At 70.2% G+C, this 57,671-nt stretch carries 48 protein-coding genes, 1 tRNA gene and 3 pseudogenes; 27 read left to right on the top strand and 25 right to left on the bottom strand.

All coding sequences use genetic code 11. From position 1 onward, the window contains the following. A partial coding sequence (locus FB00_RS13140; RefSeq protein ID WP_047233414.1) for a DUF1918 domain-containing protein occupies positions 1–400 on the bottom strand: 400 nt, incomplete at its 3' end. A gap of 75 nt (positions 401–475) precedes the next feature. Next, positions 476–2,479 carry a thioredoxin domain-containing protein gene (locus tag FB00_RS13145; RefSeq protein ID WP_047233384.1) on the bottom strand — a complete coding sequence of 668 codons (2,004 nt, stop codon included), beginning with the start codon at positions 2,477–2,479 and terminating at the stop codon, positions 476–478. 95 nt (positions 2,480–2,574) lie between these two features. Between FB00_RS13145 and FB00_RS13150 the strand changes: the two genes are divergently transcribed. Next, on the top strand, positions 2,575–4,827 hold the full coding sequence (locus FB00_RS13150; protein ID WP_047233385.1) for a serine/threonine-protein kinase: 2,253 nt from the start codon (positions 2,575–2,577) through the stop codon (positions 4,825–4,827). Between the two features lie 65 nt (positions 4,828–4,892). On the opposite strand, the gene FB00_RS13155 is transcribed toward FB00_RS13150, so the two are convergent. The 4 genes from FB00_RS13155 to FB00_RS13170 form a co-directional block, all read right to left on the bottom strand. Next, positions 4,893–5,351: a hemerythrin domain-containing protein gene (locus FB00_RS13155; protein WP_231581844.1), complete on the bottom strand. Its 459-nt coding sequence runs from the start codon at positions 5,349–5,351 to the stop codon at positions 4,893–4,895. 278 nt (positions 5,352–5,629) lie between these two features. Further along, positions 5,630–6,433, bottom strand: coding sequence for an amino acid ABC transporter ATP-binding protein (locus FB00_RS13160; protein WP_047233387.1), 804 nt, complete (start codon positions 6,431–6,433; stop codon positions 5,630–5,632). Then, a complete protein-coding gene (locus tag FB00_RS13165; RefSeq protein ID WP_082141287.1) occupies positions 6,430–7,359 on the bottom strand; it encodes an amino acid ABC transporter permease in 930 nt (309 codons plus the stop codon). The genes FB00_RS13160 and FB00_RS13165 overlap by 4 nt, the downstream gene beginning before the upstream one ends. A gap of 7 nt (positions 7,360–7,366) precedes the next feature. Continuing rightward, on the bottom strand, positions 7,367–8,245 hold the full coding sequence (locus FB00_RS13170) for an ABC transporter substrate-binding protein (protein ID WP_047233388.1): 879 nt from the start codon (positions 8,243–8,245) through the stop codon (positions 7,367–7,369). Positions 8,246–9,285: 1,040 nt separating this feature from the next. Between FB00_RS13170 and FB00_RS13175 the strand changes: the two genes are divergently transcribed. The 8 genes from FB00_RS13175 to FB00_RS13210 all read left to right on the top strand — a co-directional run bounded on the left by FB00_RS13175 (position 9,286) and on the right by FB00_RS13210 (position 19,309). Beyond that, positions 9,286–9,648 (top strand): hypothetical protein, encoded by a 363-nt coding sequence (locus tag FB00_RS13175; protein WP_047233389.1) that lies wholly within the window; start codon positions 9,286–9,288, stop codon positions 9,646–9,648. A gap of 441 nt (positions 9,649–10,089) precedes the next feature. After that, positions 10,090–10,431 (top strand): hypothetical protein, encoded by a 342-nt coding sequence (locus FB00_RS13180; RefSeq protein WP_156186400.1) that lies wholly within the window; start codon positions 10,090–10,092, stop codon positions 10,429–10,431. Positions 10,432–10,852: 421 nt separating this feature from the next. Beyond that, positions 10,853–11,890, top strand: coding sequence for a DNA adenine methylase (locus FB00_RS21180; protein ID WP_052877657.1), 1,038 nt, complete (start codon positions 10,853–10,855; stop codon positions 11,888–11,890). Then, on the top strand, positions 11,890–13,896 hold the full coding sequence (locus FB00_RS13190; protein WP_047233391.1) for an ATP-binding protein: 2,007 nt from the start codon (positions 11,890–11,892) through the stop codon (positions 13,894–13,896). The genes FB00_RS21180 and FB00_RS13190 overlap by 1 nt, the downstream gene beginning before the upstream one ends. A 1-nt stretch (position 13,897) precedes the next feature. Beyond that, positions 13,898–15,325: a hypothetical protein gene (locus tag FB00_RS13195; RefSeq protein ID WP_047233392.1), complete on the top strand. Its 1,428-nt coding sequence runs from the start codon at positions 13,898–13,900 to the stop codon at positions 15,323–15,325. Between the two features lie 47 nt (positions 15,326–15,372). Further along, positions 15,373–16,446: a hypothetical protein gene (locus FB00_RS13200; protein ID WP_047233393.1), complete on the top strand. Its 1,074-nt coding sequence runs from the start codon at positions 15,373–15,375 to the stop codon at positions 16,444–16,446. Then, on the top strand, positions 16,443–18,008 hold the full coding sequence (locus FB00_RS13205; RefSeq protein WP_047233394.1) for a hypothetical protein: 1,566 nt from the start codon (positions 16,443–16,445) through the stop codon (positions 18,006–18,008). The genes FB00_RS13200 and FB00_RS13205 overlap by 4 nt, the downstream gene beginning before the upstream one ends. Then, positions 18,005–19,309: an AAA domain-containing protein gene (locus FB00_RS13210; protein WP_047233395.1), complete on the top strand. Its 1,305-nt coding sequence runs from the start codon at positions 18,005–18,007 to the stop codon at positions 19,307–19,309. The genes FB00_RS13205 and FB00_RS13210 overlap by 4 nt, the downstream gene beginning before the upstream one ends. A gap of 21 nt (positions 19,310–19,330) precedes the next feature. Here FB00_RS13210 and FB00_RS13215 read toward each other — a convergent pair whose 3' ends face one another. Continuing rightward, the gene (locus FB00_RS13215; protein WP_052877658.1) at positions 19,331–22,117 is read right to left on the bottom strand and encodes a DEAD/DEAH box helicase family protein; all 2,787 of its coding nucleotides are present in this window, start codon (positions 22,115–22,117) and stop codon (positions 19,331–19,333) included. Further along, on the bottom strand, positions 22,117–24,018 hold the full coding sequence (locus tag FB00_RS13220) for a site-specific DNA-methyltransferase (RefSeq protein WP_052877659.1): 1,902 nt from the start codon (positions 24,016–24,018) through the stop codon (positions 22,117–22,119). The genes FB00_RS13215 and FB00_RS13220 overlap by 1 nt, the downstream gene beginning before the upstream one ends. A 121-nt stretch (positions 24,019–24,139) precedes the next feature. Here FB00_RS13220 and FB00_RS13225 point away from each other — a divergent pair, with 121 nt between their 5' ends. Continuing rightward, complete coding sequence (locus FB00_RS13225; protein WP_082141289.1) at positions 24,140–26,893, top strand: ATP-dependent helicase; 2,754 nt, start codon at positions 24,140–24,142, stop codon at positions 26,891–26,893. Positions 26,894–27,086: 193 nt separating this feature from the next. Here FB00_RS13225 and FB00_RS13230 read toward each other — a convergent pair whose 3' ends face one another. The 5 genes from FB00_RS13230 to FB00_RS22070 all read right to left on the bottom strand — a co-directional run bounded on the left by FB00_RS13230 (position 27,087) and on the right by FB00_RS22070 (position 30,308). Beyond that, complete coding sequence (locus FB00_RS13230; RefSeq protein ID WP_197088808.1) at positions 27,087–27,512, bottom strand: DUF6228 family protein; 426 nt, start codon at positions 27,510–27,512, stop codon at positions 27,087–27,089. A gap of 9 nt (positions 27,513–27,521) precedes the next feature. After that, a protein-coding gene (locus FB00_RS21705; RefSeq protein WP_231581845.1) for an IS5 family transposase occupies positions 27,522–28,434 on the bottom strand; the annotation gives its coding sequence in 2 pieces (ribosomal slippage) (positions 27,522–28,070 and positions 28,072–28,434; 912 coding nt in all). 307 nt (positions 28,435–28,741) lie between these two features. Further along, entirely contained in the window at positions 28,742–29,362 is a 621-nt protein-coding gene (locus FB00_RS13245) for a hypothetical protein (protein WP_047233398.1), read from the bottom strand. Between the two features lie 372 nt (positions 29,363–29,734). Next, a complete protein-coding gene (locus FB00_RS13250; RefSeq protein ID WP_047233399.1) occupies positions 29,735–29,986 on the bottom strand; it encodes a hypothetical protein in 252 nt (83 codons plus the stop codon). Between the two features lie 172 nt (positions 29,987–30,158). Continuing rightward, positions 30,159–30,308 (bottom strand): hypothetical protein, encoded by a 150-nt coding sequence (locus tag FB00_RS22070; RefSeq protein WP_156186401.1) that lies wholly within the window; start codon positions 30,306–30,308, stop codon positions 30,159–30,161. A 133-nt stretch (positions 30,309–30,441) separates the two neighbouring features. Here FB00_RS22070 and FB00_RS13255 point away from each other — a divergent pair. Next, positions 30,442–31,425: pseudogene (locus FB00_RS13255) on the top strand (ATP-binding protein); the annotation flags it as partial. A gap of 176 nt (positions 31,426–31,601) precedes the next feature. Here the strand turns inward: FB00_RS13255 and FB00_RS21185 are convergent. Then, positions 31,602–32,243 (bottom strand): ankyrin repeat domain-containing protein, encoded by a 642-nt coding sequence (locus tag FB00_RS21185; RefSeq protein ID WP_082141291.1) that lies wholly within the window; start codon positions 32,241–32,243, stop codon positions 31,602–31,604. Between the two features lie 598 nt (positions 32,244–32,841). Between FB00_RS21185 and FB00_RS23010 the strand changes: the two genes are divergently transcribed. The 13 genes and pseudogenes from FB00_RS23010 to FB00_RS22825 all read left to right on the top strand — a co-directional run bounded on the left by FB00_RS23010 (position 32,842) and on the right by FB00_RS22825 (position 42,053). Beyond that, entirely contained in the window at positions 32,842–33,189 is a 348-nt protein-coding gene (locus FB00_RS23010; RefSeq protein ID WP_269430014.1) for an amidase family protein, read from the top strand. Then, positions 33,155–34,096, top strand: a complete 942-nt coding sequence (locus tag FB00_RS22075; protein ID WP_269430015.1) for an amidase family protein — start codon at positions 33,155–33,157, stop codon at positions 34,094–34,096. Before FB00_RS23010 ends, FB00_RS22075 begins: the two co-directional genes overlap by 35 nt. Next, entirely contained in the window at positions 34,024–34,473 is a 450-nt protein-coding gene (locus tag FB00_RS22080; protein ID WP_047233400.1) for a hypothetical protein, read from the top strand. The genes FB00_RS22075 and FB00_RS22080 overlap by 73 nt, the downstream gene beginning before the upstream one ends. Further along, positions 34,470–34,628, top strand: coding sequence for a hypothetical protein (locus FB00_RS22085; protein ID WP_156186403.1), 159 nt, complete (start codon positions 34,470–34,472; stop codon positions 34,626–34,628). Before FB00_RS22080 ends, FB00_RS22085 begins: the two co-directional genes overlap by 4 nt. A gap of 303 nt (positions 34,629–34,931) precedes the next feature. Beyond that, positions 34,932–35,222: a hypothetical protein gene (locus FB00_RS22090; protein ID WP_156186404.1), complete on the top strand. Its 291-nt coding sequence runs from the start codon at positions 34,932–34,934 to the stop codon at positions 35,220–35,222. An 889-nt stretch (positions 35,223–36,111) separates the two neighbouring features. Continuing rightward, positions 36,112–36,564: an ArdC-like ssDNA-binding domain-containing protein gene (locus FB00_RS22805; protein ID WP_231581846.1), complete on the top strand. Its 453-nt coding sequence runs from the start codon at positions 36,112–36,114 to the stop codon at positions 36,562–36,564. Positions 36,565–36,690: 126 nt separating this feature from the next. Continuing rightward, positions 36,691–36,900: an ImmA/IrrE family metallo-endopeptidase gene (locus FB00_RS22810; RefSeq protein WP_231581847.1), complete on the top strand. Its 210-nt coding sequence runs from the start codon at positions 36,691–36,693 to the stop codon at positions 36,898–36,900. A gap of 84 nt (positions 36,901–36,984) precedes the next feature. Continuing rightward, the gene (locus tag FB00_RS22815) at positions 36,985–37,200 is read left to right on the top strand and encodes a hypothetical protein (protein WP_231581848.1); all 216 of its coding nucleotides are present in this window, start codon (positions 36,985–36,987) and stop codon (positions 37,198–37,200) included. Next, positions 37,197–37,736: a hypothetical protein gene (locus FB00_RS21195; protein WP_156186405.1), complete on the top strand. Its 540-nt coding sequence runs from the start codon at positions 37,197–37,199 to the stop codon at positions 37,734–37,736. The genes FB00_RS22815 and FB00_RS21195 overlap by 4 nt, the downstream gene beginning before the upstream one ends. Then, positions 37,733–39,500 (top strand): annotated as a pseudogene (locus FB00_RS13290) (TraM recognition domain-containing protein). Before FB00_RS21195 ends, FB00_RS13290 begins: the two are co-directional and overlap by 4 nt. Positions 39,501–39,791: 291 nt before the next feature. Further along, positions 39,792–40,034, top strand: a pseudogene (locus FB00_RS23250) (single-stranded DNA-binding protein); the annotation flags it as partial. 277 nt (positions 40,035–40,311) lie between these two features. After that, the gene (locus FB00_RS22820; RefSeq protein ID WP_231581851.1) at positions 40,312–40,944 is read left to right on the top strand and encodes a hypothetical protein; all 633 of its coding nucleotides are present in this window, start codon (positions 40,312–40,314) and stop codon (positions 40,942–40,944) included. Beyond that, positions 40,944–42,053, top strand: coding sequence for a hypothetical protein (locus FB00_RS22825; RefSeq protein WP_231581849.1), 1,110 nt, complete (start codon positions 40,944–40,946; stop codon positions 42,051–42,053). The genes FB00_RS22820 and FB00_RS22825 overlap by 1 nt, the downstream gene beginning before the upstream one ends. A 22-nt stretch (positions 42,054–42,075) precedes the next feature. On the opposite strand, the gene FB00_RS13305 is transcribed toward FB00_RS22825, so the two are convergent. The 5 genes from FB00_RS13305 to FB00_RS13325 form a co-directional block, all read right to left on the bottom strand. Further along, complete coding sequence (locus FB00_RS13305; RefSeq protein ID WP_047233403.1) at positions 42,076–43,302, bottom strand: tyrosine-type recombinase/integrase; 1,227 nt, start codon at positions 43,300–43,302, stop codon at positions 42,076–42,078. Positions 43,303–43,308: 6 nt separating this feature from the next. Next, complete coding sequence (locus FB00_RS13310) at positions 43,309–43,551, bottom strand: helix-turn-helix domain-containing protein (RefSeq protein WP_047233404.1); 243 nt, start codon at positions 43,549–43,551, stop codon at positions 43,309–43,311. Between the two features lie 184 nt (positions 43,552–43,735). Then, positions 43,736–43,809 (bottom strand) — tRNA-Met (locus tag FB00_RS13315). Positions 43,810–43,871: 62 nt separating this feature from the next. After that, entirely contained in the window at positions 43,872–44,912 is a 1,041-nt protein-coding gene (locus FB00_RS13320; protein ID WP_082141295.1) for an aldose 1-epimerase, read from the bottom strand. Between the two features lie 118 nt (positions 44,913–45,030). Next, positions 45,031–48,075: a UPF0182 family protein gene (locus FB00_RS13325; RefSeq protein WP_047233405.1), complete on the bottom strand. Its 3,045-nt coding sequence runs from the start codon at positions 48,073–48,075 to the stop codon at positions 45,031–45,033. A gap of 157 nt (positions 48,076–48,232) precedes the next feature. Here FB00_RS13325 and FB00_RS13330 point away from each other — a divergent pair, with 157 nt between their 5' ends. Then, the gene (locus FB00_RS13330; protein ID WP_082141296.1) at positions 48,233–48,838 is read left to right on the top strand and encodes a PPA1309 family protein; all 606 of its coding nucleotides are present in this window, start codon (positions 48,233–48,235) and stop codon (positions 48,836–48,838) included. Between the two features lie 15 nt (positions 48,839–48,853). On the opposite strand, the gene FB00_RS13335 is transcribed toward FB00_RS13330, so the two are convergent. Beyond that, complete coding sequence (locus tag FB00_RS13335; RefSeq protein WP_047233406.1) at positions 48,854–49,960, bottom strand: PDZ domain-containing protein; 1,107 nt, start codon at positions 49,958–49,960, stop codon at positions 48,854–48,856. 71 nt (positions 49,961–50,031) lie between these two features. Beyond that, complete coding sequence (locus FB00_RS13340) at positions 50,032–51,042, bottom strand: NAD-dependent epimerase/dehydratase family protein (RefSeq protein WP_052877663.1); 1,011 nt, start codon at positions 51,040–51,042, stop codon at positions 50,032–50,034. 153 nt (positions 51,043–51,195) lie between these two features. Between FB00_RS13340 and FB00_RS13345 the strand changes: the two genes are divergently transcribed. Beyond that, a complete protein-coding gene (locus FB00_RS13345; protein WP_047233407.1) occupies positions 51,196–52,728 on the top strand; it encodes a zinc-dependent metalloprotease in 1,533 nt (510 codons plus the stop codon). A gap of 19 nt (positions 52,729–52,747) precedes the next feature. On the opposite strand, the gene FB00_RS13350 is transcribed toward FB00_RS13345, so the two are convergent. Then, complete coding sequence (locus tag FB00_RS13350) at positions 52,748–53,332, bottom strand: YgjP-like metallopeptidase domain-containing protein (RefSeq protein WP_375810584.1); 585 nt, start codon at positions 53,330–53,332, stop codon at positions 52,748–52,750. Between the two features lie 235 nt (positions 53,333–53,567). Between FB00_RS13350 and FB00_RS13355 the strand changes: the two genes are divergently transcribed. After that, positions 53,568–54,689, top strand: coding sequence for a ThiF family adenylyltransferase (locus FB00_RS13355; RefSeq protein WP_047233409.1), 1,122 nt, complete (start codon positions 53,568–53,570; stop codon positions 54,687–54,689). On the opposite strand, the gene FB00_RS13360 is transcribed toward FB00_RS13355, so the two are convergent. From FB00_RS13360 to FB00_RS13365, 3 genes are all read right to left on the bottom strand, one after another. Next, entirely contained in the window at positions 54,663–55,100 is a 438-nt protein-coding gene (locus FB00_RS13360; RefSeq protein ID WP_082141297.1) for a WhiB family transcriptional regulator, read from the bottom strand. The genes FB00_RS13355 and FB00_RS13360 overlap by 27 nt on opposite strands. Positions 55,101–55,281: 181 nt before the next feature. Further along, positions 55,282–55,437 (bottom strand): hypothetical protein, encoded by a 156-nt coding sequence (locus FB00_RS22100; protein WP_156532979.1) that lies wholly within the window; start codon positions 55,435–55,437, stop codon positions 55,282–55,284. A 166-nt stretch (positions 55,438–55,603) separates the two neighbouring features. Then, positions 55,604–57,658: an ATP-dependent helicase gene (locus FB00_RS13365; protein ID WP_047233410.1), complete on the bottom strand. Its 2,055-nt coding sequence runs from the start codon at positions 57,656–57,658 to the stop codon at positions 55,604–55,606. Positions 57,659–57,671 lie beyond the last annotated feature (13 nt).

Below are 57,671 nucleotides of genomic sequence, written 5' to 3' on the forward strand. Positions count from 1 at the left end.
GCCGCCGCAGCGCGCGCCCGACGGCGATCTCGTCGCCGATGAGCGGGACGTCCAGGTCGTGCGGGTCACGACGCGCGCGCCCGACGGTCCGCAGGTGCTCCGGCGTCTCCGCGACGAGCACCGCCTCCGCCGTCGTGCGGCCCTCCGACTCGACGACGCTGACCTGCACGCGCCACACCTTCGTGGTGTCGGTCCCGCCGCCGTTCTCCGCCCCGGGCACGTGCTCGACGTAGCTGTCCGACCCCGGGTAGACGAGCGTGCGCTCGCCGGTGTCCGCCCACTCCACGAGGTACGGGGGCGACCCGTCCTCGTGCCGCAGCTCGACCACCACCCCGTCGCGCACCGCTCCGCCGACGACCCCCGAGGCGGTCACGATCCTGTCCCCGACCGATGCCCTCATGGCTCCTCCTCGTGCCGCACCGCTCTTCCATCATGCGACCGGCGCGTGCGCCGTGCACCCCCGGGCCGGGCGCGGCTACGCGTCGAGCTGGGCCCGCAGCGCCTCGGGGTCGCGCGCCGGGAGCCGGCACACGAAGTCGGCGCACAGGTAGGCGCCCGGGCCGCGACCGGCGAGCAGGCCGACGCCGTCGACCGCGAGCGCCGCGGCGTCGCCGGGCGTCGCGCCGAGCAGCAGGCCGTCCGGGTGGTACCAGTCGCGCGCGGCCTCCCGGAACGCCTCGCGCAGGTCCGGGTCGGCCACGAGCACGAGCTGGTGGGGCGGCTCGGCGAGCCCGACGGCGACGCGCAGCACCCCGGCCGCGCCGAGGGGATGCTCGCTCGCCGTCGGGGACGCGGCGACGTGGGCGCGGGCGGCGTCCCGGTAGCGCGGCTCGCCCGTCGCGAGGTGGGCCAGCAGCGCCGCCCGCGCGGCCGCCGTCGTGCCGGACGGGACGGCCCCCTCCGACGCGTCGGCAGCGGCACCGGCCGCGAGCCCGAGGTCGGTGAGCACGGGGTCGGTGCCCTGCGGGGGCCGCAGCTCGCCGTCCGCGCCGACGGTCGCGTCGACGAGGCGCAGGCCCTCGCGCACGGAGCGCGGGTCCCCGGTCAGACCACCGAGAGTGAGAAGCCCGGCCGCGAACGCCCCGTAGTCCTCGAGCGTCGCGACGGCGTCCGAGGCGACGCCGCCCTCCGACGCGCGCACGAGCGTGCCGTCGGCCCGCACGTGCGCGGTCAGCAGCCGGTCGGCGGCGGCGCGCGCGGCGTCGGTGAGGTCGGGCAGGCCGAGGTGGTGCCCGGCCCGTGCGAGCGCCTCGATCGCGAGCCCGTTCCAGCCGGTGAGCACCTTGGTGTCGAGCGGGGGCGGCTCGTGGTGCGCGCGCTCGGCGGGCGGGAGCAGGTAGTAGCCGCCCTCGACGCGCTCGCCGTCGACGACGGACTCCGAGTCCTGCGCGCTCGCGAACGCGCCGTCGGCGAGGCGCAGCACGCGCAGGAGGAAGCGCCCGACGTCGGCCGCGACCCGCGCGGCGCCCTCGCCCGGGTCCGGGGTCCCGGGGGCGGGCGCGGGCGTGCGGAGCAGGCCGTCCACCGGACCGGTGCGCCGCAGGACGGCGAGGGTCGTCGCGGCGGAGAGGAGCTGGGCGTTGTCGTAGAGCATCCGCTCGTAGTGCGGCTCCGACCAGTCGGGCCGGGTCGCGTAGCGGAAGAACCCGCCGTCGACGTCGCGCAGCGAGCTCGCCGCCATGGCGTCGACCGTGCGCCCGGCCAGGACGAGCGCGCGCCGCGCGACCTCGGGGTCCACGACCGACGACGCGGCCAGGTCGAGCAGGAGCTCGAGGGTCGGCGCGACGGGGAACTTCGGCGCGCCGCCGAACCCGCCGTGCACGCGGTCCTCCGCCGCCTCCAGCCGGTCGACGACGGTCCGCGCGTGGTCGCCGAGCCGGCCGACCGGCCCGTCGTCGGTCGCGTCGGGGGCGCCCGGCTCCCCGGGGGTGACGACCGTCGTCGCCGCGGCGCGCGGGACCCCCGTCCGCCGCCCCGCCGCCGCGTCCCGCAGCGCCGCGCGGATCGCCTCCCCGGTGTCGACCACCTGGTCGCGCCGCTGCTCCCAGGCCTGCGCGACGGCGTCGAGCACGTCCCGGAACGCGGGCCGGCCCGCCACGGGGACCGGCGGCCAGTAGGTGCCCGCGTAGAACGGGGCGCCGTCCGGCGTCGTGAACACCGTGAGCGGCCAGCCGAGGTCGGGCGTGAAGGCGCTCGCCGCGGCGAGCAGGCTCGCGTCGACGTCGGGGTGCTCCTCGCGGTCGACCTTGACCGCCACGAAGCCGCGCGCGAGCTGCGCGCCGATCTCGGGGTCGGAGAAGCTCTCGCGCGCCATGACGTGGCACCAGTGGCACGTCGCGTACCCGACCGACACCATGACCGGCACGTCCCGGCGCCGCGCCTCCGCGAACGCCGCGGCGCCCCACGGGTGCCAGTCGACGGGGTTGTCGGCGTGCTGCCGCAGGTACGGGCTCACGGCGTCGGCGAGGCGGTTGACCATGCCGTCCAGCCTGCCAGGTCCGCGCGGCGCTCGCGGGGCGGGACGTCGGAGTTGTCTGCTACGTCCAGGACCGGCGCGCTTGTAACGTTGCGCCCATGCCCGGCCCCGAGCAGTCCGCCCTCGCGGTGGCGACCGACGACGACACCCGCCTGACCACCCAGGCCCCCGCCGACCCCGCCGGGCCGATGCCCGCCGCGCCCGACGTCTCCGTCCGACCTGCCGCCGCCCCCGACGCCGAGCCCGGCCCCGCGCCGCTCCCCCGGCGACCCGTCCGCCAGGTGCCGGCGAGCGGCGACCGCCGGGGCCCGTTCACCCTCGGCGAGGTGCTCGGCCATGGCGGGTTCGCGCACGTCTACCGCGCGACGGACGCGGACGGCGGAGAGGTCGCGGTGAAGGTGCTGACCGGCCTCCAGGAGGGCTCCCGCGAGCGCTTCACGCAGGAGGCGAGGCTGCTGGAGGCCGTGGGCGGCCGCGGCTTCCCCGCGTTCGTGCGCTCGGGCCTCGACGACGACCAGCCGTGGTTCGCGATGGGGCTCGTGCCGGGCACGACGCTGCGCGACCAGGTCCGCACGTCGGGACCGCTGGACGGGCGGCAGGCGCTCCGCCTGGCCGCGCAGGTCGCCGAGGCGCTGCTCGTGCTCCAGGAGCAGCACTGCGTGCACCGCGACCTGAAGCCCGCCAACATCATGGTCGACGGCGACCGCGCGGTCCTCATCGACCTCGGCATCGCGAAGCTGTTCGACACCGCGACGTCCACGCAGCCGGTCGGGACGCTCGCGTACATGGCGCCGGAGCTGTTCGCCCGCCGCGTGCACCCCCGTTCGGACGTGTACGCCCTCGGCCTGCTCCTGATCTTCGCCACCACGGGAGTCGTGCCGGCGGACCTCAACTTCCTCGGTCGCGACCTCGAGGCCGAGGACCTCGTGCGCGAGGTGCCGGACGACCTGGTCGGGGTGCCGGCCGGGATGGAGCTGGCCCCGTCCCCCGCCGAGCTGCCCGAGATCGACCCTCACCTGCAGGACCTGATCCTGTCGATGACGCGCTACCAGCCGAACCACCGCCCCGCGCTCGAGAGCGTCGTCGCCGTGCTGCGCGCGCGGCTCGCCGGGGAGGCCGCCGACGAGACCCTGCTCCTCACGCGACGGATCGTGGCCGACGGCGCCACGGCGGCCGAGCGGGCTCTCGGGCCCGTCGCCGGGCTGGGTGCCGCGACCGGCGCACCCGTCCGGGGCGCGCGGTCGGCCGACGCCGTCGCGGTCGAGACGGACCTCGGGGCGGACCCCGTCATGGTCGCCGGGCGGGACACCGCCCGCGCCCGGGAGCCGTGGCACGCCCTCGTGTACGACGCCACGCTCATGAGCGTGCTCTCCGAGGTGCACGGCGACGGGTTCGACGGCGCGGCCTCGGAGGTCATCGCCGACCACGTGGCGAGCATCGGCGCGCACGTCGCCGACGGCCGCACCCCGGCCGAGCTCAAGGACTGGCTCTGGCAGGCGATGCAGTGGCGGGCCGCCACGCCGCCGGCCGGGCACGCCGACACCCTGCGCGGGTGGCGGGCGTACCGTCGCCCGCCGCACGTGGCACCGGGCGAGCCCGTGGTCCGCCTCGCCCCGCCGCGCGCGGACGAGCCCGCCGCCGCCCCGGTGCACGGCGCCACCCGCGGGCGTTCCTGGCCGGTGCCCGTGCGGCGGGTCTCCTCGCTGGGCCGACCGGCGGCGACCTCGTCCGCAGCGGAACCGGGGGCCGCCGCCGTCGTGCGGACCCGGGTGCTGGACTCTCCCGACCTCGTCGCCACCCAGGTCGGGCGACCGGTCCCGCCGTCGGTCCCGCCGCGCCGGAGCCCCGTCCAGCACCTCGGGCCCACGCCGCGCTCGGCCCGGCCGCGTGTCACCGGCGCGGCCGTCACGAGCACCCCCCGGCCTGCGGACACCTCGCAGAGCAGCCCCGCGGCGCCCTCGGCCCCGGGACGCGCGGCGGCCCCCGCGGTCGCCGCGCGCCCCCGCCCCGCCGCGTCGTCGTCCGGGAGCCGGTCCCGGGTCGCAGGCACGCTCCTGCGCATGCTGCCGCGCCTGCTCGCGGTCCTCGCGGTGCTGCGCACGCTGTGGCTCGTGCCCGACGGCGCGGCCCGGCAGAGCGAGCCGTTCGTCCCCCTGCCGTCGCAGCTCCTGGAGACCCTGCGCGTCTCGGTCGACATGGCCCCGCTCGTCGACGGTCCGGTGCTCGCCCTGGCCGCGCTCGCGGTGGCCGTGGCGCTGCGCGTCGCCGGGCAGCGCACGTGGACGTGGCTGTACGCGCTCCTCGCCTCCGCGTCGGTCGCGACCACGGTGGTGCTCGTCCTGCGCGGCTGACCGGCTGTCGGGGTGGGTCGAGGGCGGTCGTGGCGGCACCGCGGGGTGCCTCCACGGCCGTGGGCTCAGAGCGGGCCGAGCACGTCCCGGCGCGGCGCCCTGAGGTCGAGCGCCGCGAGGACGCCCCCGAGCGCGCGCTCCTCGTACCGGAAGTGCGACTCCATGATCGCGCCCACCCCGTCGAGGTGACGCACGACGGCGTCCCGCGACGCGGCGGGGTCCGTCGCCCGGTCGAGCGCGTGCTCGAGGTCGGCGACGAGGTACGCGATCATCCCGTGGTCCTGGCGCAGACGCCGCAGGACGTCGGCGAGGTTCGGGTGACGCCGCTCGAGCTCGGGGAAGAGCACCGCGTCCTCCGCGGTGTGGTGCCGGGTCAGGGCGGTGCAGAAGCCCCGGCAGTACACCAGCAGGTCGGTGACCGGATCGTTGGGGTTCGGGTCGTCGTCGTGCACGGCGTCCCGCACCAGCTCCAGCGCGCGTCGCAGCCGGCCGTGCACCGCCTGCATCTCGTCGTACCAGGCCACGAGCCTGGCCTTCTCGCCCTCACTCACCGGTGAGGAACGAGGAAAGGGTCCGTGCCGTCACGGCTCCCCCTTCCGGGTTCGGCGCCTCCATGCCTGACGTGGTCCGCCACCGGCACGCGACGCTGGGCGCGACCCTACCAGCCCGCTCCGCGGGGGTCGCGCGGCGTCGCGTGCGCCGCCGACGAGAACGACACCACGCGCCGTCGAACACGACCTGAGGGCCGCGAAGAGGCTCAGAACGACCCTCAGGTCGTGTTCGGCGGCCCCGGGGACGAGGGTCAGGCGTGGAGGCGGCGGAGGAACGCGCGGGTGCGCTCTTGCTGCGGGTCGCCGAGAACCTGTTCGGGGGTGCCTCGCTCGTGGACGCGGCCCTCGTGGAGGAAGCAGACCTCGTCGGCGACGCGTCGCGCGAAGCCCATCTCGTGCGTCGCGACGAGCATGGTGCGGCCCTCGGCACGCAGCTCGGCGAGCAGGTCGAGCACCTCGCCGACGAGCTCGGGGTCGAGCGCGGACGTCACCTCGTCGAGCAGGAGCAGCTCGGGCCCGTTGACGAGGGCGCGCGCGATCGCGGCGCGCTGCTGCTCGCCGCCCGAGAGCTGGTCGGGGTACGCGGTCACCTTGTGGCCCAGGCCGACCCGGCCCAGCATCTCGACGGCCGCCGCCTCCGCCTCCGCGCGCGCCCGCCGGTGCACGAGGCGCGGCGCGAGCGTGACGTTGTCGAGCACGGTGAGGTGCGGGAAGAGGTTGTACGCCTGGAAGACCATGCCCATGCGGGCGCGGACCCGGTCGGCGTCGAGCCGCGGGTCCGCGACGTCCTCGCCGTCGAGCAGGATCTGCCCGTCGTCGACCTCGTCGAGGAGGTTGACGACGCGCAGGAGCGTGGACTTGCCCGAGCCGGACGACCCGACGAGCACGACGCACCGGTGCGCGTCGACGTCGAGGTGGATGCCGTCGAGCACGACCCGCCGCCCGCCCGGGACGCCGGGTGCGGGGAAGGTCTTGCGGACGCCGCGCAGCGAGAGCAGGTGGTCCGCGCCGGCGTCCTGCGGGGTGGCGCCGGAGGGCAGGACGACCCCGCTCATCGGATGTCCCCCGCGCCGCTCACGGTCGCGAGCGACCGGCCCCAGCCGCGGCGCGCCTGGTACGCGTCGACCGCGCGCGTCAGCGGGAACGACACGAGGAAGAACAGGATCCCGGCGACGACGTAGGGCGTGAAGTTGTAGCTCCCCGTGGTCGCGATCTGTGCCGCGCGGATGGCGTCGACCGCGCCGAGCACGGAGATGAGGCCCGAGTCCTTCTGGAGCGAGACGAGGTTGTTCGCGAGCGGCGCGGTGACGTTCCGCACGGCCTGCGGCAGGACGACGCGGCGGGTCGTCTGGGCGCGCGTGAGCCCGAGCGAACGCGCCGCCGCGACCTGCGACGGGTGCACCGACTCGATGCCCGCGCGGAACACCTCGGCCAGGTAGGCGGTGTACGTGAGGACGATCGCGAGCGCCCCGAGGAACGCGCCCGACGTCGGCAGCCACTCCAGGCGCAGCGCGGGCAGCCCGAAGCCGACGAGCAGCAGGACGAGCAGGAGCGGCACCCCGCGGAACAGGTCGACGTACGCGGTCGCGAACGCACGCAGCGGGAAGAGCGCCGGGATGCGGCTCGTGCGCGCGATCGCCAGCCCGAGACCGAGCAGCGTCCCGACGACTCCCGCGACGACCCACACGCGCAGGTTGAGCCACAGCCCCTCGAGGATCGCGGGCAGCGACTCCCACGCCATCGCGGGGTCGAAGAACGCGGTCCGCGCACGCTCCCACCCGGGTGCGTTGACGACGACGAGCACGACCGCCGCCACGACGAGGACCGTGCTCACGAGCGCGACCAGGAGCGAGCGGCGACGCTGCGCGCGCCGGAACGCCGCGCGGTCGAGCGCGAGCGGCGACGGCGACCACGCGAGGGTCGGGGCTCCGTCGGGCTCGTCGCTGCGCCCGGGCGGGCGCGCGTCGTCGGGCACGGTCACGGCCGAGTCACTCGAGGACGGGGATGTCGTCCGACTTGAGCCACGTCGTGCGGAGCTCGGCGAGCGTGCCGTCGGCCTCGAGCTCGTCCACGGCCTGGGTCACGCAGTCGGTCAGCGCGGAGTCCAGGTCGAGCACGAGCCCGTACTGCTCGACGACACCCTGGTCGGGCAGCGTCCCGATGACGACGGAGTCGGGGAAGTACTCGGTCGACGCGGCGACGCCCTGGTCCACGTCCATGACCATCGCGTCGATCGTCCCGGACTGCAGCGCCTGCATGCCGTCGCCGGCCGCGTTGTACGGCGAGATGTCCGCGTCCTCGCCCCACGCGGCCTCGGCGAGCGTGAGGCTCGTCTGCGCGGCCGTCACGCCGATGCGCGCTCCGTCGAGCTCGGCGAGCGTCGTCGCGCCCGCGTACGGGCCGTCCTCCATGACGATGACGCCCTGGCGCGTCGTCAGGTACGGGCTGGAGAAGTCGACGGCCTGCATGCGCTCGTCGGTGATCGACGTCTGGTAGGCGGCGACGTCGAACGGCTTCACGGCCGGGCTGATGATCTGCTCGAACGTCACGGTCTCCCAGGCGACGTCGTCGGCCGCGTAGCCGAGGCGGTCCGCCACCGCGTAGATCAGCGCCGACTCGAAGCCCTCGCCCGAGTCGTGCTCGCCGATGTACCACGGCGCGTACGCCTCGCCCGCGCCGACGGTCAGCACGCCGTCGGTGAGCGTCGGGAGCGCGCCGGGCTCGCACTGCGCGGCGTCACCCGAGGCGCTGCCGCTCGGGCTCGCGGTGTCGTCGCCGTCGCCTCCCGACGAGCAGGCCGTCAGCGTGAGCGCGGCGACCGCCGTGACGGCGGTGAGGAGGGCGGGACGGGGACGCAGACGGCGCATGGTGACCTTCCGGGTGTCGGGCGCCCGCGGGAGTGGTGGGCGCCGGCCACTGACGATAACGCCGGGCCGTGGGCCGTGGCTTCCCCCGGCCGCATCTCGGCCGGGTGGGGCGCGTCACAGCGCGGAGCCCCGGTGGTACGGGGCGACGCGCCCCCGGCGGGCGGCCCCGAACACGACAAAGGCCCTCGATCATCAGATCGAGGGCCTTCGCCTTCTGAGTAGCGGGGGCAGGATTTGAACCTGCGACCTCTGGTCCAGATTCTGGCGATCTGGACCGCTCCGAAAAGTTGCTGGGATTCAGGCGAAAAACCCTGATTCACGTAGGCCGACGGCTGTCGACCGCGTCCAGGGGACCGAAGTTGCGTCGGGTTGACGCCGCGTTGACATGGGATTCATTCGGGTGCCAATGAGGTGCCAGTGTCGAGTCACCTGGCTGGTTCTGCGGCCTGTCGTCGCGCACCGCCAAGGAACCTCGGCAACCGCCGGAGGAGGTCGAACAGCGGCTGGTTCTCGTCCGAGTTCCAGATCGGCGCGACGGGCACGGCGATGACGTCGGCCGAAGCAAAGTGGAGCTTCGCCCCTGGACGTCCGGGCCAGTCGCCCGCCCAGACTCATCGAACGGCAGCGCATCACTCCTGACGTCGATCTGGACGAGATCCCACAACGAACGCGCGGTCACCGCGAGGTCGGCGTGCTCGTGTCGCCCCCGGACGATCGCCGTCGCCTGCACCAGGATCGACTCGCCGACCACGACAACCCGCAGCTTCGTGTCTTCGCCCCCCCTCCGTCGAGTCCTGCCCGAGCGACACGAAGGTGATTGTCTCGTCGCCAAGAGCGAGCACGATGGACGATACGCCACTGGCCGACCCAGTGCGGCGGCCTGCCGAAGCTTGCCAACTCCGACCAGCCCGGCGGGTTCTGTCTGATCGCCCGGTAGATCTGGCGCAGACATCGAGGGCGACGCGGCCAGCGCTTCAGTTCGGGCCACCAATGCCAGCTCTCGCGGCGGCGTAGACGACGCACAATTCCTCGGCGCCCGCTTGTTTGCCCGCGGGCAACTGTCGCTGTGGTCCTCGCTTCCACGCGACCAGCTCGGTTCGATCCTTGACGACCACGACCTGGTCCAGACCCTGACCGCCAATCTGAGCACCGTGGGCGCACGTCACGTCCTCCCGGGCGAGCGATTCGGCCTCGCTGCCGGGTTGAGCGGCGCCCTCACAGTGCTGAGCCGTGGAAAGGCGACGGGCATCAGTCGCACGTCAGCGAGCCTGTTCTTGAGCCCTCGCCCCGTCCGGGCGATTCTGGACGAATCGGTGACGGCGGCGGCGTTCAACCTCGGTGCGGTTGAGGTCGCCCAGCACCTCGCCACCATGGTGATCAAGGACTTCGAAGCATCCAGTTGACCCGCACGGCGCGGCAAGGCACCCAGAGGATCGCCGCGTACGGCTTGTCGGGGAGCAGATGGCGACGCTCGGTGCACAGTTGCTCGAGATCGGCGAGAGCAACAAGGCAGTCCGGGTCCTTGACGCATCCGAGAAGGACTTCGTTGCGGGCGTGCCCCGTCGAGGTGTCCTGCCAAACCCCTTCCGTCGTCCCGGCGCTTCGGGCGCCAGCACGAGCATTCAGTTCGACTGGCGGAAGGCTGCCGAGCTCCTTAAGAGGGGCGGAGCTGGTGGGCCGGCGGTGCCGAGAACATCGGCGAGGGCGGACTTAAGCCGCTCAGCGGGTCGCCCGGCCACAAGATCATCAAGGACGTCGGGCACTTTCTCGGGCACAAGTTCAAGCCCTGGGAGGCGGTGAAGATTGCGGACGTCGTTGGCAAGGCCGCCGCGGCAGCCGGGTTCGTGCTCGTCGCCGTCCAGGTAGTCGGCGACGCGCGAGCGGTCGTCAAGGAGGAGCGCGCGGCGCTCGAGCAGGCGCGGGAGCGCGATCGCCAGCACCGCGCGCTCGTCACCGAGATCATGGGACGCGCGGACGAGATCGTCGATCGGGCGCGCACCGGAGTACACGATCTGGTCGACCCGATCCTCGACGAGCTCCTCGCCGACATCAAGACCGCCCAGAACGAAGGCCTCGCGGCGCAAAGCGCGCGCGACACCGCCACGTCTGAACTCACCGCCATCGCCGCGGAGTCCGACCGGCTCCTCGCAGCGAGCGTCGGTGACGCAGGATTTAGAACGGCGTGACAGAGTGCGGGGCCGGGAGGCTTCTCGGCCCCACCCCCGCTGGTCAACGCGCCCCCGCGGTTTCGGTCTCGCGTCAAGCTGTTGGGAGGCCTTGTCCCCGACACGGAGGTGAACACCGACACCTTCCTCGCGATCAGCGCCTAACCCCACCCACGGGATCACCGAGCGCTACACCACTACTGGGGACTTGACCGCAGTTTCCGCGGGGAGCGCGCGGCGGCGCTGGGCTCGACACATCTCTCCTGCGCGGGCCGAGACACGTTCGGAGGCCAGGGGAACCGACAACGCCCGCCAGGTTTGCTCACTCGAAACAGGGTGTCGCGTACGAGTGTGTCTCCGGTCCCGACTAGGGTCGTGGCACAGGCCCACGCAGCCAGCGGAAGCCCGACTAGACACACGCTAGACACGCATGAGGAGAGCAGTGAGCGTCGAGCCGATGACGGCGTCTTCGATCCAAGGCGCCGTCCCCGCCGGCACGGCGTCGCCGCGGCCGGTCGCGGAGTCCGTCGACCCGGAGGGCCTGATCCCGCTGTCGGGTGTGCGGCGCCCTCTTCCCCTTCGTACGCTCTCGCCCCTCCGCTACCCGGGCTCGAAGCGCCGCATGATCCCCGCCATCGCCGAGGTCATCGAGGCCAATGTCCCGGCGCCCGAGCTGTTGGTCGAGCCGTTCTGCGGGGGCGCCAGCGTCTCGCTCGGGCTGCTTGAGATCGGCGCGGTGAAGCGGGTCTTCCTGGCAGATCTCGATCCGCTCATCGCAGCGTTCTGGAAGGTCGCGACTACCGACACCGATTGGCTCATTGCGGCAATGCGCAAGGAGCCGATAACCGTCGAGCGGTGGGACTACTGGCGCGGCTTCAAGCCGACGGGCGCGCGGAACCGGGCGCTTAAGTGCCTCTTCCTCAACCGGACGACCTTCTCCGGGATCATCGGCGGCAACGCCGGCCCGATCGGTGGCCGGGCTCAGCGCAATTACAAGATCGACTGCCGCTTTGACATGGACGGCATCGAGGCCCGCCTGCGTCACGTCCGGGAACTCGCCGACGAGGGACGCATCGTGGGCGTCCACGAGGGTCGGTGGCAGGACTCCATCCGCGTGGCACTGGACATCCACGCCACCCGGGGCTGGCGTACGAAATCCCTCGTCTTCTACATGGACCCTCCGTACATCGAGAAGGCGGGCGGGATCTACCGCCGCTCGTTCACCGAGCGTCATCATCGCGACCTGGCCCAGTACCTAATCGGGAGCGGCGAGCGCTGGATCCTGTCGTACGACAAGGAGCCCTTGGTGCTCGACCTTTACGGCGCGGACAAGGTGCCTGAGGCGCGTCGGTTCGCGGTACCGCACACGTACACAATGACCGGATCGCGATCGAGTCCCGTGCCGGGCCGCGAGGTCCTCTTCACCAACCTGCCCCAGATCCCAGCCGCACGCGGCGAGTTCGACACCACGGAGTCTTGATGAGCATCACGTCCGCCCTTCTCGCGGCCCAGCAAACCGCGACGCCTCTCGCGGCGCTTGTCAACGACGGGTGCCACGCGATCGGCGGCGTCTTCCGCCTCGACTACAACTCCGCCGTCGTGCTTACCGACGACTTTCGGAAGAAGCAGGCGGGCGGCGTACCCCACGGCGGGTTCCTCCTCGCCGCCGCGGGCACCCAGACCACGGAGGGGTTCGCGCTCGACGACGAGGAGCTGATCCTCCTCCGCGTGCGTGGCACCGCCCCGCTTCCTAACGAGCCTGACCTGGTCCAGACGCGGCTGGCGGTCGTACGCGACGCAGGGGACTCGGGCAAGGGCTTCGACGAGGTCACGGACGAGTTGACCCGCAACGAGCTCCAGCAGTCCGCCTTCGACTGCGAGGTGATCGGGACCTTCTACACCTCGGGCGACTCGCGCCTCGTCGAGTTCGGCGCCGACATCGACAATGTAGTCTCGTCGGCCAAGTACCAGGTCTTCCTGCCGTCGAAGAGCGTGCTGTCGTGGCTGGCGTCGTACCCCGAGACCGGCGAGAAGGATCTCCTGCCACTCGGTGTTGTTCGCTTTTCGTCGACCCGACGTCGGGCGCGAGCATCTGGGATCGACCAGGCCGAGGTCCGGGTCCACATCGACGACTTTGTCGCGCGCAAGACCGCCGTGTTCGGCATGACGCGGACGGGCAAGTCCAACACGGTCAAGACGATCGTCACGGCTGTTCACCGCCAGAGTGCCGTCACCGGCGCACGCGTCGGTCAGCTGATCTTTGATCCGCAGGGTGAGTACGCGAACATCAACGATCAGGACAAGACGGGTCTCCGGCTCCTCGGCGACACGGCCGACCAGGTGCGCGTCTACAAGGAGAGCCCGGACACGGGCGAAGCAGTGGAGCGTCCACTTCGGATCAACTTTCTCGATCCGGCGAGTCTCCAGACGGTCTGGGCGATGGTGCAGCAGGAGGTCGCGGAATCGGCTTCCGCGGGCGCTCAGTACATGGCCGGCTTCCGTGCGGTCAGCTTCGCGGTGCCAGACTCGAAGGACTTCAGCGCGCTCGGCCACTTCGAGCGCAACCGCCTCGCGTTCTACGCCCTGCTCCACCGTGCCGGCATCGCTGGCCCGCTCCCCAGTACACGTATCACGCTGACGAACGACCTGGTGGCCGCAGCCACGACGGGCTCGGGCGCAATCGCGGACGTCACGGGTTCCGGGAAGCACGCGTTCTTGACGAGTACCGGCGCTGCCGAGAAGCTCCTTGACTGGCTGAAGACTCAGAACGCCGCCGGTAAGCTCACGGACTCCTGGAAGCAGGACTTCGACAAGGGTGAGCTCTCCGACATCTTGAAGGCCATGGAGGGTCGGGCGGGAGATGCCGCGATCAAGCGGCTCAAGCCGTTCCACGACCGCAATGCCATCGGCGACATCGGTGAACTCGTGTGGCAGGACATGCTCGCGGGACGCCTGGTCATCATCGATCTCTCTAAGGGCAACGGCACTGTTGTGAAGACGCTCTCGGAGCGGATCGTCACGACGCTACTTGACCGCGCGCGTGACGACTTCGCAGCGGGTAAGGAGCCCCACCCCTTCCAGGTGATCGTCGAGGAAGCGCACAACCTGTTCGAGCGAGGCGCGAAGGAGGTTGCTGGGAACCCTTGGGTCCGCATGTCCAAGGAGGCGGCGAAGTACAAGATCGGACTGATCTACGCGACGCAGGAGGTGTCCAGCGTGGATCAGCGCATCCTCTCGAACACGTCGAACTGGTTGGTCGCCCACCTTAACTCGGACAACGAGACGAAGGAGTTGTCGCATTACTACGACTTCAAGACGTGGGCCGAGAGCATCCGCCGTGCCGAGGATCAGGGGTTCGTGCGCATGAAGACCTACTCGGGCAAGTACATCGTTCCCGTCCAGGTCGCGAAGTTCGACCACGCGATGATCAACGAGGCCCGTCTGGCGTCCGGCCTGCAGCCCGTTGACCCCGCGAAGATCGTCTGACATGCCCTACCCGATGGAGCGGGCATCCCGGCTGGGCCACGTCCCAGTCGTCAACAGCCAGGCAGTTCGTGATGCCTTCTCGCGCTGGCAGGTCGCCCAGGCGGCTCCATCGGACGTGGGTCTCGTCGCGTCGATGTGTCACACGCTCGAGAGCCTCCCCCACGCTCAGGCGTCCGCCGACGTTCGGTTTGCCATCACGGTCGACGGCTCCGACACCGAGGTCGAGGCAACGCGCGAACACCCAACGGTCAAGGTCGGTTACGTCCGCGTTGCTGCGTCGTTCATCGACCTGTCCAAGCTCCACGCCTCGGGAGTCGGTGAGTTCGTCGACCCCACCTTGCTCCGCGAGGCGCACAAGCACGCGGCATTCGACGGCGCGCTGCCTGGGTCAGGCCTAGTCATGCCCGGCCGAACTGGTGTCGACACCTGGCGCCAGGAGCTCGACAAGCTGCTTGCAACCACCAAGTTCGATGACGAGTCCCCGCTGACGCTCGCCGACATGCTCCTGGCGCTGCACGGCACACCGGACGCGGCCGCGGTCTCGATCTCGTTGCGCCGCTGCCCGACCTGCGGCAACAAGGATGATCAGCTTCCCGGTGGCGCAATCACTGTGCCGAAGGCTGGAACCATCTGCCCCGCGTGCTCCGCACCTGTCTTCCTCGGAGATGCGCTCCGGACTCACGAGGAGTACCTGCCAGAGGGTTCAAACCAGTCGGCACTCACGCGGGTCATGCTCGTCGCCGAACGGCTAACATCCCTCGGCTACATGCAGGTCCTCCATCGCGACCCCCACGGTGCGGACGCCATGCGGCGGACTCTCTTCATCACGGACGGACCGCTCGCGCTCCATGGTGTTGTCGCGCCGCTGAAGCGTCGTTTCCAGGACTACCTCGGCGCTATGACGACGGCGGCTGCGGCGAGCGGGAGACCGGCCACACCACTCGTGGTCGGAGTGGAGAAGTCAGGCCGGTTTGTTGAGCACGCCGACATCATCAAACACCTGATCCCCGAGGGCAGTGTTATGGCTCTCTCGAGCGACTACATCAACCGGATCACCGGCCGCCCTGCTGAACACCAGTACGGCGTCGACGAGTTCTATGGACGGCGGTTCATCTATCGCACCCAGTCGGGGAGCGCGCTCGTCATCACCGTTCCGCCAAGTACGGGCATCGCCCCCTACGGCACGCCGGCGGGAGAGGACATCGCGAGTTATCCGACACTGAGGCCCATCTGCGAGGTGCTGGACCGCGTTCAGACCCGTCTGTACCCGAATGCGGTCATCCCTGTTGCGCTCGCGCACTCGGCTGCGTCCCTCCCGCTCGGGGTCGGGCAGTCCGTGCTTCGCGCCATGGGTCAGGACCTTCTCGGGCTTCGTCGCACGTCCCAGATCGTCCAGCGCGGACCGTTCCCAGGAGGCGGCGCGCGTTAAGTCACGTCGGCACCGGCTTGATAAACCAGAGCAACGCGGGGTGGAGAGTGGCTGAGATTGATGAGATCCGCGAAGAGGCACGGCGCAACACGCGCGGCCGCTTCGAGCAGTGGGCCAAGAACCCGACCTGCCATGCGAACACGATCTCCGCGGTGCACAACGTCCGCCTCGATAAGGCGGCCGCGGCGGCCGGGCTGACGCCCAGCTATGGCCAGTCGCCGTTCGCGATCGCTCGGGGCAACAGGTTCGAGGCCGGCCTGTTCTTCGACGACGCCGCAAAGCTCCGTTCCGCGCTGGAGCGGCGTCGTGCACTCCCCGAGGGGTCGTCAGGCTTCCTCGACCTCCGACTCAAGATGAACGGCGGCACCACCGTGTTGTCGATCAACGAGGCGCTGGAGAAGACAGAAGTGTGGCTGCGGGCCGTGGCCGCGCACAGCGACCCGCAAGAGACCATCGTCGCGGCACCGATGCTGAAGATCCCTCGCGGCGTGATCCTTCCTGAAGCCCTCCTGATCATCGACGCCTGCACGGTCACGCCCGCCGAGGACGGTCGACGCCTCATCACTGTCGGGGAGGTGAAGGTCTTCCCCGACCGGGGCGGGTACACCGACGCACACCAACTAGCCAGCTCTCGGGCCCAGGCCGGGCTGTACCAGCACGCAATGTCGCTCGTCGTCCACGCGCTCGGGCTTAACGACGCGATCAAGGTGAACCGCGAAGGGTTCCTCGTGTTCACCTGGCCCGGGTCGAACTCCCCCTCTGTGCGTGCGCACGAGGACCTCACGTACCAGGCGATCCGTGCTGAGCGTGGCTTCAACCGGCTCGAGGAGGTCGCTCAGGGGATCGCCCTCAAGGGCAGCTTTGCTGCGGACAACGCAACGATCATCGCGCATGTCCTCGATGCCGAGACCGACTACTCCGAGAGATGCCTGTCGTTCTGCGATCTCGCGCCGCGATGCCACGCTCGAGCAGAAGCGTCAGGTGACGCATCCGTCCTCGGTGACGAGATCAAGCGCCTCCTCGGTGACATGCCCGTGTCTCGCGCGATCGACCTTCTCCACGGCGCCGTTCCGGCCGACGACCGCGAGGCGGACCTCGCCCGGCAGCTGGGGGTCGCATGACGACTCGTGACATCGCTCTGAAGCTCCGCGCCTGGGACGCGGGGCGTCCGCTGACGCGCTACTCGACCCTGCACCATGCGCTCGTCCCCGCCGATCAGACGATGCTCGTGGCGTTCGTCCGTATGGCCGGCGAGTCTCGTCCGTGGGGCATCGCGTGGGGCACGGCCGACGCAGAGCCGACGATGCAGACCGTTCCCGATGGTCGTGTGCGCGACGACGTTGCCGTGCTGTGTGCGGCGTTCGCAGAAGACCTCTTGGCGCACATGCGGGTCCACAACTGGACGTACGACCCCGTTGACGAGCGCGCGGAACCCGCTGACCTGCGTCAGCTGTGGCTACCGAACTCGGCCCATGTCGCGATGCTCCACCAGCTCGACTACGCCTACTCGCAGACGAAACACGGCGGAAGCAACCTTGACGTGCTGCGCTCTCTGGGCCGCCTGTGCGGCTGGCTCTTTCGCGACTCGACCCGCACCGGTCACCAGCACCTCGTCGATGCGAGCCAGGCGCTGCGGGACGCGTTCGTGTTCCCCGCCCAGAACGCGCGCTCGGCCCACCTGGGTTACCTGCTCGCTTGGCTTACCGCTGACGGTAGCCGAGCGGACCACATCGAAGCTGCGACAGCCGCGGAAGGTCTGACGGTCTCCCCCACGTTGGATCCGACGGTCGAGCGCGACACGCTGAGCAAGCCCGTCGAGGCGTGGAACCTCTCGCGAAGGGACGGACACGACAACGCCCCAGCGGCCGGCGTCGTCGACGCGACCCTCAGGGTTGAGCTCGAGCGCCGCTGGGACCTGACCCGGGCCGCGTATGAGTTGCTCTCGAACGACGACCGCAAGGTCAACGCGGGTGTTCCCGCGCTCGTCAAGGAAGCCCACCAGGAGTTCTGGTTCAGCCACCAGCGGGTCGAGCTCCGCCTCGCCGACCCAACCCAGGGCAAGGCGTACGTCGCGCACCCCGAGACCGACTTCCATGGCTCGTCGGCGGCCTCCCGCTACCTCCAAAACGAGGCCGCCGATGAGGCGTTCTTCAACCACCTCGTCCACGACGACACCGAGTTACTCGACGATGCGTTGGAGGCCGGCGACGCCATTCGAGGCGAGGTTGTCCAGGTCAGGGATGAGGGCGTAGGACGCACGACGAAACCCTTCTGGGTGGTGCGGGTCGACCCGACCGCTCCGAACCGGTTGCGTGAGAACGGCCGCCTCGTGCCCTACGGGTCGGCAGGCCACGAGGCGACAATCAGATCCATCGACGCCACTGACGACGGCCTCGACGTCACTATCGAGTGGACGAAGCTGAAGACCCGCGCCCTGACTGTCAGGTCGGCGGCCAAGCCGGCCGACCCCAGCTGGCAGGGCACGATCGCCGACTTCGTCAGCTCTGATGCCGCCGACCTGACCAAACGCCGCAGCCAGCGCGTCTGGAAGGCGAAGGACGGCGCCGGGGCATGGCTCACGCACGGTCGTCAGCCCGCACCTACCACGATCGAGACCGACGACGGCGTAGTCGAGCAGCTCATCGATGACACCCAGCAGATCGAGAACGGGGCACTCGCGTGAGCATCACAACCATCGATGACGAGTACGCGACCCTCCAGGACGACCTCACCGGCTACTTCCTCGACGGAGGAAGGCTCGCGGTCATCAAGGCGCCTCCAGGATCCGGCAAGACATACACGCTGATCGAAGTGCTTTCCGCTCTCGTCGCGGAGGGCAAGACCATCGCGATCGCTGCGCAGACCAACAGCCAGGCCGACGACATCTGCGCACGGTTTCACCGCGACCACCCTGAGGTGCAGACGACGAGGTTCGCGAGCACCGGCAACCGGATGCCCGCCGACTTTCCAGGCGCCGTGCCGTGGATCACCGACAAGAACACCCTCCCGATCACCCCTGGCGTCACGGTGACGACGACGGCCAAGTGGTCGCTCACCGAGCTCCAGCACACGTACGACCTGCTCGCCATCGACGAGTCCTGGCAGATGAGCTGGGCCGACCTCATGCAGTGCGCCCTCATCAGCGGCAACTTCCTGATGATCGGCGACCCCGGCCAGATCCCGCCGGTGGTGACGATCGACGTACGTCGGTGGGAGACATCGCCCCGCGCCCCGCACGAAGCCGCCCCGAACGTGGTGCTCGGCGAGCAGGGGCTGCTGGAGTTCGCCTTTGTCGGCTCGCTGCCGGCGTGCCGTCGACTGCCGAGCGAGGCGGTTGACTTCATCAAGCCGTTCTACGACTTCGACTTCCACGCGTATGTGCCCGCTGGCTCGCGCGGGCTCGACCTCCCAGCCGACCACGCCCTCGCTCGCCTCGGCGATGGTCAGCCCGTCGCACTGACGGTCCCGACGCCCGACCAGGGCCCTCCCATCGAGGTCGACCACGAGATCGCAGCCCTCGCGGCCAGGGTCGTTCACGACCTGATCAGCGCAGGCGCGTCAGTGCGCGACGGCGGGCAGCCCCGTCTCCTCGTGGGCGCCGACATCGGCATCTCTAGCAGCCACCGCGTCATGAATGCCGCTGTCTTCGCCGCACTTGGCACGATTGCGAACGAGGTTCGCGTGGATACCCCCGAGCGATGGCAGGGTCTTGAGCGCCCGGTCATGATCGCGGTTCACCCGCTGTCGGGCGTGACCCAACCGTCGGCGTTCGACTTGGAGACGGGCCGCCTCTGCGTCATGGCGTCGCGGCACCAGTCGGCGCTCATCGTTCTGACCCGCGACCACGTCGGCACCACCCTGGCCAACCATGTGCCGTCCGCCGAGCAGGCACCAGGACGACCCGACACCGTGGGCCGCGGCCACGATTCGCACATCAGATTCTGGAACGCGCTTCAGGCTAGCGGCCGCGTGCTGACCGCATGAAAAGCGGTCAGCACGCGGCGGTCAGTGCCTAACTGCCCGGGTGTGCTTGGGAAAGTCCTCGGATTGCTCGACCAGGATGTTACCGTGTCGGCCATCGCCGAACATGAAGTCGACCTTGATCGCGCTGAAGTGCGCCTCACCAAACTTGATCTTCCAGCCCTCGGACTCCCACTGGAGCTGGTCGATCTGGCCGGTGCCCTTGGTCTCGCGCACGAGGTAGAGGTAGGTCCCCTCGGGCTCACGCCGGACAATCGCCCAGTCCGGGTTGTAGTTGACGCCCAGCGGAATCGAAATCTTGAACCACTCCGGCAGTTTGACGAAGAGCGGCACGTCGTCACGTTCGTGCTCGAGGTACTTGGCAAATGCAACCTCGACGCCCGAGTCGCACACGATCTTGTCGGTGACGCTCTTCGTGACGGGGACGACGAAGTCGGCCCGGGCGACCGTCTCGAACTGGTGCCGTTCCTTGAAGAGGGACGCCGACCAACTCTCGCCCGTCGGTGTGTAGACGATGCCGTCGGCGACCTGGTCGTACAGTGCCCTGCTTATCGCCGACTCGACCTGGTCGATGAATGCCGCAGGGTTGGCGCGCACCTGGTCTAGGTCGTCGATCTCGGTCAAGATGCGAACGATGGTGGCGCGTGACAACGGCAGCCGCCGGGTGAGCTCACCAACGACGTCGGGGACCCTCCGCGCACCCTCCACCTCGACAGTGCCCCGCTCGGTGACCTCGGCACCCGACACGCCGGCGACCGTGATGTCAATCTCGGCCTTGGAGATCCGGTACTTGACCTGCTCGAGGGGCTCCATCTCATTGATGCGTCGTACGGACTCGGCGACGACTTTGTCCGTGTCGAAGTCGATCCGGTAGGTCGTCTTTGCCGAGATGCGGGCCCACAACTCTTGGAAGATCGGGTCGTCAAGGACCGCTTGCTTGAGGCGGAGCGTCGTCTTGTCCTTGGCGACGTTGACGATGCGGCCGGTGAAAGTCGTGCCAGTGTCGGTCTCGATCTCCTCCTGGAGGTCCTTGGCAAACGTCGCGAAGTCCTCGTACGCGATGACCGTGAGGAGATTGACGTCGTCGACGCGGCAACGTTCGCCGTTGTCCATCACAGGTAGACGCAGGCCGCGGCCGATCTGCTGGCGCTTGCGCAGGGTCGACCTGCCGTCTTGGAGGTTGCAGATCGTGAAGACGTTGGGGTTGTCCCAGCCCTCGACGAGTGCCGAGTGGCTGAAGATGAACCGGAGCGGCTCGTCACAGCTGAGTAGCTTCTCCTTGCCGCGCATGATCCTCTCGAACGCCCCTTCTGCGTCCTTCGTCTCGGCGCCCGTGGCGGTGAAGGAGAGGTCCTTCGGTTCACCCTTCGAGGTCGTGGCGAAGTACCCGTCGTGGACGTCCTTGACGTCTGGCATCTGGGTCTTGATTGCCCGGTACTTGGGGTTGTTGCGGACGAACTCATACTCGTCCTCGAACCACGTTCGGAACTTCGCGCCGGCCGGGTGGTAGTTCGCGACCTTGTCGATGAAGAACAAGGTGAGCGGCTTCAGGCGTGCCTCGATAACCCCACGGCGCAACTGCCGAACGAGTTGGAGCTCCTTCTCAAAGTGGCTCTCGACGGCCTGGCGGATCATGAGTCGCTGGAGCTGCTCGGAGTTGGTCCGGTCGCCACCCTCACGGATGCGTGTGCCGTTGCCGAACTCGATCCACCCGGGCTGGCCGTCCATCCCGACATGGATGTCCTCGACCGACCACCCGGCGTACGCGGACAGCCCGCCACTGAGGTCGTGAAGGTCGTCGTCTTTGCGGAGTGTGACCTGGGTGAGCTTGGTGCCCTGCGCGGTGGCTCTGTTGATTCGCGCGGTCGCTGTGACCGCAGCGGCAGTGCCCGTGACCTTGAGGACGTCGACCGCCGCTTCATTCGGGTCCTCGTCCTTGACGATGGACAAGACACCGATCCGTTTGACCAGGCGAGGGCTGTGGTCGTATGCGTCCACTGGTGTCAGCCGATAGACAAGGTGCTTGAGGTCCTTGTGCGTGGCCGAGTACCGCAGTTTGAACAGCGGTGACAGCGAAGCAATCGCCTGCTGGCGTGTCGGGGTTTCCATGTTCTGTGGCTCGTCCATGATAACGATCGGCCGGCACGCCTGGATGTACTCGATCGGCGCGTAACCGTACTCAGTCTGCTTGTTCATCACGTTCGACTCCTTGGTGAAGGCGTCGATGGTGATTACCATGATCTGCACGTGGCTCGCGATGCCGAAGTTGCGTGCGGTCGTCGGCTTGGAGTTCCACACGTACGAGTCGACCTGAAGGCCGTCGTAAAGGTCGCGGATGTGGTCTGCGAGCAGGTCGAGGCTCGAGAGCACACCCTCACGGATCGCAACGCTCGGCACGACGATGACGAACTTTGTGTAGCCGTACGCCTTGTTGAGCTCGGCGATCGTGCGCAGGTAGACGTACGTTTTGCCAGTCCCAGTCTCCATCTCGACGCTGAAGTCCAGGGCGTCCGAGTCCTCACTGACGTCCGCGCGCAGGTCCGCGGCGATTGAGGGAGTCTCGCTGCCATCGCTGCGCACAACCGGCCGATCCTGGACGCGGCGCAGGTTCGTCTTGATCGTCGAAGGTGCGATGTCGAGAGAGTTGCCGAACACAACCTGGTCGAACAGTCCGCCCCCCGCGACCGCCTTAGGACCAGAAGTAGCTAGACCCTGCCCGAGGCCTTCCTGCCCAGCGAACAGGTCCACGACGCTCGCGATCGCGTCGAGTTGGTACTGCTGGTTTGCGTCAAACCTGATCTCGACTGCCATCAGACCGTCTTCATCGCGATGCCGGCGTTCTTCGCGTTCGTGAACACGTTCGCCTTGACCGCGTCCCGACCAGCGAAGCCATCCTCGAGGAAGACGAGCACACGCGGGTTGAGTGCAACTGCGGCATTGGCCACATCGTCGGTAATCGCGTCAGACAGTACAACGGCCACGCCGTCAGCAACGATGACCTCGGTGCCACCGACCCCGTGTCGCACCCATGACTCGTCCAATGCGACGCCCTCCTTGAGAAAGACCTCTGCGGCCAGCGAATCACCCCGCGGCTCGACCTTGACGAGAGTCGATCCGTGCAATGTCAGTTCGTCAGCATCGTCGACACTCGTGTACACGAAGTTGCTGTCCTTAAGCCGCAGGGTTCTTAGCCCGGCGCGTGAAGCTCCCTTAACGTGAGCGCGCACTGCAGCCACGCGCTTGAAGGTGATGTCTGAAACGGTCTCGAAGCCCGCTTTCCGGGCGGCAGACTCACGGCCAGTCGGCTCCGGAATGTTGACGAGAATGTATCGCCTTGTACCGTTGTCTTCCGCGTTCTGAAGCGCTACACCATGGGCGGTCGATCCCGAGCCTGCAAAGAAATCCATCACGAGATCGTCGCCTTTCGTGAAGACTGAGACCAGGTACTGGATTAGGCGCTCAGGCTTTGGGAAATCAAACACAACTCCCCAGTCTCGCTTCATGCGCGAGCTCGAAGCCTTGGTTGTGCCAAGGTTGCGGAGCACTGTAAGGACGTGTCCCTGCGTCGAACTACGCTGCTTGTATCCATAGATCGCGCCGGTCGGAGTCATGGCGAACCATGTTGACTTTCCTTCGGCGTCTTCGATGGGAACAAAGCCGTTCGAGATGAACAGTTCAAGGAGACGCTTCGAACTCCAGCCGCTATAGACTCGCGCAGGCGTCGAGAGAGTTCCGTCTACGACTTCAACGGGGTCGAGGACATGCGGCCAAGCGTCGGTTCGCGGCGAAACGGTGAACGCATCCTGCGAAGCGGGAAACCCAGCAGGAAGCAAGACCTCGCTCGCAGGGTTAGCCGGGCCATTCTTGGTGATCGAGTTTTCGATTCGGTCATTGAAGAGCTTACTGCCCTCGTCAATGTTCGGGTCGATTACGCCGGGCCGCGAAACATGTTCGATGTCGCGAGCGAACGCAACAATGTACTCGTGGTTCACCTTGATTGAACTCTGCTGTTCGATGTTTCCATCGTTGTTCCAGACGAACGTCGCCAGGTGATTCTCCGGCCCGAAGACCTCACGGAGCAGCAGCATGAGATTCGCCATCTCGACATCGCTTATCGACACCAGAACCACGCCATCTCGAGTGAGAAGGTTCCGTGCCAGCACAAGGCGGGGATACATCATCGAGAGCCATCGGCTATGCAGCCGGCCGTTCGCAGCGTCGGTCCCGGCGGAAGCGCGTCGACCAGCTGAGTCAATCTGACCTGACCACTCGAGGTACTGTCGAGTGGTGTCGGTAAAGTCGTCAGCATAGACGAAGTCGGATCCGGTATTGTACGGCGGATCAATGTAGATCATCTTGACTCGGTCGTTGTAGGCCTTTTGAAGGAGCTTAAGCACCTCTAGGTTGTCGCCTTCAACGAAGACGTTCTTCGCCCCGTCCCATTCAGCGGACCGAGCCAGGTCCGGCACAAGAGCGCCATGCGAAGGAGACTGCAGCGAGCGAACCGCTTCTGCCTTCCCCGCCCACATGAGGCCGTACCGCTCAGGACCGTCCGCGGCGGTGGTGACCGCAACGCTGAGGAGTTCGCCCAATCGGTTCGCGTCAAGCACGCCGTCAGCAAGGATGCCCGGGAGGAGTTCCTCCAGTGCGGCGCGCCTGGCCGCACTCAGGTCTGGCATCTCGAGGTCTACCTTGGCCGGTTCTTCGGTCATCGTCGTCGTCGCTCCGCAGGTCAGGGGGTGTCTGAACGAGATTATCGGTGAGGGCTGACACCTGCGTGTGTCTGGCGCACGTGTCCAGGTGAATGTCACCGGGTTGACGTAGCGTGTCCACGTGTCACAGCCTGCATCGACGCCCTCACTCCCCGTCCTCGAAGGCGAGGCCGCTCGCGCCGTCGCCCACCGGGGCAGCCACATCCAGATCATCGCAGCGGCGGGTGCCGGCAAGACGGAGGTCGTCTCCCAGCGAGTGGCCTCACTCCTGAACGACGGCGAGGATCCAGAGTCGATCGTCGCGTTCACGTTCACCGAGAAGGCCGCCAAGGAGCTCAAGGAGCGTATCCGCGAGCGGGTTGGCGCCGACAGGGTCGACGTGCTCGGCAAGCTGTTCGTCGGCACGATCCATGCCTACTGCTTCAGGTTGCTGCAGACCTACGTCCCCACCTGCGAGACCTACACCCCGCTCGACTCCAACCAGCTGACGAACCTGCTCTACCGCGAGCAGAACCGGCTGCTGCTCAAGCGCCTGCACAAGGACGGCAAGCTCTTCAAGGCGATCGCACTGTTCCAGTCGAACCTCGACGTCGTGGAGAACGAGCTCATCGCGATCGACGACCTTCCGGACAGCGACTTCAAGGACTCGCTCCGGCGCTACTACTCGATGCTCGACCACTACCGGTTCATGTCGTTCGGCACACAGATCGTCAGAGCCGTCGAGGAACTCGAGAAGTCCGACGTTCACGCGAAGGTCACCGAGAACCTCCGCCACCTCATCGTCGACGAGTACCAGGACATCAACCCCGCTCAGGAGCGGCTCATCGAGCTCATCGCGAAGCCGCATGGCAGTGCGAACGTCGTCGTCGTCGGTGACGACGACCAGGCGATCTACCAATGGCGCGGCTCGAACGTGCGCAACATCGTCAAGTTCACCGACCGGTACGGAGCCCACACCGCGGTTGAGCAGTTCCACCTGCTGACCAACCGCCGATCGCGGCCGGCGATCGTCCAGGTCGCGAACCAGTTCGCGCACTCGATCCCGGAGCGCCTCGACAAGCAGATGGGCACGTTCCGCCCGGCCGAAGGGCCGGCGGTCTCCATCGTCATCGGGCACGACGACGAGGAGGCCGAGGCCGACGCGATCGCGATGGACATCGAGGCCCTGCACGACCAGGGCGTCGCCTATCGGGACATCGCGATCCTGGTCCGAGGCAAGGTCGCCTACGCCAAGATCCTCGACGCCCTGGAGGTCTCCGGGATCCCCGTGCAGCCCGGAGGGCGGACCGGCCTGTTCGAGCAGCCCGAGGCCGCCGTCTTCGGAGCCACGTACGCCTGGCTCGCCGACATCGACTGGGCGCCGGGTCGGTTCATCCAGCGCGAGAAGATCGAGCTCGATGCCCTGCTAGACGACTACCGCACGGTGTTCGACCTCGAAGCGAACGACGTCGACGTCCTGCGCCCGTTCCTCTCACTCTGGAGGGGACGGAGTGTCCAGAAGAACTTCGACCCGAGCCTCGTCGGTGACTTCTACGCCCTGACGGAGTTGCTTCGAATTGCCGACTGGGACCTGACCGATGACCGGCAGCGCAACCGTCTTGGGACGATCGCCCGGTTCACCAACGTTCTGGCGGACTACGAGACGGTCAACCGGCGGTCCCGTCGCGACGCGGAGAACCCCGGAGAGCAGGTTGGCGGCGCTATAGGAGACCTCTGGTTCTACCGCAACTTCGCGCTACTGCTCATCAACTACGCGAACGGCAATTACGACGACTTCGACGGCGAGGAAGACCTCCTCGCCGACGGAGTCGCCCTCGGAACAGTCCACGGATCCAAGGGGCTCGAGTGGCCCGTCGTCTTCCTACCGTCGCTGACCGCAAGCCGGTTCCCGTCGAGCAAGGTTGGCTCGGCCGGCGACTGGCTCGTGCCCACGGATATGTTCGACGCCGCGCGGTACGAAGGCTCCGACGCCGACGAGCGTCGCCTGTTCTACGTAGCCATCACCCGCGCACGCGACTGGGTTGCGCTCTCATCGCACGCCAAGGTCAGGAAGTCGAAGGCGTCGCCCTCGCCGTACCTCCTTGAGGTCGCGGGATACGCGGCTGACGAGGATATGGACCTACCGACGTCGGCGCACGGCAAGGGGATCGACATCCCCGACCTCGCGATCACCTACAGCCAGCTCGCCGCATACGACTCATGCCCGCAGAGCTACCTGCTGCGCAACGAGCTGGGGTTCATGCCCGCGATCCAGTCCGAGATCGGGTATGGAAACGCCGTCCACCACGTGATGCGCATCCTCGCCGAGCAGACCCAGGCCACCGGCAAGCTGCCGACGCCGAAGCAGATCAACGACCTGCTCACAGGCGACTTCTACCTGCCGTTTGCCAACAAGGCCGGGCACAAGGAGATGCGCGAGCGCGCCCGGAAGCTCGTCTTCAAGTACATGACCGACTACAAGGAAGACCTGCTGCGTACGTGGGCCACGGAACGACCGTTCGAGCTCTACCTGCCCGGCGTCGTCGTCAGCGGCCGCGCCGATGTCATCTACGACGAACACGACGGCGTCCCGACCAACCTCGCGATCGTCGACTACAAGACCGCCGTCGGAGAGATCGCCCCACTCCAGCTCCAGGTGTACGCCGACGCCGGTCGCCGCGAAGGTCTCAGCGTCGGGGCCGCGTTCATCCACGACATGGGTGCGACGACGCGCCACGAGGTGCCGGTGGGCGATGCGGCGATCGCTGCTGCCGAGGAGCAGGTCATCGTCACGGCCGAGGCGCTCAAGGCGCGGGAGTTCGCGCCGAAGCCCGAACTGACGAAGTGCCGGCGATGTGACGTTCGGTTGATCTGCAAAGCCGCCGTCCTGAACTAGGCACGCGGCGGTGCGCGTGAAGCCGGGCAGGGCGGCCGTCCCATGACCCGACGGGCAGGGGCAGCGCCCGGATCGGCCTTCTCTTCAGAGGCCGGCGGCCACGAGGTCTTTGACTAGGACGTGTCTCCTAAAGGAAGGCACGGAGCGACAGTGCAGTTGACCTCTTGACCGCTGATTGCACGGACCTCGGGGATCAGGTCGAGGTGTCGAGAAGGGCGTGAAACGCATCTGCTATGCGGCGCAGGTCCTCACCTGCTCCGTGGTGCGTCGTCGTCGAGAAGGTCCAGGAGTCGTCGTCGTACGGCCTGTTCGTGACCTCCCACCGGAGGTGAACATGACCGTCGTGACGCGCGACAACACGCAACTCGTCCTCAAGCGACTGCCAGGTACGTTCGCCTGCCCACCCTCGGAACTCGTCGTACAGGCCGTACAGAAACGCCGAGAGTCCGCCGCTTCCCAGGGAGAGAATGATCCGCTGCTCGACTTGCAGATGGTCTCCGACTGCCCGAACGAGCATCCCAGACACATACGGGTCGTCGGGACCGTATGGAAACGACTGTTCGAACTCCAGCGTCAAGCCGGTCGAAGCGGTAATGCGCACCGCAGCCTGATCGAACACGCCGCCAATCTACCGGGATCGCAACCAACTGATGATCGCCGCCAGTACTGCTCCGGCCCGGTACACAGCGGCGTGCTTGTCGTAGCGGGTGGCGAGGCCGCGCCATTGCTTGAGCAGGTTGAAGGACCGCTCGACGACGTTCCTCCGCTTGTACGTCTCTCGGTCGAGCTTCGGCGGGCGACCGCCTCTTGCCCCACGCCGCTTGCGGTTGGTCTGCTGGTCGGACGGCTCAGGGACCACGGCCCTGATCCCGCGCCGACGCAGCATCGCCCGGTTCCCGCGCGAGGAGTACGCCTTGTCCCCGAGCACCGTGTCCGGCGTGGTCCGCGGCCGGCCCGCACCGAGGCGTGGGACGCTGATGTCTGCAAGTACGAGCTCAAGCGCGCGCCCGTCGTGAGACTGCCCAGGAGTCACCACCACCGCCAGCGGGCGGCCACGCCCGTCGACAGCGTGGTGAATCTTGCTCGTCAAACCGCCACGAGACCGCCCAATGCCATGACCCTTGGGTTCACTGTGGACGACGCCCTCGCGAAGCCTCTTGTGATTCGACGTCGCCCCCTGTGTCCTGCTCTGCGCGCCCCGTGTTCGTTGCGTGCTGGTGCGCGCGGTTGATCGTCGAGTCCACCGAAACCGTCCAGTCGATCTCACCGGCCGCGTCAGCCTCGGCCATCAGGTGCGCCAGAATGCTGTCCCAGGTGCCGTCGTCGGAGAACCTCTTATGCCGCTTCCACACCGTCTGCCACGGCCCGAACGCCTCCAGAGGCAGGTCCCGCCAAGGGATCCCGGTCCGATACCGGTAGGCGATGCCCTCGACTACAGTGCGGTGATCACCGAACGGGCGACCGACCCTGCCTGCGTTCGACGGCAGCAACGGCTCGATCCGCTCCCACTGCTCGTCCGTAAGAACCTGGAACCGACTCACGGCCTCGAGTCTGACGCCCGCACCAACTAAGAGTTGGGAGACACGCCCTAGGCGAATGGCGAGTAGTTCGCGGTTGTCGGAGTCAACGGCCAATCCTCCACGGTCTCGCTGTGCGACGAGGACTCGACCGTCGTAGGACGTGACGAAGAACCGGTGACCGACCGGACGGTGGCCTTGGATGCGCCGTCCCGCTAGGGAATCACCAACTCGAACCCGTCGGCCTCGCACCTGATCTCGACGCGGGACCGTCTCAGGGACAACCCAGAATCGTCGCGGTGATACCACCGCCTCGACGTTGTCGGCGAGATCACCCGCAACCCACGCAGCCCGAAGGACTCCTCCGCGACGGTCTGTTCGCCGCGCGCTGGGCAGCCCGATCGCTGCTGCGCACAAGCGAATCCTTGGGCGAGCGCCCGAGCAACGCCGCGAAGTCGTCACGCTGAGTAATCGCGTCGTGTTCGGACGGCGTCGGGCGGCGCTGGGGTTCGAGGGCGCTGAGAAGGCGGTAGAGCTCCGGCGTGGTCCGCGGGGTTATGACGCGGAAAGCCGTCTGTCGCGTTCGGACACCGCCGGGACCGCCCCGCACGAGGGCAACCTCGCCTGTCGCGACGAGGTACGAGCCGGTGGACATGCCCTTACGTGTCGCGCGGGCAATGCGCGCGTCGAGGACATCGAGTACGTCGACGAGGCGGACCGCCTGGTCACCGGTCATGGCCGTCGCACGTGCGACCTGGTCGGTCGAGACCGCACCGTACGCGACGGCGTAGAGGCCTTCACCCTGTCTGCCGGAGACGTTGCGCATGGCGCCGACGAGTTCGGTGTAGATCTTGCCTCGGACGGTCAGGGCGGCGGCGGTCTTGGTGTCGCCAGCGGCAAGCGCGAGGCGGCTGGCAAGCAACGAGAGCTTCCACTGGGACCGGAACAGCACACCCAGCGCGAGTGCACGGGGGAAATCCTCGTTGATGACAGCCGAGAGATTCTCGAGCGCGGAGATCGCACCGTCGATCGTTCCTCCGGCCGCGTCGAACTTCGGCTCGGGTCGGTAGCCGATGCGGTCGACGATAAAGCCGGCCGAGGTGAGTTGCGAGGCGATCCAGTCGTTGAAGAACTTCGTGGTGGCACCCAGGCCTCGGGCGCTCTCACCGAAAACGGCCCATGACGGGCGGTCTGAGCGGGCACCCTTCGTGTCGGAGAGTCCATGCCAGCCAGGCAGTCGGCTGTGGCGGTCGTCGAGCCGGATGAGGGCGCGGATGATGTCGGCGACGTCCTTGAGGACGAAGATCTCCTGCTCGGCGGTGATCTACTCGCGCATGGTCGCTAACTCTCGCTCCCTGCCGAGGAACGCCGCGACGGCGGCCTGGCGCCACAGTTCGACGATCACGTTGTCCTGCTCGGTGCCGAGCTCAACCGGGTCCGCGAGACGCCCGCCGGGAAGGTCGTCCCGTGGCGGGACGGAGCGTTCGATCCAGTGCAGCCACCGCGCGACGATGGTCGCTTTGTGTGGCGCTGCGGCGGTGTGGGTGCGGGCCAGGTCGACGACGTACTGGAGCACGATGGCGCGGTACCGCTGGATGAGGTCGGCCCGTTCGTGGAACCCGTCCAGTGGCGCGTCGCGGGTGTGGTGCTTGCCGCCGATCTCCTAGTACGGCCGGACGTGCGTCAGCAGCTCGGCCAACGACTCGCGCAGCGCGCTGGCCACCTCTCCGTAGGTCATGGCGCTGCGCTCACCGTACGGCACCGGGATCGGCGGCCCAGGTCGCGTCAAGTAGGTCGCGCGCCCGGAGCAGGACGACGGGGTCCAGGCCGTAGCGGCTGAGGTGCAGGATCGCGTTGCTCGCGGCGTCGTACATCGCGTACCGGCTGATGCCGTGCACGGGCAGCGCGACGGCGAGTTGCGCCGGCTCATGGAGGGAGTCGATCCGGTCCAGAACATCCCAGTAGTCGTGGAGGCGGTCCGGATTGGTCGTCGCGGCCAGGGCACAGAGGTTGGAGCGGATGGTCTGGTAGGTCCCGTGCGACCCGAAAGGCGAATGAGCCCCGGTCGCGCACGCCCTCGGCGGGCAAGCGATCGCGCTCGGGCATGGGCAGCCCAATCGGCTCAACCCTCTCGACGAAGGCCACCGACGCACCGACCTCGACGACGCCACCTGGGCCGCCCAGCTCGCCGCCCGCCGTCGCGACCTGCTCGGCGCGCTCGCCGAGACCGTCCTGGACCGGCGCCTGAGCCCGACCGAGCACACTGCGATCGATATCGCCCTGACCGACGCCGTTCGCACCGCGGCCGTGCCCGTCCTGCCGATGGTTGTCGACCGTCTCCTTACCCCAGACCGGCGCGATGACGCCGCCGGGCGGCTCGCTGAGGACGGTCGCCTGCCCGGGCACGCGCTACGCCGCCTGGTGTCCGGCGACCTGGCCGGGATGTTCGACGGCCCCTCCACCGTAGCGTTCGACCCCACGCTGCCGATGGTGACTCTCGACCTGTCGGCCGTCGCGGAGAACGACACCGCGATCTCGCTGCTGATGACCTGTGCCTCGGCCTGGATGGAGTCCGCTCTGCTCGACTCCACCGGCGGGCATCGGTGGGTCGTCTACGACGAGGCGTGGCGGCTCATGTCCCACCCCGCGCTGCTGCGGCGCATGGACGCCCAATGGCGCCTGGCCCGCTGGTTCGGCATCGCGAACATGCTCATCTTCCACAAGCTTTCCGACCTGGAGAACGTAGGCGACTCCGGGTCGGCCATGCGGGCGCTGGCCACGTCGCTGCTCGCCAACGCCGAAACGAGGGTTATCTACCGGCAAGAGTCCGACCAACTCGGCCCCACCAGCGCCGCCCTCGGCCTCACCCGCACCGAGCGCGGCCTGCTCCTCACGCTCGACACCGGCCAGGGGCTGTGGCGGATCCGCGAGCGATCCTTCGTTGTCCAGCACCAACTCCACCCTGCCGAGGCCGAGCTGTTTGACACAACGTCGCGCATGGAGACTAGGACCTAGGAGTTCCGCCGGAGTGAATCGTGCCGGTGTCACTGCTCGGTGGATCTGGCACGGAACTGTTGCCAGATCCGCCGAACGCAGAGAGTCAAGTCTTGGCTGAGCCCATGTGGCGCCATCGAAAGCGACGGCTATGCGCCCGTCGGGGGCTGCTTGTCGGCGCGTGACGCAGACAGCCGTCAGCCGAGCAGGTGCCGAGTCCTTGGGCCGGCCGCATCGGTAGGGGACTTGCCATCAAGGTCACGGATCTGTGGATTGGCGCCGGCGTCGAGCAGGACTCGGACGAGTTCCTGGTCATCAACCGATGCTGCGAAGTAAAGCGGCGTCGACCCGAGCGTCGTCTGGCGGTTGACGTCGGCGCCTGCGGCAATGAGCTCCTGTACCCCGTAGTGGTCGCTCCGCTGGAGCATCATGTGTAGGGCGGTGTGCCCGAAGCCTCCACCATTCGGGAAGATCGCCGCGTTGGGGGCGTCAACATCGGCACCCGATCGGAGCAGTTCGCGCGCCACCTGCCAGCGCTCGTCGACAAGCGCAGTGAGCAACGGCGTCTCCCAGTGCTGAATCGTGTCGCCGTAGTCGATGCGAGCGGCACCGTCGATCGGCGCCCCGTCCCGAAGCAACGACTGGACCTCAGCGACGGTCTCGGCAGCGTGGAGACCATGCTGGCCCATTTGCGCCAGTGCCTCGCCGATGAGGGACCGGGAGTCATAAAGCCGTTGCGCCTCGCGTGCCGCATCGAGGGACGCGTACTCGCGCATGAGACGCGCCCGCGCGGCATCGGGGTTCTCAGTGGCACGTGCCTCAAAGGCAGCAGGATTCATGGCCAGACGCTACCGAACGGGAAGCGCGCAGGTGCAATCGCGGTCGGCTGTCGGCCGAAGTTCACCCCTGCTCGCTCTCGACGAAAGCGTGGGTGACACGATGTTGCCGCCAGGCACCTCGCCGGGCTTCAAGACTAAACGCTCTGAGACACCGGCGCGTGCCGCCCGCAACGTCTCCGACCTCAGCGGTAAATCAGGGCTGAGGGCGACCTCGTCCTCGTACGCTTGTCCCGGGTACGTGACACCAGAAGTCGGCCCTGTGAACACTCTTCCTGCCGTGTAACGGTTGGTCGAAAGGCGCTGTGCGACGGGGGCGCGTTCGTACGATCACGGGCCATGACAGCGCTCTCCCCCCTTCCCGTCGCTTCTGACCTGGACAGCACATCGCGCGAGAACCGTCCAGGCGTCAGCCGGCGGCTCTTCCTCAGCGGTGGTGCCACCGCTGCCGCGCTCGCCGGGGCCTCGCTCGCGGCACCGGCGCAGGCGCAGACGGTCGACGAGCCGGCTCCGGCAGGGTCGTTCCTCGACTCGCTCCCCGCGACGCACGAGATCCCGTCCCGCGCCCGCGTCGTGGACTACCAGCTCGCCGAGCTGGGTCGTGCTGCTCCGTGCGGGTCGGCTGACGTCGACGCAGGTCACGCAGGCGTACCTCGACCGGATCGACGCGTTCAACGGCCCGTTCGAGGTCTACGGCGACAACGGTGGCTACAACGCTTTCGTGCGCCTGGACCGTGAGGGTGCGCTGGCGCAGGCGGCCGATGCGGACGCCCGGCTCGCGGCGGCCAAGGGTGTCGTGGCGAAGGCAGAGCTGCCAATCCTGCTGGGCATCCCGTTCGGGATCAAGGACTTCTGTCGGCGTCAAGGGACTCGAGGCCAAGAACGGCACGCACGCGTACGACGGCAACGTCGCCGTGCGGGACTCGACGGTCGTGGCGAAGCTCTGTGAGGCGGGGGCCGTGATCCTAGGGCAGACGATCGCGTCCGCGTTTTCGGGGTCGATCTCCGGCACGTTCGCGGGCAACGCGTGGGACCCGAGCCGGATCCCGGGTGGCTCGAGCCAGGGCTCGGGCGTGGCGCCGGTCGCCCGACTCGCGTCCGCGTGCATCGGTGAGGAGACCGGCGGGTCGATCATCATGCCGTCGGCGGCCAATGGGGCCTCGGGGATCAAGCTGTCCCTCGGCCTGTCCTCGACAGCGGGAGTGATGCCGCTCTCGCCCGGGTACGACGTCCTCGGGCCGATCGCCCGGACGGTCCGGGACGCGGCGATCATCCTGTCGGTCATGCACGGGCCCGACGCCGAGAACGATCCGCTGACCCTTTCGGCCCCGAACCCGTTCCCCGAGACCCCGGTCGCCGCGCGCGCCGGGCGCCGCCCGCTCGCGGGCGTCGTCATCGGCGTCCCGCAGACCGACTGGATGACCGCGGGTGGGACCGGTACGCCCCCGGCGGACACCTACGACGCCGACTACTCGGCCGCCTTCGAGCGGTTCAAGAACCAGCTGCGGTCGCTCGGCGCGCAGGTGGTCGACTTCGACGGCCTCGACGTGACCGTGGCCGCGAACGACCCGTACTTCCGCACGTCGGACCGGATCCCGCTGCCCAACGGGTCGGTCGTCTCGCCGGCGAGCACGGTGCTCTCGCCCAACCGCTACGAGATCGGGTACTGGGAGGCGGTGAAGCAGTTCGCCGCCACGCATCCCGAGCAGGCCGAGGCGCTCGGCCGCCAGTCCGGCGACTTCGACGCGCAGACCGCCAATGCCGGTGCCATCCCTGCCTCGCGGTGCGCGCCGACGGCGAGAATCGGCGGCGCACGCTCCAGGCGAACTACGCCGCGGCGCTCGACGCCGCCGTGATCGACTTCATGCTCGTCCTGCCGATCGGCGCGCAGGTCGGACCCCGGTTCGGGGGCGGCGGGCTGCGCAACTACCGCACCTTCTACCAGCTGCCCAACGCGCTGACGTGGCCCATGGTCACGTTCCCGATCGGCCATGACGCCGGCGTCGGGCTGCCGATCAACGCGGCGTTCTGGGGCCGCCGCTTCAGCGAACCGGCGTTGATCCAAGCCGCGCTCGACTTCCAGGCCGCCTACCCCGAGTACCACGAGGCTGCGCCGCCCGACCCGACGTTCGCTCCCGCGCCCGCACCGCGCGCGCTGCGGGCGACGCCGTTCGAGGTCGTCCCTCCTGAGCTGTCGAACGACCCGCTGATCGCCGAAGGAGCCAGGTCATGAGCGAACCGTTCCTCACCGTGGCCTACACCCCACTGCTCGACCCGGGATTCCCGCTGCTCGACGCCGACGCGCCCGAACCGTTCCTCACCGTGGCGTACACGCCCAAGCTCGGGACCGCCTACTGCCCGTACGGCGAGGACCACACCACGACCTGACCCACAGGGGTTCACCGGTGCACCATGGCAATGGGCACGGCACTCGAAGGGCTCGACGAACACGATCCGTCGAGCCCTTCGCCGTCCCTCTCCGTCACCGAGCCCACCATTTCGTCTTTCACGTTGCCGAGACGACTGGGCCGCTGCCGAATCGTTTCGGCTAGGTGAAAGACGAGCCGGTGGTCCGGAGCTCCTGATCGCTCCAACCGCGTCTGGCGAATCAGAAGGGGCGGCTCACCGTGGATTCGCCGGTCCCGTCAGACACACCTATCGCGTGCTCCCAGGACTTGGGGCGAGAAGGTCATGACAACGCGCGCGACGACCGTCAAGAAGCTCTCCGAAGCCAGTTCCGTCGATGACGTGGACGTGGCGCCCTTCACGCCGCATCAACTCTTCGAAGTACACGAGCTTCTGGCTGTAGCGTCGACGGCCGTCGTGAAGCGGCCCGCTCCACATTTCGCCAGTGACCAGGACAGTGACCGACATCGAGCGATCCGGTGCCACGCGGCCGCCCATGGTCACCGTGTGCTGCCTGAGGTTGCTCCGGTCCATGTGCTCACCCCGGACGAACGCCCGTCCAGTGAAGAGGACTGACTCCCCTCGCAACGACTCAACCCATCCCGGACATGCCGCCGCAGTGCTCACTGCCCGTTCACCGCCCTTGCGTCCTGGTCGTCCCACTCGTCCTCACTGTGCAGGAGGACTGTCACAATCTCAGACGTTGATGGGCAGGCAACCACGACGAGGTCTCCCCGGACGTACCTCACGCGGCCCAGTCCGTAGTTGAACGCGGTGACCGTGATCTCGGGATGAGTTACGGCCTGGAGCACATCGTGAGGTGCGAACCCCCGAGAGTTGACCCTCGTCCGAGCGTGCCGACTGAAGTGCCAGCCACGAAGCGCCCCGGGGCATGTGATTCGGTTCGTATTTTTCCGTCGACCCATCTCAGCTGGACTCGGCCTTGAGTTATTTGACCGACCCATATTACTCGCTGGCGACATAATCTTCTTCCTACATATACGACTCGAGGCGCCAAGTGCCCATGCACTTAGCGCCTCAGAGATATTTTCTTGAGTTGGCGACCGGGCAGGGGCCCGGACCGCGTGGCACCATCGTCGACGACTGATGCCGCGGGTGTCAAGCATTTCCCGAGGTCGTCCTCGACCTGTTTCCCAACGGCTTGCCCGGCGGATCGGTGAGTGGCGGAGCTCGAGCACTCGGATGAATAGTTGAGCCGCGACGACTCGGAGCCGAGGCGCCGTAGGCGACCGCCTGTTCGTCGAAGATGACGGCCAGGACACGCCACTGCGTGAGCAGGACGGGACCGCTCGACGACAGTCCCCCACAGCTTCTCCCGTCACGGTTCTGCGAGTGACCCGCTCCTGGCCCCGCGTCGTTTTGCGTTTCGCCTACCAGTCGACGGTTCGTGGATCCACCCAGGTGGCGCCGACGCACCTACCCAGCGAAACCTTGGAGGTGCGAGATGGGACGCTGGAACGCTGACGCGGACGCGGCCGGCCTGGCGCGAGAGAGCAAGCTCAACGAGGCGCATGAGCGGCTGGCCAAGGCGGTCGACGCGATGGCCAGTGCCGACGGCTACAGGCGCGCGATCCAGTTCGCGGCGCGGTTTCGAACCCGCTCGTTCCACAACACGCTGCTGATCGTTCTTCAGCACGCCGAGGAATTCGAGGCTGGCCGGGTGCCCACGGCGGAACCGACATACGTCGCGGGCTACCAGCAGTGGCAGCGTCTGGGCCGGCGGGTGATGAAGGGCCAGTCCGGGTACGTGATCCTCGCGCCGGTCACGGCGAGGTACCCGACCGACAGCCCCGCAGCTGGGCCGTGGAGGCTGCTCGCTCGCGGTGAGCAGCCGGCGCCGGGCGAGGTGGTGCGCGAGCGGCTCAAGGGCACCCGGCCCGCCTACGTGTGGACGTGACTCAGACCGAGGGCGACCCGATTCCCGAACAGCCCATGCCCCCTGCTCCTCGGGGGTGCGGCACCCGAGGGCCTGTGGGACGGGCTGGCCGCCCAGGTCGCCACCGGCGGGTTCGACCTGAGCACCGTGCCCGACGCGCGCCCGCTCGGAGGGGCCAACGGGCTGACGGACTTCATCGGACGCACCGTTCGCGTCCGTGCCGACATGGACGACGCGGCCATGGCCAAGACGCTGGCCCATGAGCTGGGGCACGTCACGATGCACGACATCAAGAACGCCGACGACGCGCATCGTCACGCGGAGTCATCGAGGTCGAGGCCGAGACCGTCGCGCTGATGATCGGCGCCGCGCATGGCATGGACACCTCCACGTACTCGGTGCCGTACGTGCGGGTGGGCGAGCTCGGTCCCAGACGGGAGCGTGTTCGACGTCGTCACCGCGACCGCCGAACGCGCGCGCAAGACCGCCCTCGCGATCCTGGACAAGCTCGACACCCATCAAATTGGCGACGGCGAGCCACCAGGCCCTCGCAGCGTCCGCGACGGCACGGCCCGCGATCGCTCCGCGCCCGCGCGCGAGACCCGCAGGCCGGCCAGGCGGCGGGCGCCGGCCCGATCGAAGGTGGTGACACGTTGAAGCACAACGACGCTCAGGTTGACCTGCCCCGGGTCCAGATCGTCTACATGCCCGACTGGACCCCCGACGTGACGGTGGCCGGTGAGCCGTACGACCTGCCCGCCGCGCCCGTCCCGATCAATGTCCGCGACCCGCGGGACCTGGGCCGTCTGGTCGCGCTCGACCTCGGGCAAGCCGTCCACGTGGTCGCGGTCAATCCCGAGGGCGCCATGTACACCCAGATCTGCGAGCCCGAGCCCTTCCCGACCCCGACCGAGGTCACTCCGGTCTCAGCACCGGCAGCGCGGTCGCAGTCGGCATCGCATGCGGAGTTCCCGCTCGGGGTGGTCGGGCGCGGCTTCCTGCCCGGGGAACAGGTGTGCATCGCGGTCGTCGTCGCGGCACGGAACGCCGACGACGACGGCCGGGCCGCCCTGCCCCTGCCCGCGCCGCTGCTCGAGCGGCTGCCGTCCGCGGTCGTGCTGCTCGGTCGCACCTCGGGCACGGTCGTCGTCCACCACCCGGCAGTGGACGCTCTCGCGGCAGGTGTGGCATGAGCGCCCCGGCCTCCCCCAGAGGTGGGGACGCGCTGACCAACCTCGGCCTGATCCTTCTGATCTCCACGGTCGCGTTCGCCGCCCTGCTGCGCCTGGCCGGACACCTGGCCGCGGTGGTCTCCCGCGTCGACGCACCGACGTCGGGCCCGGCCGCCGGGGTGCGAGTGTCTTCTCGATCCCGGCGACCCCGCGACCGCGCTCGGCGCGCCCGGTCTGAACCCGGTCGTGTACTGGGTCGTGGTCGCGGTGCTGCTCGCCGCGCTCGGCGCACTCGCGTGGGGCGCGTGGCGCCTGTTCCGGCGGGACAAGACCAAGGCGACCCGTGACCCGCACCGGCTCGCGGGCACCGCCACCGGCCGCGACGTCACCAAGGCAGCCTCAACCCGGGCGCTGCTCGCCCGGTCGGGTGCGCTGCGGCCCTCGCTGACCAAGCCCGCACCCTCCGACGTCGGGTACCTGCTCGGGACCGCGAACGGCAAGAGCGTGTGGGCGTCGGTCGAGGACTCCGTCCTCGTGCTCGGCCCACCCCGCTCAGGCAAGGGCCTGCACCTGGTCATCAACTCGATCCTGGACCCGCCCGGCGCGGTCATCACGACCTCGACCCGCCCCGACAACCTCACCGCCACCATGAAAGCGCGCGAGAGTCACGGACCGTCGCGGTGTTCGACCCGCAGCACCTGGCCGAAGGACTACCCACCGGCCTGCGCTGGTCCCCAATCCGGGGTGTGAGAACCCGCTCACCGCGATGATCCGCGCCACCGGGTTCAGCTCCGCCACAGGCGGCCTGTCGACCGGCGGCGTCGAGTCAGGCGGGTTCTGGGAAGGAAAGACCCGCACCGCCCTGCAAGCACTACTGCACGCCGCCGCGCTCGGACAGTGCTCCCCGAGGGACCTGTTCGCCTGGTCCCTGTCACCGTCCGCCGCCGCAGACGCTGTCGCGATCCTGTCCTCCACCCCGAACGCCGCCCCCGGCTGGGCCGATTCGCTGGAGTCGACCATTCACTCCGACCCGCGCACCCGGGACTCGATCTGGATGGGCGTCTCCCTCGCCCTGACCTGCCTCCCAGACCCGCGCGTCATGGACGCCGTCACCCCGGCGCCCGGTGAGTCGTTCGACCCGGCCGAGTTCCTCCGCTCGAACGGGACGCTCTACCTGCTGTCGACCGGTGCGTGGGCGTCAGCGTCGTGGTCGCTGGTGGCGGCGTTCATCGAAGAGCTCGTCGAGACCGCCCGAACACTGGCCGCCGCATCCCCGGGTGCACGACTGGACCCGCCGCTGCTGCTCGCGCTCGACGAGATCGGGAACCTGTCCCCACTGCCGTTGTTGCCGGTGCTCATGGCGGAAGGCGGCGGCACCGGCATCACGACCATGCCCGTGCAGCAGTCCCTGTCCCAAGCACGCGCCAGGTGGGGCGACCACAACGCCGGAGCCATCTGAGACGCGTCCATCGTCAAGGTCGTCCTCGGCGGGCCTCGGTCGCCAAAGACCTCCAGGACGTCTCCGCCCTCATCGGCGAACGCGACGAGATCACCGACACCGTCTCCGTCGGCGACTACGGCTCACGCTCCATCCAACGCTCCGCACGCCGCGTACCCGTCATGCCGCCAGAGACCATCCGCATGCTCCCCTTCGGCACCGCGCTCGTCCTCCTGCGCTCCGCGCCACCCGTCGTCGCCGACCTGCGCCCCTGGACCAGGCGCCCCGACGCCGCCCAGCTCGCCACCGAGCGAGCCCTCAACGAGCAGACCCTACGGCGGGTATGAGGCCGGCCCACCAAGGCGAGCTGCTGCGAAGGAGTCATGGCGAACGACGCCGTCTTGGGCGCGGTGTCGAACTACGACTTCTCGAATCGGCGCCGTCGCAGCGCGCCACCGCACCTGCCAGTGACCCGGGCGACCGCCGCGCCGGGACACGTACTCGCACGGCAGAACGCAAGCGGCGACTCGCCCAACGCCGGAATCGCGGCCCTCGCGCGGTCGCTGGCTGCCGCCGCGCACCTGCCCATTGAAGCGGTTGCCCACACCGATGGCGCCGCCACGATGGAGGAGGCCAACATGGCCATTCCCGTGCAGCAGTCCCTGGCGGGGTTCATCGCCTCGGACCCCGACGTGTCGTTCACCGAGACCGGCACCACGCAGGTCCACTACCGGGTCGGCGTGGAACACTGGCGCCGCGAGCAGGACGGCACCTACATCCGGCTCGACAACTCGTTCCACGACCTGCTGGTCTTCGGCAAGACCGCCGAGCGGGCCGCGGACCAGTTCCGCAAGGGCGACCAGTTCATCGCCCACGGCTACGTCGACTCCCGCCCGGCCGAGCCGCCGGCCCGGCCCGCCGAGCGCGAGGTGTACATCGCCCGCAAGATCGGCCACGACCTGGCCCGCACGACCTACGACGTGCAGCGCAGCCCCGCGAACCTGCAGCACGCCGCCCAGCAGACCGCCACCCCCGCCGCGACCGCCCAGCCGGTTCCCGGCGTCGGCCAGGACGCCCCGCCGCCCCCACCCCCTCTGCGGCGGACCGGCCCGCACCGCAACGGGCCGGGTCGGCGAGCCACGGGATCGGGCTGTGACCATGGACGGCGACGTCAACTGGCAGTTCAACACCGACCCCGACGCCGCGCCGGAGCAGCTGGTCACCGACGAGCAGTTCGCCGCCTACGAGGCCGAGCTCGCCGCCGACCTGGACGACGCGGCAGGCGAGTTCGGCGAGGTCGAACCCATCGACTGGCAGGCCCTGACCGCCGACGAGGCCACGGCGCACTGGCGGGCGCTGGACAGGTTCGTGACCTGGCTGCGCAACCGGTACGCCCTGCCCCCGACCGTGGTCCCACCCCTGTGGCACCGCCACCCCGAGCTCGTGGAGGAGCTGTCCGCCCTGCACACGCACCGGCTCGAGTGCTACGCCCCGGGCGGCTCGGGGTCCGGACCGATCACCTGGCACGCCGACTTCGCCGACGCCCGCGAACGCCTGCGCGAGTGGGTCGCCACGTCGGGCACCCGGCTGGACCGCGACCGGCCCAGCCGCGCCACCTCCTGGCCCGGCGAACCGCCCGCCGAGCCGGGCGAGGAGCAGCCCATCACCGACCGCAAGGCCGACTTCGCGGCGTTCGTCGCCGACGACCTGGCTGCCCGGCGCGCCACCAAGGCGCGCGCCGCCCGCAACGTCCGGGCCGCGGGGACGTACCGCCAGAAGGGAGGCTCGTGATGTCCAGCGAGCCGCATGACGACATCCGTGCCCTGCGCCGCGAGGCGGACCACATCGCGCTCGACGACCACGTCGCCACCTCCGCCCGGCCCGCGCACCGTGTCATCGCCAATCACCCGTGGACCATGCTCCGCGACCTGGGCGTCGAGGACGCCCGGGTGCTCGCCGTCGGGGAAGACGCCGCCACCCTGATCGGGCTGCCCCACACCGACGGCTACACGTTCCGGTCCCTGGTCGCAGACATCTCCCCCCGCCACACACCCGGAGTCGCGTTCCCCGTGACCGAGCGCGTCCCGAAGATGTCGGACCGGTACGACGTCGTCATCGCCTCCCTGCCCTACAACGACGCCCGCCTTCAAGACCCCGCCCACGTCGTCCTACGCCGAGCCGCCCAGGCCAAGCTCGCGCTCCTCATGCAGCATCTGACCCGTCCCGGCGGATACACCGTCCTGCTCGCCTCGCACGACCTGATGGACAACCCGTACCCCGAAGCCCGTCAGCAGCTCCACCTGGGCGCCGACCTGCTCGGCGCCGTCCGCCTGCCGGCCGGCACCCATCGCCAGCTCCCCGGCCTGGACCTGACCACCGACCTCCTCGTCCTCCAACGCCGCAGCAAGGACGACGCGTCGCGGTCGCAGGACTTCGAGCGCACGACCACCGTCCGGCTCGACGGCCGCGACGTGGAGATGAACGTCTACTTCGACAACAACATCGACCAGGTCCTCGGCAGCCTCGCTGCCGGCCCCCTCGCTTGGGGGCCGGCCGCCGTCACCGTGTCGTCCACGCCCGATCGTCTCGACCGTGACCTGGCCGAAGCACTCGGCAACGTCACCGTCCAGGGCCGCCGCCTCGGCCTGACCTACACGTCGGCAGACAACCCTCAGCATCGGGCCGAGCCGTCGATCGCCGACCTCATCCGCAAACGCGACCGCCAGACGGACCTACCGACCCCGCGGCCTCACCCCCGCCGAGCCCGCGGCCAGACCGGACTCGAGCGACGACCGGCCGCGCACGAGGGTTCCACAGTTGTTGTGGTGGCCTCCTCGTGCCGGTCGGCTGAACAGGTTGATGCAGTCGGCTCATCCCCCTCGATACGCCGGTGCGGATAAACGCGGCCCGTTGAATCCGCGCTCAGCTGCCTGTGCCCCCGTCGTCGGCCAGCCCGGAACTCGCCTTGCCTTGGCCAGGAGCCAGAGCCTCCAGAATCTCGGCGGTGTGGGCGTTCACGTCCTCCTTCCGCTCGATGTAGTGCTTCTTCGTGATCTCCGACGAGGTTTGCCCGAGCAGCTCCGCCGCGAGGTCCGCGCCCGCCTGCCGCTCGACCGCCGTGGCGGCCGTGCGTCGGAACGAGTGGGGGGTCACCCAGGTCAAACCGGTCTCGGAGATGATCTCGCGCAGGCGCCGTCTGACGTTGTTCGTCGTCAGCGGGGTGCCGTTGGGAGACTGGAAGATCAGCGCGTCGGACGGCTGCCCAGCGACCTCGACCAGCCGCTTGCGCAGGGCCTCGGCCGTGTACGAGGGCACCGCCATGCACCGGACCGACCTGCGCGACTTCGGTCGCGGCTGCCGGTACGTCGGCTGACCCTTGAGAGAGACGATCGTCCCGCTAATCCGGATCATCGCCGGCGTGGAAGTCACGTCGACATCGCACTTGCGCAGTGCGAGCACCTCACCGATCCGCGCGGAGGAACCGATCATCACCTCGATGATGGTCTCCAACTGCCCGTCCGGCTTTGGACCGGACAGACCCTCGCCACGACGCCAGTTGCGCACCGCCGCGCGAATCACCTCCAGCTCGGCGTACGCCAGCGCCCGCGCCTCCGTCTGCGACCGCTTGACCCGTTTGACCCCTGCGACAGGATTGCGGTCGAGCGCCTCGTAGCGCACTGCCAGCCCTAGGGACAGGCTGAGCACGGTCTTGGCCTGCTTGGCCATGGACTGGCTCTTGTCCTTGGCCAGGGCACGCAGGAACCGGTCCACCCGCCCCACGCTAAGTTCGCGCAGCGTGTACTCCTCGAAAGCGGGGAGCACGAGCTTGCGCATGTTGCGCTCGTACAGCAGCCGGGTGTTGGGGGCGAGCTCGCCATCCAGGGCCAGGTCTTCGATCCAGACCTCGGCCAGGTCGCGGAACTTGCTGCCCGGCCCGAGCTCGCCCAGCCTGCCGGAGACTCTGCCGCGCTGGGCGACCTTGAGCTTGAGCTTCATCTCGGCGGCTTTCGCCGTCGGCCCGCTGGCCTCGACCAGACGCAGCTTGCCGTCGATGTCGCGGTACTTGGTCCGCGCGCGGTAGTTCCCGCTGTCCAGCTCGGCGGTGTAGATGTCGCCGAACGTCCCGATCGGGATGCGCTGCCTAGCCATGACACATCACCGACCCTTGGGCTGTTCGCCGGGCCGCAGTTCGCGCTGCTCGGTCAGCCACGCATGTACGTCGCTGACCAGGTACCGCAGATGCTTGCCCACCCAGACGCCACATGGGCCTTTGCCGTCGCACCGCCAGTCGCGCACGGTCGAGACGGGGATGCCGAGGTACGTCGCGAGATCCTCGGCGGTCAGGAGCGGCTCCAGGCCGCCCACAGTCGCTGAACTGGTGAGCGTAGAAGTGTCCATGCTCCTCAGGTGTGCGAGCGCACCCGACGGAACCGGCACGAACTCGAACCAACCTCGGTTCGACCGCCTGCAACCCCCTGCTGGCCGTCCTCGGACGGTCATTGGGGTGCCAATGGGGTGGGAGTATCAAGTCTCCGGAAACCTCTCAGGCCCGGGATTCCGCAGAATCCCGGGCCTGATCTCGTAGCGGGGGCAGGATTTGAACCTGCGACCTCTGGGTTATGAGCCCAGCGAGCTACCGAGCTGCTCCACCCCGCGTCGGTGATCACTACTCTACGTGAGGTTCCGGACCAGGCCAAATCGGGTGGACGAGACGTGGGTCACGCCAGGACCTCGACCCCGAACGCGAACTCGCGCACGGCCCCGGGCTCGAGCCGCACGCCCGCGGCGCAGTCGGCGCGGTTGAACGCGTCGGTCAGCGTCTCGACGGGCTCGATCGCGACGGCGGCCCGCTCGCGACGCGCCAGTCCGTCGCCCGTGTAGACGTGGACGAGCCCGCGGTCCTGCCACACGGCGAGCCCCTGCCCCGTCGCGGGGTCGCGCACGAGGGTCCGGGCGCGGCCGTCGGCGTCGGTGTGCAGGTCGCCGAACGCGTGGTCGAGCCGCACGCCGACGAGCGGCAGCGGCCCGACGCCGTCGATCGCGCCGAACGCGTCCGCCCCCACGAGCGGGAGCAGCCCGGCGTCGGTCACGACGGCGTGCCGCGCCGGGACGGTCAGCTCGAGCCGGTCGATCGTGGCGTGCCCCGGCACGCGCAGGTACGGGTGCCACCCCAGGGCGACGGGCGCGGCGGTCGCGCCGACGTTGCGGGCCCGCAGCGCGACGCCCAGCGAGCCCGCGTCGAGCACGTACTCGACCTCGAGGGCGAGCGCGAAGGGGTAGCCCGCGTGCGCGTCGGCGCTCAGGGAGGCGCGGAGCGTGACCGACACCGGTCGCGCCGGGTCCCCGTCCGCGGGGCGCCCAGGGTCCTCGTCCCGGTCGACGACCGTCCAGTCGAGCGTGCGGGCGAACCCGTGCATGGTGAGGGGCTCCCACGGCAGGACGGGCGGCACCTGGTGCCGGACGCCGTCGAACACGTACTGCCCGCCCGCGAGACGGTTGACGAACGGCGCCATGAGCGCCGACCGCGCGGCGTCGTGCGCGGCGACCTCCGCCTCGTCGGCGTACCCGTCGACGAGATCCTCGACGCGGGAGGTCCCGTCCGCCCCGCGCCACGGCGCACGCCAGGCGAGCACGGCCGCACCGCGCAACGCCACGACGAGCTCGGCCCCGGACGGGTGGTGCAGGCGCGCCGCGGGGACGGCCGGGGTCGTGTCGCTCGCCGCGCTGAAAGCGTTGCTGCAAACCGTTGCAGAAGTCACGAGGAGCGATCCTCCCGCCCGGCGGACGAAAAGACAACTCCGGCACGACGCCCGACGGGCGGGGACACCCGCTGGTGTCCCCGCCCGTCCGTGGCGTGCGTTCGTCCTGCCGCGGCCGTCAGCCGGCCGAGGACTCCGTGTCGAGCGACTGCTCGGCGGCCAGCGCCGCCTCGAGCGCCTGCTGGAGCCGGTCCTGCGCCTCGCCGTAGGCGGCGAAGTCGCCCTCGGCGAGCGCCGCCTGGCCGTCCTCGATGGCCTGCTGCGCCTGGCGCAGCGCCTGGTCGAGCTCGGCGCGGGCGCCGCCGTCCACCGTGCCGCCGTCGGCCGGCGGCGCCGGCTCCTCGGTGGCCGGCGGCTCGGTGCCGGGGTCGGTCGTCCCCGGGTCGGTCGTCTCGCCGTCGGCCGGCTGGTCCGGGACCTCGGTCTCGACCCCGCCGTCGGCGTCGCCCGCGTTCGCACCCGAGTCGCCGCCGAACACCTGGTCCAGCGCCTCGTCGAGCGTGTCCGCGAAGCCGATCTCGTCGCCGAAGGACACGAGCACCTTGCGCAGCAGCGGGAACCGCGTGCCCTCCGTGGACTGCACGTAGACCGGCTGGACGTACAGCAGCCCGCCGCCCACCGGGAGCGTGAGGAGGTTGCCGTTGATGACCGTCGAGTCACCGCGCCGCAGCGCCAGGAGGCCGTCCGCGGCGGTCGGGTCGGTGTTGAAGTTGTTCTGCACCTGACCCGGTCCGGGGACCGTCGCGTTGCGCGGGAGCTCGAGGAGCCGCAGCGTGCCGTAGTCCTCCGACCGCACGCCCGCCTCGTTGCCCGGCTCCGCGTCGACCGCGAGGAACCCGGTGAGGATGTTGCGGTCGGAGCCGCCGCCCGGGATGTACGTCGACATGAGCGAGAACGTCGGCGCCTCCTGGCTCGGCATCTGGAGCGTGAGGTAGTACGGCGGCTGGGCGGGCTTGACCGTCCCGCCGACCGTCGGGTCCTCCGGGATGCGCCAGAAGTCCTGCTGCGTGTAGAACTCGTTCGCGTCGTCCACGTGGTAGCTCGCGAGCAGCGTGCGCTGCACCTTGAACAGGTCCTCGGGGTAGCGCAGGTGGCTCATGAGGTCGCCCGAGATGTCCGAGAGCGGCTGGACGGTGCTCGGGAAGACCTGGCTCCACGCCTGGAGGACCGGGTCCTCGGCGTCCCACGCGTACAGGTCGACCGAGCCGTCGTACGCGTCGACGGTCGCCTTGACCGAGTTGCGGATGTAGTTCACCTGCTGCGGCGCGAGCGCCTCGACGGAGTTCGCCGCGACGAGCGAGTCGCGCGTCGAGTCCTCGAGCGACTCGGACGTCGAGTACGGGTAGGCGTTCGACGTCGTGTAGCCGTCCACGATCCACTTCACGCGGCCGTCCACGACCGCCGGGTACACCCGCCCGTCGAGCGTCAGGTACGGCGCGACCTTCGCGACGCGGTCGCGCGGGCTGCGGTCGTAGAGGATCTGCGACTCCTCGGTGACGCGGTCGGAGAAGAGGATCTGCTCGGACCCGAACTTCAGCGCGTAGAGCACCTTGTTCATGAACGACCCGACGCTCGGGCCCGCCGCGACGTCCTGCGTCGGGAAGGTGTTGCTGACCTGACCGGCGTCGTCGTCGACCGGGTAGTCGAGCTCCCACGGGTCGGTGCCCTCGGGCGCGCCGACGATCGAGTACTGCGGCGCCTCGGGCGAGAAGTAGATGCGCGGCTCGTAGCCGCCGGCGTCTGTGAACGCGCCGGTGGACGGGATCGAGCCCTCGTAGAACGCCGGCCGGCCGTCCGGACCGATCTGGTTGCCGTACGCGGCGACGACGCCGAAGCCGTGCGTGTAGACCGTGTGGTCGTTGACCCAGTTGCGGGCGTCCGCGCCCAGACCCTCCTGGTTGAGCTCGCGCACCGCGATGACGGTGTCGCGGCTCTCGTCGTCGATCGTGTACCGGTCGACCGACAGCGACGGCGAGAACTGGTAGTACTGCTTGTTCTGCTGGAGCTGGCTGAACGACGGGCTGACGATCTCCGGGTCGAGCAGGCGGATGGACGCCGTCGTGTCGGCGTCCTCGCGCAGCGCGCCCGCCTCCGCCTCCGTCTTGGCGTTGTAGGACTCGGTCTGGACGTCGTCGATCCCGTACGCCGACTTCGTCGCGTCGATGTTGCGCTGGATGTACTCCTCCTCGAACTCCTGCGCGTTCGGCGTGACCTGGAAGCGCTGGACGACGCTCGGGTAGATGCCGCCGATGGCGATGGCCGACACGACCATGAGGCCGACGCCGATCGCCGGGAGGCGCCAGTTGCCACGCACCGCGGTCACGACGAACAGCGCCGCGACGAAGAGGGCGACGACCGTGAGGATCGCCTTGGAGGGGATGACCGCGTGCACGTCCGCGTAGGACGCGCCGTCGAACTTGGCGCCGCCCGAGGTGAGGATCGAGTAGCGGTCGAGCCAGTAGTTGGCCCCGATGAGGACCAGGAGGAGCGCGGCGGTCACCGAGAGCTGGACGCGCGCGGCCGTCGTCGTGCGCGGGCCCGCGTCGGAGCCGCCGCCGATGCGCAGCCCGCCGTACAGGTAGTGCGTCGCGACCGCGGCGATGCCGGCGATGATGACGACCGCCATCAGGAAGCTCACGACGAACCGCAGCGCGGGCAGCGTGAAGACGTAGAACGACAGGTCGATGCCCCACTGCGGGTCCGTCGTGCCGAACGGCACCGAGTTCAGCGCCAGCAGGACGGTCTGCCACTGCGACGCCGCGGCGGCGCCAGCGAAGAAGCCGACGAGCGCGGGCGCGACGATCATGACGACCTTGCGCAGCGGCTCGATCGCCTCGCGGTACTGGTCGAGCGTCGCCTGCTCGGGCGTCGACGGCGCGTAGATCGGCCGGGAACGGTACGCGATCGAGAACGACAGGAAGACGAGCCCGCCCATCACGAGGAACCCGCCGACGAACAGGGCGATGCGCGCGCCCCACTGCGTCCACAGGACGTTCGCGAAGTCGAGCTGCCGGAACCACAGCACCTCGGTCCAGAACTGGGCGAGCAGGAGCAGGAGGACCACGAGGGCGCCGACGACGGCGATCGCGATCCCGATCGGGCTCCGGCGCCGGGCGGGCCGCCCCCCGGAGGACGGCCGGCGGGGCGCTGCGGCGAATGACACGGTGGGTATACCTCTTCGGTCGTGGCTCGGGCGTGCACCGGGGTCAACGCCCGGTCCTCCCCCAAGGTTCCCACGGCCCGCGGCCTCGTGGGGGACGTCACGACCAGGTCATCGCCCGTCCGCCGCCGGTCGGCGCGCGATGGGGGACCATGGGGGCATGCCCCAGCCTGACGACGCCTCCCCCTCCACCCCCGCGCCCGGCCCCGGGCCCGTCGCGCCCGGCGGCCCGACGCCGCAGCACGCGCTCGCGCTCGCCGTCCACGAGATCGAGGCGCACGCGGCGGACGCCGGCTGGGACGCGCCGCCGCGGCTCTTCGCGCTCGTCGCGACGGCCGGGGCGCTCGCCGCCGACCCGACGCTCGCGGACCGACTGCCGCCCGACGTCGTCGCGGCGGCCACGGCGGACCCGCACCACCTGCTCTCGATCGAGCAGGAGGGCTTCGGCGTGGACGGCGACCTCGAGGACGGGCTCGCACGCGTCGCGTGGCCCGCGACGGTCGACGGCGCCGCGCTCGTCGTCGAGCGGATCGTCCTGCCCCCGGCCGCCGAGGAGGGCGTGCCGGACGACCCCGACGCGGCGCTCGACTACCTCACGTCGCACCCCGACCGGCAGGACGTGCGCCTCGCCGTCGGCGTGCTGCGCGACGGTCCCACCTGGTGCGCCGTCCGGTCGCGCGCGCACGACGCGGCCACCGACGTCGCGGGCGGCCCCGACCTCGTCCCCGGCCTCGTCACCGCGCTGCGCGCGACGCTCGAGGACTGACGCGAGCGGCCGTCGTCAGCGCGCCTCGCACGTCGCGAGCGAGTCGCCCTCGCCCGCGCCGATCGCCTCCATGGCGGCGCGGGCGTCGGCCAGCGTCGAGACCGCGGCGACGTGCAGGCCGTCGGGCACGTTGCCCACGACCTCCGGGCAGTTGGCCTGCGGCGCGAGGAACCACGTCGCGCCGTCGCGCAGGGCGCCGTACAGCTTCTGCTGGATGCCGCCGATCGGCCCGACGTCGCCCTCGACGCTCATGGTGCCCGTCCCCGCGATGACGACGCCGTTCGCCTCGTCCTCGGGCGTGAGCTGGTCGACGATGCCGAGCGCGAACATCGTCCCCGCGCTCGGGCCGCCGATGTCCTCGATCTGGATCGACACGTCGACCGGGAAGTCGAACGTCGGGTCGATGAACACGCCGAGCAGCGCGGTGTCGCCGCCGTCCGTCGTCGTCACCGTGAGGTCGGTCTCCGCGCCGTCGCGCAGGACGCCGAGCGTCACGTCGGCGCCCGGGTCGACCGCCTCGAGGCCGTCGATGAGGTCCTGGTACGTCGGGACCGGTGCGCCGTCGAGCGCGACGATGACGTCCCCCGGCTCGACGACACCGTCCGACCCGCTGTCCGGGACCGCGGCCTCGACCGTGAGCGTGGCCGGCACCTCGTACCCGAGCTCGGTGAGCGCCGCGACCGTGGCGTTCTCCTGCGAGGAGATCATCTCGGCCTGGCCCTGCTGCTCCGTCTCCTCCTTGGTGCGACCGGTCGGGAACACCTCCTCGACGGGGCGCACGCTGCGCGAGCGGTCGAACCAGCCCTGCACGACCTGGGCGAGGTTGACGGGGTAGCCCGGCCCTCCGGCGACGGAGACGGTGGTCAGGCGCAGCTCGCCCGTCGAGTCGAAGGTCTCGGCCCCCGTGATGGAGATCAGCGGCGTGCCGTCCTGCTCGCCGAGCGTGTCCTCCGTCGGCCCGGGCGACCGCACCGCGTACGGCGCGGGCAGGATCGCGAGGCCCGCGACGAGCAGCGTCGTCACGAGCAGGGAGATGCCGAAGGTCAGGGACCGGCGGGTCACGGGCGGCGGGTCGTGCTCGTCCTCGGCGAGGAGGGCGTCGAAGGAGGGGGCGTCGCTCACCGGGACATCATCCCCGAGGATGCTGGGATCTCCCTGCCGACCGCGCCCGCGGTACCCGGACCTGCCGGAGGTCAGGGGCGTCGCGACCGCGCCTGCCGCCACACGGCCGCGGTCCCGAGCACCGCCACGGCCGCTCCCGCGGCACCGAACGCCGCGGCGTCACGACCGCCGAACCGCAGCCCCGCGACGCCCACCCGGCCGCGGACCTCCGCGAGCAGCACCTCCAGCGCCGCGGCGCCCGACCACGTCGGCGACCACCCGGCGTCGTGCAGGCGCTCGGCGGAGACCGACCACGGGTGCACGACGAACGCCAGGTCGCTCGCCGGGGACGGCAGCACCCCGACCCGGTGCAGCCGCTCGGCCGCGCCGAACGCGGTCGCCGACGGGAGCTGGACCGTGCGCAGGCCCGCCGCCGCGGCCACCGTCTCGGAGTCGAGCGCGTCCGGGAGCCCGTCGCGCAGCGGACCGGCCGTCAGCCCGCCGACGAGGCCGCCGTCGAGCGCGACGCGGACCGCAGCGACGACGTCCTCGACGTGCACGAGGTGCCACGTCCGCTCCCCGCCGCGGACCGTGAGCAGGCGCGGGGCCTCGAAGTGCCGTGTGAGGAGCGTGTCGATCCCGGGCCCGACGACGACCGCCGGCCGCACGAGCCCGAGCGGCACCCCGTGGAGCGCCTCGCGCAGCGCGTCCTCGAACGCGGCCACGTCGCCCGCGAACCCGGGTCCGTCGTCGACGGCGACCGGGTCGTCGTCCTCGATCACCGCGCGGCCCGGCGTCGCGCCGTGCACGGCGGCAGTGGTCACCGCGACGACGTGCTCGATCCCCGCGGCGACCGCGGCCTCGCCCGCGCGCCGGCCGAGGAGCGCGAGCCGGGCGCGCTGCTCGGCGTCGGTCTTCGCTCGCGGCGCCCCGAACTCCCCCGCCGGAGCGACCACGACGAGCCGGCGCGCGCCGTCGGGCCACCCGTCCGCGTCCACGGGCGACGCGTCGGCGGCGCCCAGCCCCCGGCGGACCGCGTCCGCGACCTGACCGACCCCGACGACCACGACGGGGTCGCGCGGAGGCGTGACGGGCCGGACCACAGGGTCCTCCCCCGGCTCGCCCGGGGGCTGTCCCCCGGCGGGGACCGCGTCGCTGCGCCGTGAGCGAACCCGGCCCTCGGACATGGCCCAGCCCCCGTTCTCGGCGGTCGATCGTGGTTACGGTGATCACCGACGCTACCGTGAGGAGTCGCCATGAGCAGCCTTCCCCCCGACCGCACGCCCGGACCGGACGACGACACGCCCTTCGACCCGCGGTTCGAGGAGCTCCTCCGCTCGATGCTCGGACCCGACGCGGACGAGGCGCTGCGCGAGCTCCGCGCCCGCGGCCTCGACCCCCAGGCGCTCGCCGCCGGGGGCGCGGCGGACCCCCAGCTCTTCCAGCACGTCCTCGCGCAGGTCCAGCGGCTGCTGTCGACGCCGAGCGACGGACCGGTGAACACGGACGTCTCGCACGACGTCGCGCGCCAGGTCGCCGTCGCCGAGGGCGACCCCTCCGTCACGGCGGCGCAGCAGCGGGCGGTGACCGAGGCGCTGTCCGTCGCCGAGCTGTGGCTCGACGCCGTCACCGACCTCCCGCCCTCGGGCGGGCGCGCCCAGGCCTGGAGCCGGTCCGAGTGGGTCGAGCACACGCTCCCCGCGTGGAACGAGCTCGTCGCGCCCGTCGCGGCGTCCGTCGCCGACGCGCTCGCGACGGTCCTGCGGGACCAGCTCCCGGAGGGCCTCGGCGACGACCCGTCGGCGCTGCCCGGGGTCGGTTTCACGCTCCCGGGCCAGGTGCCCGGGCTCCCCGCGGGCGCGCTCGGGCTGCCGGGCGACCCCGCGGCGCTCATGCAGCGCCTCGGCTCGGCCGTCTTCGGCATGCAGGTCGGACAGGCCGCAGGGACCCTGTCCCGCGAGGTCTTCGGGGCCACCGACGTCGGGCTGCCCCTGCTCGAGCAGCCCGGGACCGTCCTCCTGCCCACGAACGTCGAGGCGTTCGCCGAGGGTCTGGACGCGCCCGCCGACGAGGTGCGCCTGTTCCTCGCGCTCCGCGAGGCGGCCCACGCGCGCCTCTTCACGCACGTGGCGTGGCTGCGCGGCCACCTGCGCGGCCTCGTCGACGCGTACGCGCGCGGCATCACCATCGACCTGTCGGCGCTCGAGTCGCAGCTCTCCGACGTCGACCTCACCGACACGGACGCCCTCCAGCGCGCCCTGTCCGGCGGCGTCTTCGGGCTCCAGAACACCCCCGAGCAGCAGGCCACGCTCCTGCGGCTCGAGACGACGCTCGCGCTCGTCGAGGGCTGGGTGGACGAGGTCACGGCCGCCGCCGCCCTCCCCCACCTGCCCCACGCGGTCCCGCTGCGCGAGATGCTGCGGCGCCGTCGGGCGGCGGGCGGCCCCGCCGAGCACACGTTCGCCACCCTGGTCGGCCTGGAGCTGCGTCCCCGGCGCTCGCGCGACGCGGCGGCGCTGTGGGCACTCATCGCCGCGCAGTCCGGCTCGAGCGCGCGCGACGGCGTCTGGGACCACCCCGACCTCCTGCCGGACGCGACGGACCTCGACGATCCCGCGGGCTACGAGAGCCGGCGGGCCGTGACCCGCATCGAGGAGGCCGACGTCGACCGCGCGCTCGAGGAGATCTTCCGCGCCGCCGAGGGCGCGGGCAGCGCGGAGCCTCCGACCGGGACGACGGACGACGCGACCGACGACGGACCGGCGGACGCGGGCGGCACCGCGCGCTGAGCCCGGGGCGTCCTGCCGCTCAGGGACCTTCCGACGTCGCGTCGGCCGCGAGCCCGGCGTCCTCCACGGGGGCGCCGGGCTCGTCGCCGTCGGGCTCGAGGTCCGCGTCGCGCGCGAACGAGACGCCCTCCAGGAAGCCGCGCGCCCGGTCCGTCCGCGGGTAGGACTCGAGCAGCTTCCAGAACCCCGGGCCGTGACCGGCGTGGAGCAGGTGGGCGAGCTCGTGGAGCAGCACGTAGTCGAGCACCCACGGGGGCATACCCCGCACCCGGGTCGAGATGCGGATCGTCCCGTCGATGAGGGTGCACGACCCCCACCGCCGGTCCTGGTTCCCGGACCAGCGCACGCTCGTCGGGTGCGCGCGGCCGTCGAGGTACTTCTCGGACAGCTCGACGGCGCGACGCTCGAGCTCGTCGTCGGAGGGGCGTCGCCGCCGCTCGGAGTCGGCCAGGCGGTCGAGCATGCGCTGGACCCACTCGCGCTCCTGGGCGCGGGTGAAGCGCGCCGGGATCGCCACGATGGTGCGCTCGCCGTCGCGGTAGGCGCTCACCGTGCTCTTGCGTCGGCGGCTGCGCCGAACCTCCACGATCGTCTCCCGGACCACGCTCAGACCGTAGTGGTTCTGGCCACGAAAAGGCAGGGCCCCACGCCGCGCGGTGGGGATTTCCGCGTCACCCGGTCGAGCGGACGTCGCGAGGAGCTGTGCTCCCGGTCAAGGAACCGCCCGCGAACCGCCGTCGAGGTCTGCCTGTGGACAACTCAGGTCGGGTGTCGCCGCCGTGCCACGCTCGTCGCGGGCGGCCGACCGTGCCGCCCGTCCCACGACCCGCGGAGGACACGTGCAGCGACGACGCGTGCTGCGACCCGAGGCCCCGCTGCTCCGGCGCGCCCCGGGCGAGATGCAGGTGGGCACCGACCCACGCTGGTCGGTCCGGCTCACCGGGCTCGAGCCCGTCGAGGAGGAGTGGCTGCGCGCGCTCGCCACCCCGTCGGCCCGGCGCGGCGAGGGCGGCGAGACCGGGACGCCGTCGCCCGGTCGCCGGGCCGCGCTCGTCCGGCTCCTCGAGGAGGCGCACCTGATCGTCCCCGCCCGCCGACGACGCCCGGCCTCGCCCGCCCCCGGCCACGGCGAGGCGGACGTGGGCGTGCTCTCGGCGCTGCGGCCCGACGGCGCCGGGCACCGCGTGCTCGCGACCCGCGCCCGGGCGACCGTCGCCGTCGTCGGGCTGGGGCGGGTGGGGGCCTCGCTCGCCGTGCACCTCGCGACGGCCGGCGTGGGCTCGCTCGTCCTGGAGGACCGGGGCACGGTCCTCACCACGGACGTCGGGGTGGGCGCGTACCGGCTGCGCGACGTCGGGGCGCCCCGCGACATCGCGGTCCGGCGGCTCGTCGAGGACGTAGCCCCCGGGGTCGTCGTCACCTCGGGCACGGACGCGCGCCCGTCGGTCGACGTCGCCGCGGCGGCGGGGCCACCGGGCCCGCTGCCGGACGTCGTGGTCGTGGTCGAGCACGGCGCGGCGGACCCGGAACGGGTCGGGAGGATCGTGGGAGAGGGGGTGGCGCACCTGTCGGTCGTGGTGCGCGAGGCCGACGTCGTCGTCGGACCGTTCGTCCGCCCGGGCCTCGACCCGTGCCTGACGTGCGTGGACCTGCACCGTGCGGACGCCGACCCGTGCTGGCCCCAGCTCGCGCGGCAGCTGCGCGCCCGTGCCGTGCGCGTCGCCGAGGAGTCGTCGCTCGCGGCGTCGGCGGCCGCGGTCGCGCTCGGTCAGGTCCTGGCAGCCCTGGACGGGCTGGTGCCCCGCGCAGCCACGGCGCGCATCGAGATTCCTGCTCCCGATACGGTGCCGCGGCTGCGCGAGACGGGTCGCCACCCGCGGTGCGGGTGCGACGAGCTGGCGCGCACGCCCCCGGACGGGGCGCCGCTGCCCATGTCAGGCCGCCGTCGAGGCGCCGAGTGACGCCCCGGCCTCGACGCGCCCGGCCTCCTGCGCCTGGCGCTCGGCCTCGCGGGCGAGCACCTCGGCCTTGCTCGGACGGCCGCGGCCGCGCTTGCGCGCGACGACGACGCCGTCCACGAAGACCTCGCCGCCCCAGACGCCCCAGGGCTCACGACGCTCGATCGCGCCGGCGAGGCAGCCCTCGACGAGGGGGCACGTGCGGCACAGGGCCTTGGCCTCCTCGACCTCGGCGGACCGCTCGGCGAACCAGAGCTCCGGGTCGTTGGTGCGGCAGGGCAGCAGACCCGCGAGGAGACGGTCGAACTCCGCGGAGTCCTTCTCGCCGAGGGGCGTGGCCAGCGGTTGGTGGGGGACCCAGGGGCCGGATCCGCCCTGGGCAGTGATGTTGTCGAGCAGCGCGGTGAGCCGCACGATGTCCTCCAGTGATGTCCTGTCGTGGGTGTGAACGTCGTCGTCACAGGACCCCGAGGACAGCGGTCCCCGTCATGGGAGAGACGGGAGTGACCGGTGATCCTCATCGGCGGACGTGCTCTGGAGAACACGAAGGCCACGGGTCCGAGACGGACTCCGCGGCCTGGAAGGTTCTGGTCGGTCAGACCAGACGTGTCCTGGAGGCGGAGTCGGGAGCGGGGCGGGTGACGAAGGTGCCGCCGCGGTGCGCGGTTGCACGCGGACGGAGTCCTCCTGGCGTGCCCGTGTAGACGGACGCGTTATCCAGCAGGTTCGCCATGGCGATCTGGTTCTTCATCAGCTTTCCCACCCCCTCTCTCCGTTCGAGGCCCGCCTCCCGGCGCGCCCCTCTCCAACAGGACTCGTCGACCATATGTCGCGCGTCGCGGGACGCACAACTTATTTACGGGAAATTCTTCGACGAGTTTTTCCCACCCTCCGCGGGGCCCCGGAACGGCTCCCCGTCACCGCTCCGCGCGGCCCACGATGTCCAGGATCGTCGCGCCGTACCGCTCGATCTTCGCGGGCCCGAGCCCGTTGATGCGGGCCAGCGCGGCCGTGCTGCTGGGCCGCGTCTCGGCGATCGCCGCGAGCGTCGTGTCCACGACCACCGTGAACGCGGGCTTGTCGGTCTCCTGAGCGACCTGGCGCCGCCACTCGCGCAGGTTCTCGAACAGCTCGCGGTCGTACTCCCCCGTCAGCCGCAGCTTCGCCTGCCCGGCGCGCGGACGACGCGTCCCGTGGGCGCCGGGCTCGTCGGGCCACAGCCCGTCGAGGAAGCGCGTCCGGCGCCGTGTCGCACGACCACCCGGGTTGCGCGACCGCGCGAACGACAGCTCGAGGTGCTCCCGGGCACGGGTGATGCCCACGTAGAGCAGCCGCCGCTCCTCCGCGATCGCCTCGTCCGTCTCCGCGAGCGAGATCGGCATGAGGCCCTCGCTCACGCCGGCGAGGAACACGGCGTCCCACTCGAGGCCCTTGGCGGCGTGGAGCGAGGCGAGCGTCACGCCCTCCACGGTCGGCGCGTGCTGCGCGGCGGCACGCTCGTCGAGCTCGGCCACGAACGTCGCGACCGTCGGGGCGGGCCCCCCGGCCGCCTGCGCGAGCGCCGCGACGTCGTCGGCGAGCGCGACGAGCGCCTGCGTGGACTCCCACCGCTCACGCGCCGCACCACGCGCGGCGGGCGGCTCGGGGGCCCACCCGGCGGCGGCGAGGACGTCGCGCACCGTCTCCGGCATCGCGACGTCCGGGTCCGCAGACCGGGCGGCGCCGCGCAGCAGCACGATCGCGTCGCGCACCTCCTTGCGCTGGAAGAAGCGCTCGCCGCCCCGGACGAGGTAGCCGATGCCCGCGTCCGCGAGCGCCGACTCGAACGCCTCGGACTGCGCGTTGGTCCGGTACAGGACCGCGATCTCGCTCGCGCGCGTCCCCGCCGCGAGGAGCCGCGTGATCCGCTGGGCGATGCCGGTTGCCTCCGCCTCGTCGTCGTCGTACGCGGTGAACGCGACCGGTGGGCCCGCGGGCCGCTGGGCGACGAGCTCGAGCGCCTGGTGCGCACCGCCCGCGCGCCCGGCGCGCGCGAGGAGCTGGTTCGCGAGGTTCACGACCTGCGGCGTCGAGCGGTAGTCGCGCACGAGCCGGATGACCTGGGCGCCCGGGTGGGTGCGCGAGAACGTGAGGAGGTGGTGCGGCGTCGCGCCCGTGAACGAGTAGATCGTCTGAGACGGGTCCCCGACGACGCACAGCTCCTCACGTCCCCCGAGCCACTGGTCGAGGACGAACTGCTGGAGCGGGGAGACGTCCTGGTACTCGTCGACGACGAAGTGGCGGTACTGGCGCCGCACCTCGTCCGCGACCCCGCCCTGCGTCGAGAGCATGTCCCCCAGCATGAGGAGCACGTCCTCGAAGTCGATGACCGACCTCTCGGTCTTCACGTCCTCGTACGCCGTGATGAGGCGCGCGACCGTCTGGTGGTCGTAGCCCGCGGGAGGCTCGCGGTCGATCGCCTCGCACGCCCGGACGTAGTCGTCGGCGGTGACGAGCGAGACCTTGGCCCACTCGACCTCGGACGACAGGTCGCGCACCGCGACGCGGTCGACGCCGACCCCGAGCCGGCGCGCGGACTCGGCGATGACCGGTGCCTTGTGCTCGAGGATGCGCGGCGGCGCCCCGCCGACCACCTTGGGCCAGAAGTAGCCGAGCTGTCGCAGCGCCGCGGCGTGGAACGTGCGCGCCTGGACGCCCGTCGCGCCGAGCTCGCGCAGGCGCGTGCGCATCTCGCCCGCGGCGCGCGCCGTGAACGTCACGGCGAGCACGCTCGTGGGGGCGTACACGCCGGTGCGGACGCCGTAGGCGATGCGGTGGGTGATCGCGCGCGTCTTGCCCGTCCCCGCTCCGGCCAGGACGCAGACGGGGCCACGCAGCGCGACGGCGACGTCGCGCTGGTCGGGGTCGAGCGCGTCGAGGATCTCGTCGGCGGAGCGCAGTGACGGCGGACGTGAGACCGGTGGCGTGGACATCACCCACGATTCT

It is taken from the genome of Cellulosimicrobium funkei, assembly GCF_001019615.1.
Classification (GTDB): domain Bacteria; phylum Actinomycetota; class Actinomycetes; order Actinomycetales; family Cellulomonadaceae; genus Cellulosimicrobium; species Cellulosimicrobium cellulans_E.

Coding starts and splice junctions, on each gene's coding strand:
- FB00_RS13220 (WP_052877659.1), bottom strand. CDS start 24,018: ATGACCGAAGAACCGGCCAAGGTAGACCTCGAGATGCCAGACCTGAGT.
- FB00_RS22090 (WP_156186404.1), top strand. CDS start 34,932: ATGACAACGCGCGCGACGACCGTCAAGAAGCTCTCCGAAGCCAGTTCC.
- FB00_RS22100 (WP_156532979.1), bottom strand. CDS start 55,437: ATGAAGAACCAGATCGCCATGGCGAACCTGCTGGATAACGCGTCCGTC.
- FB00_RS13190 (WP_047233391.1), top strand. CDS start 11,890: ATGAGCATCACGTCCGCCCTTCTCGCGGCCCAGCAAACCGCGACGCCT.
- FB00_RS22825 (WP_231581849.1), top strand. CDS start 40,944: ATGTCCAGCGAGCCGCATGACGACATCCGTGCCCTGCGCCGCGAGGCG.
- FB00_RS13160 (WP_047233387.1), bottom strand. CDS start 6,433: ATGAGCGGGGTCGTCCTGCCCTCCGGCGCCACCCCGCAGGACGCCGGC.
- FB00_RS13195 (WP_047233392.1), top strand. CDS start 13,898: ATGCCCTACCCGATGGAGCGGGCATCCCGGCTGGGCCACGTCCCAGTC.
- FB00_RS13330 (WP_082141296.1), top strand. CDS start 48,233: ATGCCCCAGCCTGACGACGCCTCCCCCTCCACCCCCGCGCCCGGCCCC.
- FB00_RS13150 (WP_047233385.1), top strand. CDS start 2,575: ATGCCCGGCCCCGAGCAGTCCGCCCTCGCGGTGGCGACCGACGACGAC.
- FB00_RS13365 (WP_047233410.1), bottom strand. CDS start 57,658: ATGTCCACGCCACCGGTCTCACGTCCGCCGTCACTGCGCTCCGCCGAC.
- FB00_RS21185 (WP_082141291.1), bottom strand. CDS start 32,243: ATGAATCCTGCTGCCTTTGAGGCACGTGCCACTGAGAACCCCGATGCC.
- FB00_RS13215 (WP_052877658.1), bottom strand. CDS start 22,117: ATGGCAGTCGAGATCAGGTTTGACGCAAACCAGCAGTACCAACTCGAC.
- FB00_RS22820 (WP_231581851.1), top strand. CDS start 40,312: ATGGACGGCGACGTCAACTGGCAGTTCAACACCGACCCCGACGCCGCG.
- FB00_RS13145 (WP_047233384.1), bottom strand. CDS start 2,479: ATGGTCAACCGCCTCGCCGACGCCGTGAGCCCGTACCTGCGGCAGCAC.
- FB00_RS13170 (WP_047233388.1), bottom strand. CDS start 8,245: ATGCGCCGTCTGCGTCCCCGTCCCGCCCTCCTCACCGCCGTCACGGCG.
- FB00_RS13205 (WP_047233394.1), top strand. CDS start 16,443: ATGACGACTCGTGACATCGCTCTGAAGCTCCGCGCCTGGGACGCGGGG.
- FB00_RS13310 (WP_047233404.1), bottom strand. CDS start 43,551: ATGGACACTTCTACGCTCACCAGTTCAGCGACTGTGGGCGGCCTGGAG.
- FB00_RS22085 (WP_156186403.1), top strand. CDS start 34,470: ATGAGCGAACCGTTCCTCACCGTGGCCTACACCCCACTGCTCGACCCG.
- FB00_RS22805 (WP_231581846.1), top strand. CDS start 36,112: ATGGGACGCTGGAACGCTGACGCGGACGCGGCCGGCCTGGCGCGAGAG.
- FB00_RS13345 (WP_047233407.1), top strand. CDS start 51,196: ATGAGCAGCCTTCCCCCCGACCGCACGCCCGGACCGGACGACGACACG.
- FB00_RS13305 (WP_047233403.1), bottom strand. CDS start 43,302: ATGGCTAGGCAGCGCATCCCGATCGGGACGTTCGGCGACATCTACACC.